This is a genomic window from Rhodococcus sp. NPDC057529 (assembly GCF_042802055.1).
Classification (GTDB): domain Bacteria; phylum Actinomycetota; class Actinomycetes; order Mycobacteriales; family Mycobacteriaceae; genus Rhodococcus_F.
The window spans coordinates 221,068-278,738 of record NZ_JBHVEY010000004.1; the positions used below are offsets into that span (position 1 = coordinate 221,068).

General features: G+C 70.5%; 6 protein-coding genes (1 of these 6 running past the window's edge). 3 read left to right on the forward strand and 3 right to left on the reverse strand.

The genetic code is table 11. The annotated features are described in order from the left end of the window. Window positions 1-140: 140 nt before the first annotated feature. Window positions 141-1,301, reverse strand: coding sequence for an acyl-CoA dehydrogenase (locus tag ACFU5V_RS09580; protein WP_378439250.1), 1,161 nt, complete (start codon window positions 1,299-1,301; stop codon window positions 141-143). 174 nt (window positions 1,302-1,475) lie between these two features. After that, the gene (locus ACFU5V_RS09585) at window positions 1,476-2,174 is read right to left on the reverse strand and encodes a TetR family transcriptional regulator (protein ID WP_124395055.1); all 699 of its coding nucleotides are present in this window, start codon (window positions 2,172-2,174) and stop codon (window positions 1,476-1,478) included. Window positions 2,175-2,292: 118 nt separating this feature from the next. Between ACFU5V_RS09585 and ACFU5V_RS09590 the strand changes: the two genes are divergently transcribed. Next, window positions 2,293-29,028, forward strand: a complete 26,736-nt coding sequence (locus tag ACFU5V_RS09590; protein ID WP_378698690.1) for a non-ribosomal peptide synthase/polyketide synthase — start codon at window positions 2,293-2,295, stop codon at window positions 29,026-29,028. 164 nt (window positions 29,029-29,192) lie between these two features. After that, window positions 29,193-55,775 carry a non-ribosomal peptide synthase/polyketide synthase gene (locus ACFU5V_RS09595; RefSeq protein ID WP_378698692.1) on the forward strand — a complete coding sequence of 8,861 codons (26,583 nt, stop codon included), beginning with the start codon at window positions 29,193-29,195 and terminating at the stop codon, window positions 55,773-55,775. A gap of 6 nt (window positions 55,776-55,781) precedes the next feature. On the opposite strand, the gene ACFU5V_RS09600 is transcribed toward ACFU5V_RS09595, so the two are convergent. Continuing rightward, complete coding sequence (locus ACFU5V_RS09600; RefSeq protein ID WP_378698694.1) at window positions 55,782-56,477, reverse strand: 3'-5' exonuclease; 696 nt, start codon at window positions 56,475-56,477, stop codon at window positions 55,782-55,784. 335 nt (window positions 56,478-56,812) lie between these two features. Here ACFU5V_RS09600 and ACFU5V_RS09605 point away from each other — a divergent pair, with 335 nt between their 5' ends. Continuing rightward, window positions 56,813-57,671, forward strand: the 5' portion of a protein-coding gene (locus ACFU5V_RS09605; protein ID WP_378436478.1) for a magnesium and cobalt transport protein CorA. The gene runs 272 nt beyond the window's last position; the window shows 859 of its 1,131 coding nt (coding positions 1-859); its start codon is at window positions 56,813-56,815; the stop codon falls past the right edge of the window.

Consider the following 57,671-nt stretch of genomic DNA (forward strand, 5'->3'; position numbering starts at 1 on the left):
GTTGGGGACGCTTTTGTGGGTGCGGCACTCCGTGGCGCGCCCGCTGACCCCGCTGACTGTTCCAAAAACTCCCCCCCCCGCGTTGGTGTGTGGGGGGCGAGTGTAGGGACTCGCTAACCACGCACGGGCGGCGTAGCCGCCTACTTCAACAGTGCACGCGACATCACGACGCGCTGGATCTGGTTCGTGCCTTCGTAGATCTGTGTGATCTTCGCATCACGCATCATCCGCTCGACAGGGAAGTCCGTGGTGTAGCCGGCGCCACCGAACAGCTGGACGGCGTCGGTGGTGACCTCCATCGCGACGTCGGAGGCGAAGCACTTGGCTGCCGCGGAGATGAAACCGAGGTTCTTCTCGCCGCGCTCGGCGCGTGCCGCGGAGGTGTAGACCATGAGGCGTGCGGCCTCGACCTTCATCGCCATGTCGGCGAGCATGAACTGCACGGCCTGGAAGTCGCTGATCGACTTGCCGAACTGCTTGCGGTCCTTGGTGTAGGCGAGGGCGGCGTCGAGGGCGCCCTGTGCGAGGCCGACCGCCTGCGCGCCGATGGTGGGGCGGGTGTGGTCGAGGGTCTGCAGCGCCGTCTTGAAACCGGTGCCGGGCTCGCCGATGATGCGGTCGCCGGGGATCTTGCAGTTCTCGAAGTACAGCTCGGCGGTCGGCGAACCCTTGATGCCGAGCTTCTTCTCCTTCGGTCCGACGACGAATCCTTCGTCGTCCTTGTGGACCATGAACGCGGAGATGCCGTTCGCGCCCTTGTCGGCGTCGGTGACGGCCATGACGGTGTACCAGCTGGACTTGCCACCGTTCGTGATCCAGCACTTGGACCCGTTGAGGATCCAGTCGTCGCCGTCGGCCTTGGCGCGGGTGCGCATGCTCGCGGCGTCCGAACCGGCCTCGCGCTCGGACAGCGCGTACGACGCCATCGCCTCGCCGGACGCGAGCTGCGGCAGGACCTGCTGCTTGAGTTCCTCGGAGCCGTTGAGGATCAGGCCCATGGTGCCGAGCTTGTTGACGGCGGGGATCAGGGAGGAGGAGCCGCAGACGCGGGCGACCTCTTCGATGACGATGCAGGTGGCGACGGAGTCGGCGCCCTGCCCGTCGTACTGCTCGGGGACGTGGATGGCGTTGAAGCCGGAGTTCACGAGGGCCTGCAGCGCCTCTTCGGGGAAGCGCGCATCCTCGTCGACTTCCTTCGCGTGGGGTGCGATCTCCTTCTCGGAGAGCGCGCGGATCGCGGACCGCAGTTCGTCGTGCTCTTCACCGAGCTTGAACAGATCGAAGTCCGGATTTCCGGCCATGGGGGCGCTCCTTGCTGAGTCTCGACGGCACCGAGTCTGAGCGGCACTCCGTGCCAGGTTCTTTTCCGTTCAGGTGGGCCGCAACGTTCGTGGTCGGCAAACTACTGCCACTGGAGAGCAGTCAACCACGGCACTGAGTGCCAGTCAAGGGTGGGAGTCGTCACTCTCGGCCGCTCAACTCCGGCGCCGCGACAACTGGGTGCGGATGCGCCCGGTGATCTCCTCCACGGGAGTCCCCGGCGGGTACGAGACCACCAGTACGGCGTCCTCTTCCTGCGTGGATGCCCCCGGGGCGACGCCGAACGTCCGGCGCACGTCGAGCAGGGCCCGCTCGAGTTCCTCCGCGGTGGCGTCCGGGTCGCCCTTGATCATGTTCCGAAGCAGAAAGTTGTGGCACGCGGTGACAGCGGCCGCGAATCCGATGACCTTCAGGACCGGTTGGGTGGGCACGACGCCGCGCAGGTAGTCGACGAACAACCGCTCGTAGCGGACGCCGGTGACGATCTCCCGGTCGCGGAGCGCGGGAACCCTCTGGACCACCTGGTACCGCCGCACCGCCAGTTCCCGGTTCTCCCGGAACCTGTCGAAGACCAGGCCCGCCGTCCTGCAGACCGCCGCCCACGGGTCGTCGGTTTCCGTGGTCAGATGGTCCTCTGCCTGCTGAAACAGTGATTCGTGATCGGCGAAGATCACGTCCTCCTTGGAGCGGAACTGGCGGAAGAACGTCCGCCGGGACACCCCGGCGGCCGACGCGATCTGCTCGACGGTCGTCGCCTCGTACCCGTTCTCGGAGAACAGCCGGATGGCCTGTGCCACCACGTGGACGCGGAAGTCCGCGGGATCGATGCCGGGTGTGTCGACGCGCTCGGTCATGAGGCCCAGTATCCATCGGCGGCATTGGACCCGCAGTGCCCTGGACCCGGAACGCCGCGCGGGCGGATACTCGAAAGAGTGCGTCCGTCCTGGTTGGGCGGGGCGAGGTCGAGTTCTAGTGTGCCCTGGACAAGGTGAAGGACCCGTTCCGGGGGCGGGGGATACGCGCCGCCCCGCGGACCTGCGCGTCCCGGGACAGCGACCCGACGGTTCCGCCCCGGACGGCGGCGAACCGATTCCGCTGTCGGCGGCGCAGCGGGCCACGTGGTTCGCTCAGCAACTGGAACCGCGGGTTCCGATCTTCATCGCCCAGTACGTCGAGTTCCGCGGTGCACTGGACATGGATCTGTTGCGGCAGGAGACGGTGGAGGCGGCCCGCGAATTCGAATCGCCGTTCCTCAAGGTCTACGACGTCGACGGCCGCCCGCTGCAGTACGTGGACCACCGGACGGACACGTCGATCGCGTACGTCGACTTCCGCGCCGAACAGGATCCGGTGGCGGCGGCGCACGAATGGATGGAGCGTGACTACGTCACGCCGATCGACCTGAGCGCAGACCGGCTGGTGGAGACATCGATCCTGCAGACCGGGGATACGCACTTCCTGTGGTACAGCAGGATTCACCACGTCGCCCTCGACGGCTACGGTGCGATGACGATGCTGCGCCGCATCGCGCACCGGTACTCCGCGAAAGTCGGGGGCCGCGAACCGGATCCGAACAGGGCGGTCGGCCTGCGGCAGTTGTACGACATCGACAGCCGGTACCGCGCCTCGGACCGTTTCCTGACCGACCGCGAGTACTGGGCGGAGCGGGTCGCCGGGGTCGAGGGCACCACCCTGGCGCGGACGGCGGGGCACGTGTCCGCCGCGAGCACGGTCGAGAGTGCCGTCCTCTCCGACGACGTCGTGGCCGTCCTCGATTCCCGCGACAGCCCGTCGGCGGCGACCATCATCGCGGCCGCGGCGTGCTACCTGGCGCGGCGCACCGGCAGAACCGATGTGCTGGTGACCATCCCGGTGTCGGCGCGCACGACGGCGGTGCTGCGCAATTCCGGCGGCATGCTCGTCAACGTCGCCCCGATGCCCGTCCGTGTCCGGGCCGAGGACACCGTCGCCGACCTGGTCGCGCAGGTCCAGCGTGAACTCGTCGCGGCACTGCGGCACCAGCGGTGCAGCCTCGACGACATCCGACGTGACGCCGGCGACACCGCGTCGACGGAGTTGTACGGGCCGATGGTGAACGTCATGTTGTTCCGCCAGGAGGTGGCGCTGGGTCCGCTGGTGGGCGACTTCCACATCGTCACCTCGGGTCCGGTGGAGGACCTGCTGATCAACGTGTACCAGAGCGGCACACCCACGAGGATCTTCGTCGACTTCCGTGCGAATCCCAGCCGCTACGAGCGCGGCGAACTGCGGGAACACCATCGGCAGTGCGTCGAACTGCTCGCGGAACTGGCCACCGCGGACCCGGCGACCCTCGTGGGCGACATCCACGAGGAAAGCGCCCGCATCGGGGAACGGTTGCTGGGCGAGGCCCGGGAAGTCGAGTACTGGCGCCGGCGACTGGACGGGTTGCCCGACCTCCTGCCGTTGCCCACCGACCGGCGGCGGCCCGCCAGTCTGTCGCCGGAGAGCGACCGGGTCACCGTCGTGGTGCCTGCGAAGTTGCACCGCCGGGTGGCCGCGCTGGCCGAAGGCGCAGGCACCGCAGGCAGCACGGTGTTCCTCACCGCGCTGTCGATCCTGCTCGGCCGGGTCACCGGAAGCAGCGACATCGCCGTCGGGACGGCAGTGGACGTGGGTGACCGTACGGACACCGTGGTGGTGCGTTCGCGGTACGCGGGCGAGGTGCCGTGCCGCGACTACCTGGCCCACGTCCGGGACATCGCCGCGGACGCGGTGTCGCACACCGGGGTTCCGTTCGACCGTCTGGTGCGCGAGCTCGGCGTGTCGGTGTCGGAGGCGTACGCACCGATCGTCCAGGTGCTGCTCGACACCCGGCCCCCCGGCTCCCCGGAAGCGGAGTTCCCCGGCCTCGACCTGTGCGTGTCCGTGACGGAAGCGGTCGGCGAGTCGGGGGGACCGGCCGGGGCCACCGTCGAATTCGGTTTCGCCGCAGACCTGTTCGACGCCCGCACGGTTCGGGTGGCGGCCGAACGGTACCTGCGCATCCTCGATGCGATGACGGCCGGTCCGGACGTTCCGGTCGGTGACATCGAGATCCTGTCCGTGGACGAACGTTCCGCGTTGACACCGGTCCGCGGCCTGCCTGCCCGGTCCGAGCGCACCCTGCCCCGCCTCTTCGCCGATGCCGCGGCACTCGATCCGGCGGCGACCGCCCTGACCCGGCAGGGTGAAGAATTGTCGTACCGCGAGCTGGACCGGTGGTCGACGCAGGTCGCGCGGATCTTGATCGACCGCGGGGTGGGACCGGAATCGTTCGTCGCGCTGGCGCTCCCGCGTTCGTTCCGGTCGGTGGCGTCCGTGTGGGCCGTCGCGAAGACCGGGGCGGCTTTTGTTCCGGTGGACCCGAACTACCCGGCCGATCGGATCGAATACATGCTCGCCGATTCGGGTGTGGTGCTGGGCCTGACGGAGGAGTCGGCGCGCGGCCGCCTGCACGACTCGATTCCGTGGTGTGTGCTGGACGATCCGGACTTCCGGGCCGACTGCGCCGCCCGCTCCGGCCGTCCGCTGACCGACTCGGACCGCATTCGGCCCCTGCACCTCGACAATGCCGCGTACCTGATCTACACGTCCGGTTCGACGGGACAGCCGAAGGGCGTCACCGTCACCCACCGCGGCCTGGACAACTTCGCTACCGACCAGCAGGAGAGGTTCGGCGCCACGAGATCGTCTCGGACGCTGCACTTCTCGACCCCGAGCTTCGACGCGTCCGTGTTCGAGTATCTGCAGGCGTTCGGGGTGGGCGCCACGATGGTGCTGGTGCCGCCATCCGCGTACGGCGGCTCGGAGCTGGCCGACGTGCTGAGGTCGGAACGCGTCACGCACGGCTTCATCACCACCGCGGCGCTGGTCACGATCCCGCCGGATTCGCTGGGCGATTTCCTCGACGTGGTCGTGGGCGGTGAGGCCTGCCCGCCCGAACTGGTGGCCCGGTGGGCGCCGGACCGTCGGCTGCACAACGCCTACGGCCCGACCGAAACGACCATCATGGCGAACATCAGCGCGCCGATGACCCCCGGCGACCCCATCACGCTGGGTGGGCCGCTCCGGGGCACCGAGGAAGTGGTGCTCGACGCCCGGCTCCATCCGGTACCCGTCGGGGTGCCGGGTGAGCTGTACATCGCCGGTGCCGGTGTGGCGCGGGGCTATCACCGCCGCCCGGGTCTCACCGCGGCGCGGTTCGTCGCCGACCCGTACGGCCGGGGCCGGATGTACCGCACCGGCGACGTGGTGCGGTGGCGGCCCGACCACACGCTCGAGTACTTGCGGCGCAGCGACTTCCAGGTGAAGGTCCGCGGTTTCCGCATCGAGCTCGGCGAGATCGACGCGATGCTGCAGACGCATCCGGACGTGCGACTGGCCGTCACCATCGGCAGGCCGGGCCCGTCCGGGGACACGGTTCTGGTCTCGTACGTCGTCCCCGCCGCGGGCAGGCCGATCGAGACGTCGGAACTGCTGCGTCAGGTGCGGAACCGGTTGCCGGCGTACATGGTTCCCTCGGTGGTCGTGGTGCTGGACGAGATCCCGCTGAACCCGGTCGGGAAGCTGGACCGCGCGGCGCTGCCCGAACCGCGGTTCCTGTCCGCGGCGGCCGAGTTCAAGGCTCCTGCCGACCCGGTCGAGGAGGCGATCGCCGAGGTGTTCACCGAGGTCCTCGGCGTCGAGCGGATCAGTGTCGACGACAGCTTCTTCGACCTCGGCGGCAACTCTCTCGTCGCGACGCGGGTGATCGCCCGGGTCAACGCGGCCCTCGGTTCGGACGTGGGGGTGCGGGCGCTGTTCGAGGCGCCCACCGTCGAACTGCTGGCCGCGCACGTCCGCCGGGCGGGCACCGAACTCGTGGACCGGCCACCGCTGACCGTCGGGGAGCGGCCCGAGCGCATCCCGCTGTCGCTGGCGCAGCAGCGGATGTGGTTCCTCAACCAGTTCGACACGTCGTCGGTGGCGTACAACATCCCGATGGCCGTGCGGCTCATCGGTCCCCTCGACGCCGACACGCTGCGGGCCGCGGTCGGGGACGTGATCGAGCGGCACGAGTCGCTGCGCACGAGGTACCCCGCGTCGGAGGACGGGCCGTACCAGGTGGTCGTCGACACCGCCGACGTCGTTCCCGACCTCACCCCGCAGGTCGACGGCGACGAGTCGCTGCACGACCGCATCGCGACGCTCCTCACGGGCGGATTCGACGTGAGCGCGAAGGTCCCGCTGCGCGCGGCCCTGTTGTGGACCGGCCCGGACGAACACGTACTCGTGATCGTGGTGCACCACATCGCCGCCGACGGGGCGTCGCTCGCGCCGCTGGCCCGCGACCTGATCGTCGCCTATTCGGCGCGCCGGTCCGGGACCCTGCCGAGCTGGGAGCCGCTGCCCGTGCAGTACGCCGACTTCAGCGTGTGGCAGCGTCGCCTGCTCGGCAGTGCCGAGGACCCGGACAGCCTCATGTCCCGGCAATTGCAGTACTGGCGCGAAGTGCTGGCCGAACTCCCGGAGGTCAGCGCCCTCCCGCTCGACCGGAACCGGCCGGTCACCCGCTCACTCGCGGGGGCGACCGCGCAGTTCCCGATCGAGGCCGGCCTGCACCGGAAACTGCTCCTCCTCGCACGCGAGCACAACGCGACGCTGTTCATGGTGATGCACGCGGCGCTCGCCGTGCTGCTGTCGAGGATGACCGGATCGGGGGACGTCGCCATCGGCACCCCGATCGCGGGTCGCGGCGAGGCGGCGCTGGACGACCTGGTGGGAATGTTCGTCAACACGCTGGTGCTGCGGACTCCGGTGGGATCGGGCGACGTGTTCACCGACGTGCTGGCCAGGGCCCGCGACACGGACCTGGGCGCGTTCGGGCACACGGACGTTCCCTTCGAGAGCGTGGTGGACGAGCTGGCCCCCGGCCGGTCGACGTCCCACTCGCCGCTGTTCCAGGTGCTGCTCGAATTCCAGAACACGGTGCGCGCCCACCTCGAACTGCCGGGCCTGACCGTCGAAGCCGTCGACGTCGACCCGGGCGTGGCCAAATTCGACCTGCAGTTGGCGCTCGCCGAGCATCACGACGAAAACGGCGGCGCTGCAGGAATGTCCGCGGCCTTCCTGTATGCGACGGACGTGTTCGACCGGTCGTCGGTGGAGGGGTTCGGGGAACGCTTCGTCCGGGTGCTGCGGGCGGTGGTGGACGACCCGGCGGTGGTGGTGGGGGACATCCCGGTTCTCGGCGGCGCCGAGCGCGACCTGGTGCTGGACCGGTGGAACCGGGAGGGGGTCACCGCCGACGCGCAGACGGTGGTCGAGTTGTTCGCGCGGGTGGCCGCGGACACCCCGGACGCCATCGCGGTGGTGTGCGGCGACGAGTCGCTGACCTACGGCCGACTGGACGAGCAGGCGAACCGGTTGGCGCGGTTGCTGATCGCCGAGGGGGTGGGCACCGAGTCGCTGGTCGCGGTGATGGTGGATCGCACACCCGCCCTCGTGGTGACGCTGCTGGCGGTGCTCGCCGCCGGTGGCGGGTACGTGCCGGTCGACACGAGCTATCCCGCCGAGCGGGTGGCAGCGATGTTCGAGGACGCGCGACCCGTGTGCGCCGTGGTGAGCGCGGAATTCGCCGCGTCGGCCCCGGCCGGAATTCCGGTGGTGGTGATCGACGACCCGGCGACGGTCCGTGCGGTGGCGGAACTGCCCGGGTTACCGGTCACCGACTCGGACCGGCTGCGGCCCCTGTGGGCCGACGCCGTCGCGTACGTCATCTTCACGTCCGGATCGACCGGGCGCCCGAAGGGCGTCCAGGTGTCGCATCGGTGCGTCGTCGCGCTGCTCGCCAACACCCGGGACCTGTTCGGGTTCGACTCGTCCGACGTGTGGACGCTGTTCCACTCGTACGCCTTCGACTTCTCCGTCTGGGAACTGTGGGGTGCGCTCGTCCACGGCGGCCGGCTGGTGCTGGTCGACTACTTCACCGCACGATCGCCGGACACGTTCCTCGAACTGCTCCGCCGGGAACGGGTGACGGTGCTGAACCAGACGCCGACCGCGTTCTACCAGCTGACGGAGGCGGATCGCGCGGCGAGCGCCGTCGAGGACGGCGATGCAACGCCCCTGTCGTTGCGGCACGTGATCTTCGGCGGCGAAGCCCTCGACGTCGGGCAACTGGAACGGTGGTACACCCGGCACGACGACCGCGCCCCCGTGCTGGTGAACATGTACGGCATCACCGAGACCACCGTGCACGTCAGCTTCCTCGCCCTCGACCGGGCGCTGGCGGCGTCCGTGCCCGGTTCCGTCATCGGCGGCGGACTCCCCGGACTGCGGGTCTACGTCCTCGACGGCCGGCTGCATCCGGTGCCGCCCGGGGTGGTGGGCGAGCTGTACGTGTCCGGCGACCAGGTGACCCGCGGCTACATCGGACGGCAGGGTCTGACCGCGACGCGGTTCGTCGCCGACCCGTTCGACCACCGCCGGGCCGGGGCGCGCATGTACCGATCGGGCGACGTCGTCAAATGGGGTGCGGGCGGGCGGCTCGAGTATGTGGGGCGCAGCGATTTCCAGGTGCAGCTGCGCGGATTCAGGGTGGAACTCGGCGAGGTGGAGGCGGCCCTCGCCGCGTGCGCCGGGGTGGCGCAGTCGGTGGTCGTGGTGCGCGGCGACGAGCGGGACGGCGACCGGCTGGTGGGTTACGTGGTCCCGGAGGCGGGCGCCGACGTCGACGCGGCCGCGGTTCTCGCCGCGGTCGGGGCGAGCGTGCCGTCGTACATGGTGCCTGCCGCGGTGGTGGTGATCGAGGCCCTGCCGCTCACCGTCAACGGCAAGCTCGACCGGAAATCGCTGCCGGACGCCGACTTCGGAACCGCGACGGTCGGATTCGTGGCCCCACGCAACCCGGTGGAGGAGATCGTCGCCGCCGTGTTCGCCGACCTCCTCGGCATCGTCCGGGTGGGCGCGAACGACAGCTTCTTCGCGCTCGGCGGGAATTCGCTGACCGCGACTCGGCTGGTCGCCCGCGTCAACGCGGCGGTCGGCGACCGCCTGGGCGTGCGGGACGTGTTCGACGCCCCGACCGTCGCCGGGCTCGCCGCCCGCGCCGAGGCCGGGGAATTACGGGCGGACTCCCGGCCGGCGCCGGCCCCGCGGGATCCGTCGCGGGAGGTCCCCGTCTCGCTGGCGCAGCAGCGGATGTGGTTCGCCAACCAGTTCGACACGGCCAGTGCGGCATACAACGTCGCGATCGCACTCCGCCTCACCGGCACGCTCGACGTGGCCGCGTTGCAGGCGGCCGTCGCCGACGTCGTCGAGCGCCACGAATCCCTCCGCACCGTCTTCCCGCTCACCGAGGCCGGCCCACGGCAGGTGATCCTGCCGCCGGAGACCGTCGCGCCCGATCTCACACCGCACACCGTCGCGCCGTCGGACGTCGACGGGGAACTCCACCGCCTGCTCTCCGCGGGATTCGACGTGACGACGGAAGCGCCGCTGCGGGCCCGGCTGTTCGCGGCCGGCGAGCACGAGCACGTGCTGGCCGTGGTGGTGCATCACATCGCGGCGGACGGCTTCTCGATGGTCCCGCTCGCCCGCGACGTCCTGTCTGCGTACACGGCCCGCGCCCGCGGCGTGGCACCCGACTGGACTCCACTGCCCGTCCAGTACGCCGATTACACACTCTGGCAACGGGACCGGCTCGGCGACGAAGACGACGAGGAGTCGCCGCTCGCCCGCCAGCTCCACTACTGGACGGCGGCGCTCGCCGACATCCCCGACGTGCTGGAACTGCCCACAGACCGGCCCCGCCCAGCCGCCCGCACCCTCGGCGCGGGCCGCGTCGAATTCGGGATCGGCCCGGATCTCCACCAGGGTGTCGTGCAGGCCGCGCGCAGGCACGGATCGACCGTGTTCATGGTGCTGCACGCCGCGCTGGCGGTGCTGTTGTCGCGGCTGAGCGCGTCGGACGACGTCGCCGTGGGCACACCGATCGCCGGCCGCGGCGAGGCCGAACTCGACGACCTGGTCGGGATGTTCGTGAACACCCTCGTGCTCCGCACCCACGTCGACGGCTCGAGCACGTTCACCGAACTGCTCGCGCAGGTCCGTGAGGCCGACCTCGGGGCGTTCACGCACGCGGACGTCCCGTTCGAACGCGTCGTGGAGAGTCTGCGTCCCTCCCGTTCGACGGAGTACTCACCGCTGTTCCAGGTCATGCTCGAATTCCAGAACACCGAGCGCCCCGAACTGGAGCTGCCCGGCCTCCACGTCGAACCCCTCGACCTCGAGTTCGACACGATCAACTTCGACCTCCAGCTGACCCTGCGGGAGAACGTCGACGCCGACGGTCGTCCCGCGGGGATCAGCGCGGCGCTGGGATACGCCACCGACATCTTCGACGAGGACACGGTGGCCGCGTTCGCCGAGCGGCTGGTCCGGATCCTCGCCGCCGTCACCGACTCGCCGGACGCCCCGGTCGGCGACGTCGACGTCCTCGGCGCCGGCGAGCGGGCCGCACTGACGCCGGTGAGCGGCGGACCCGGCGTGCCGGCGCGGACGCTGCCGCAGTTGCTGACGGCCGCCGCCGCCGTGGACCCGGATGCCGCGGCACTGGCCTTCGACGGACACCGGGTGTCCTACCGGGACCTCGACGAGCGGTCGGACCGGCTCGCCCGGCTCCTGATCGGGCGCGGCATCGGACCGGAACAGGTGGTGGCGCTGGCATTGCCGCGGTCCGTCGAATCCGTTCTCGCCGTCTGGTCCGTGGCCAAGACCGGGGCCGCGTTCCTGCCGGTCGACCCGAACCATCCGGCCGAGCGCATCGAGTACATGCTCGGCGATTCGGGCGCCGTCGCCGGTCTCACCACGGCCGCGGTGCGGTCCGCCCTGCCCGCGTCGATCCCGTGGCTGGATCTCGGTGACCCCGGAACCGACGCCGAGCTGTCGTTGTTCCCGGCGACGGCGGTGACCGACACCGACCGCTCGTCCGCATTGCACGTCGACCACCCCGCGTACGTGATCTACACATCGGGGTCGACCGGCACACCGAAGGGTGTGGTGACCACCCACCGTGGGCTGGCGAATTTCGCTGCGACGGAGCAGGACACGTTCGGGACCGCCGCGGGGTCCCGGACCCTGCACTTCGCGTCGCCGAGCTTCGACGCCTCGGTGCTCGAACTGATGCTGGCGGCCGGGCCCGGCGCGACGATGGTGATCGCATCCCCGTCGGTTTACGGCGGCGACGACCTGGCGGACCTGCTGCGGCGCGAGCGGGTCACGCACTGCTTCGTCACGCCTGCGGCGCTCGCCTCGGTCGATCCCGCCGGTCTCGAGAGCGTGCGGTGCGTGGTGACCGGCGGCGAGGCCTGCCCGCCGGAACTGGTGGCACGCTGGGCGCCGGGCCGGACCATGTTCGACGCGTACGGTCCGACCGAGGCGACGGTCGTCTCGAGTATCAGCGCCCCGCTGGCGCCGGGCGAACCGGTCACGATCGGCGCGCCGACGCTCGGGTTCACCGAGACCGTCCTCGATCAGCGGTTGCACCCGGTACCGGCAGATGTGGCCGGGGAGCTGTACCTCGCGGGCCCGGCCCTCGCGCGCGGCTATCACGGCCGGCGCGCCCTCACCGCGGAACGCTTCGTGGCCAACCCGTTCGGGCCGCCGGGCAGCCGGATGTACCGGACCGGCGACCTCGTGCGCTGGACGGCGGACGGGCAACTCGATTACCTCGGGCGCACCGACTTCCAGGTGAAGATCCGCGGATTCCGCATCGAACTCGGCGAGGTGGAGTCGGCGCTGCTCGCCCACGAGAACGTGGCGGCGGCAGTCGCCGACGTGCGCCGGGACGGTCACTCCGGCCGGCGGCTGATCGGGTACGTCGTCCCCGAACCCGGCGCAGCCGTCGATCCGGGCGAAGTCCTCCAGTTCGCGGGCACGCGGCTCGCGTCGTACATGGTGCCCGCCGCCGTTCTGGTGATCGCGGCGCTCCCGGTGACGGTGCACGGCAAGATCGACCGGAAGGCGCTGCCGGAACCGGACTTCGGTGTCACCGTCACCGACAGCCGGCCGCCGCGCACCGAGACGGAGGCGCAGCTCGCCGGCCTGTTCCGGGACGTGCTCGGACTCGCCTCGGTGGGCGTCGACGACTCGTTCTTCGCGCTGGGCGGCGACAGCATCATGTCGATCCAGCTGGTGGCCCGCGCGAAAGCCGCGGGTCTGATCGTCTCCCCGCGGGACGTGTTCGAGCGCCGGACCGTCGCCGGCCTCGCCGAAGTGGCCCACCACGAACGCGCCGATGCCGTGGTGCTGGAGGAACTGCCCGGCGGCGCAGTCGGCCCGGTGCCGTTGACCCCCGTCGTCGCGTGGATGCTCGACCGCAGCGGCGGCAGGCTGGAGCGGTTCTCCCAGTCGGTGCCGGTCACCGCACCCCGCGGCCTCACCCGCGAGGATCTCGCCGCCGCCGTCGACGCCGTGCTGGACCGCCACGACATGCTCCGCGCGCGACTGGCCGCCGACGACGCGGGGCGGTGGGCGATGACGGTGCTGCCGACCGGATCGGTGCGGGCCGACGCGCTGATCCACCGCGTGCCCGTGACGTCGTTCGACACCGGCGACTTCGCCGCGGTCGCGAGAGCGGAACTGCACGCGGCGGCCGACCGCCTGGACCCGGCCGTGGCCAGCATGGTGCAGGTGCTCTGGTTCGACGGCCCGGACGGCCAGGGGCGTCTGCTGCTGGTCGCGCATCATCTCGTCGTCGACGGCGTGTCCTGGCGGATCCTGATCGCGGATCTCGCGGCCGCCCACACCCGCGTCGCCGAGGGTCTGCCCGCCGCACTGCCCGCGGTCGGGACGTCGATGCGGCGATGGTCGCACGGACTCACCGAGGCCGCGCGGTCCCGGCACGCCGAAGGCGCACTGTGGCAGTCGATCCTGGACGGACCCGATCCGCTTCTCGGGTCCCGTCCGCTGGATCCGGCCGTCGACGTCGACGCCACGACGGGCCGCGTCGTCGTGGACGTGCCCACCGGCGTCACCGACGCGCTCCTCACCACCCTTCCCGCCGCGTTCCACGGCGCCGTCGGCGACGGCCTGCTCACCGCCCTCGCACTGGCGATGATCCGGTGGCGGCGCCGCCGCGGGGTCGACACGTCCGACGTGCTGATCAACCTCGAGGGCCACGGCCGCGAAGACCACGTCGTGCCCGGCGCCGACCTGTCCCGCACCGTCGGATGGTTCACTACCCTCTTCCCGGCACGACTCGACCTCACCGGCATCGACGTCGACGCCGCACTCGCCGCCGACGATGCCGCCGGGGCCGCGATCAACAGCGACGACGCGGCCGGGGCCGCGATCAAGGCCGTCAAGGAACAACTGCTCGCCATCCCCGATCACGGCATCGGGTACGGCATGCTGCGGTACCTGGACCCCGGCGACTCCGCGGGACTGCGCCGATTCCGGCCGCCGCAGCTGAGTTTCAACTACCTCGGCCGGGTGGCGACGAGCGCAGGCGACGTGCCCTGGTTGCCGGTCGCGGACAGCGGGGACCTCGGCGGGACGCAGAACCACGACATGCCTGCCGCCTGGGTCGTGGACGTCAACGCCGCGACCACGGTCCGGGACGGGGCGCCGGTGCTGACGGCGACGTGGTCGTACCCCACCGGTGTACTGGCAGCCGGGGATGTGGAAGAGCTTGCCGCACTGTGGGTGCGGGCGCTCACCGCACTCGCCGAGCATGCGGGCACCCCGGGCGCGGGCGGGCTGACCCCGTCGGACCTCGACCTGGTGTCCGTCGGGCAGGCCGACATCGACCGGCTGGAGCGCACGTACCCGGACCTCGCCGACATCTGGCCACTGTCCCCGCTGCAGGCGGGTCTGCTGTTCCACGCGCAACTGTCCGAGCATCGCCTCGACGCCTATCAGGTGCAGTTGGTCCTCGACCTGCGCGGCACCGTCGACCCGGCGAGGCTGCGCCGCGCCGCGCAGGGTCTGCTGGACCGGCACGCGAATCTCCGGGTGGCGTTCGCCGACACCGGCAACGGTCCGGTGCAGGTGGTACTCGATTCGGCGATCGCGCCGTGGACCGACGTCGATGTCTCAGACCTCGACGACACCGCGTTCCTGGCCGCCGACCGCGCCGTCCCGTTCGAGATGTCCGAGGCGCCGCTGCTCCGATTCACGTTGCTGCGCACCGCACCCGACCGGCACCGGCTGGTCCTCACCCACCACCACATCCTCCTCGACGGCTGGTCGACGCCGCTGGTGATCAAGGACCTGCTCGTCCTGTACGCCACGGACGGCGACCCGACCGCCCTGCCCCGCGTCACGCCCTACCGCGACTACCTGCAGTGGATCGGCAGGCAGGACCACGAACGGTCCACGGCCGCCTGGGTGTCCGCCCTCGCCGGCGCGGACGAGCCGACGTTCGTGGCACCCGCGGCGCACGGCGAACAGTCCTTCGCCGAACCCGAGGACGTCCGCCTCGAGGTGGGCGAGGACAAGACCCGCGCGCTCGAGGCCCTCGCACGCGAGCGCGGACTGACGATGAACACCCTCGTCCAGGTGGCGTGGGGGCTGGTGCTGACCACGCTCGGAACCCGGGAGGACGTGACGTTCGGTGCCACCGTGTCCGGCCGCCCACCGGCGGTCCCGGGCATCGAGTCGATGGTCGGGCTGTTCATCAACACGGTGCCCGTCCGGCTGCGCCTGCGCAGGGAGGAGACGCTCGCCGAATTGCTGCAGCGCTTCCAACGCGAACAATCGGCCCTGCTCGATCACCACTACCTGGGACTCACCGAGATCCAGCGCGCCGTCGGGGAGGGCGCCGCGTTCGACACGCTCACCGTGTTCGAGTCGTATCCGGTGGACCGGATGGGGCTGTCGGAAGACACCGACATCGGCGGCATGCACGTCGCCGGGATCGAGGGGATCGACTCCACCCACTATCCGTTCACCCTGATGGCGCACGTCGACACGGCACTGCACCTGCGACTGCGGTACCAGCCGAACGTCTTCGGCAGCGAGTTCGCGGAGTCGGTGGCCGCCCGCGTCGCACGTGTCGTGCAGATCCTGCTGTCCGATATCGACACCCCGCTCGCGCACCTGACGCTGCTGTCGGAGGCCGAACTCGAGGAGTACACCGCGGTGTGCGGCGCCCCCGCCGGGCCGCCGAGGACGCTGCCCGAGCTCCTCACGGCCTCTGCCGGGAACCGGCCGGACGCGTCCGCGTTCGTGTTCGACGGACAGGGGACGAGCTACCGGGAACTCGACGAGCGGTCGAGCGCGCTGGCCCGCGTGCTGATCGAACGGGGTGCCGGGCCGGAGACGTTCGTGGCGCTCGGGCTGCCCCGATCACCGGAATCGGTGCCCGCGGTGTGGGCGGTCGCCAAGACCGGAGCCGCGTTCGTGCCCGTCGACCCGACCTATCCCGCCGACCGCATCGAGAACATGCTGGCCGATTCCGGTGCGGCACTCGGGGTGACGACGTCGGCGCACCGGCACCGCCTGCCCGATACCGTGCCGTGGCTGGTGCTGGACGATCCGGACTTCGAGCGCACGTGGTCCGCCGCCTCCCCGGCCCGCGTCACCGACCTGGACCGCCGGTCGGTGCTCGACGTCGACCACGCCGCCTACGCGATCTACACGTCCGGGTCCACCGGCAGGCCGAAAGGTGTCGTGGTCACCCACCGCGGTCTGGCGAACCTGCTCACCGAGCAGAGCGAGCACTACACCGTGTCGCCGGATTCCCGATGCCTGCACATCTGTTCACCCAGTTTCGACGTGGCGATCCTCGAACTCGTCCAGTCGTGCGCGGCGGGGGCGACACTGGTGATCGCGCCCCCCGACGTCTACGGCGGCGCGGCACTCGCGGACCTGCTGCGCCGCGAACGGGTCACCCACGCCTGCATCACCCCGGCCGTGCTGGCCACCGTGGAGCGCGACGGCATCGAGCACCTCGAGGCGCTCGTCGTGGCCGGCGACGCCGTCGGCGACGAACTGGTGGCCGCGTGGGGCGCGGACCGGGCGATGTTCAACGGTTACGGCCCCACCGAGGCCACCGTCCTCACCACCTTCAGCACGCCGATGACACCGGGAGAACCGGTCACGATCGGGAGCCCCGTCCGCGGCATCGCACTGTCCGTCCTCGACGCCCGGTTGCAGCCCGTCCCGGCCGGGGTGCCCGGCGAGTTGTACATCGCGGGAACGGCTCTGGCCCGCGGATACCACCGGCGCCCGGCGCTCACCGCGGAACGGTTCGTCGCCAATCCCTACGGCCGTGGCCGGATGTACCGCACGGGCGACGTCGTGCGGTGGCGTCGCGACCACACCCTCGAGTACCTCGGGCGCAGCGACTTCCAGGTGAAGATCCGCGGCCAGCGTGTGGAACTGGGGGAGATCGATTCCGTGCTCACCACCCACCCGCACCTCGACTTCGCCGCGACCCTCGGCAGGCCGGGACCGCTGGGCGACACGGCGCTCGTGTCGTACGTCCTGCCGCACGACGGCGAGGAAGTGGCGGCGCCGGACGTGCTCGCGTTCGCGGGCCGCATCCTGCCCAAGTACATGGTGCCCGCGGCCGTGGTGGTTCTCGACGAGATCCCGCTGACCCCGGTCGGCAAACTGGACCGGAAGGCGCTGCCGGCACCGGAATTCGTGACGGCGACCCTCGGGTACCGGGCGCCCACCACTCCGGTCGAGGAGGCCGTCGCGGACGTGTTCGCCGAGGTGCTCGGCGCCCCGCGCGTCGGTGCGGACGACAGCTTCTTCGACCTCGGCGGCGACTCGCTCAGCGCCACCCGGGCGGTCGCGCGCATCAACTCCGCCCTCGACGCCGGGATCGGGGTGGCCGCACTGTTCGACGCGCCCGTGGTCGCCGACCTGGCGGTCCGGATCGATTCGGCCGCGTCGGCGAGGACGCCGTCGGTGGCGCTTGCCGCCGGGCCGCGCCCCGACCGGATACCGCTGTCGCTGGCGCAGCAGCGGATGTGCTTCGTCAACCAGTTCGACACGTCCTCGCCCGCCTACAACATCCCGATCGCCCTGCGGCTGACCGGCGCCCTCGACCGCGCCGCCCTGCACGCGGCGGTCGGCGACGTCGTGGAGCGGCAGGAATCGCTGCGCACCGTGTTCCCCGGGTCGGTCGACGGACCGCACCAGGTGATCGTCGATCCCGGGCCGGCAACCCCCGGCCTCGACCCGGTGCCCGTGTCCGGTGACCGTGCACTGCGGGACGCCGTCGCGGCACTGATCGGCGCGGGTTTCGACGTGAGCGACGAGATCCCGTTCCGCGCAACGCTCTTCGCACTGGAACCCGAACAGCACGTCCTCGCCATCGTCGTGCACCACATCGCCGCCGACGGATTCTCGATGATGCCGCTGGCCCGCGACGTCATGCTCGCCTACACCGCCCGAACCGTGGGGGAGACGCCCGGGTGGACCCCGCTGCCGGTACAGTACGCCGACTACAGCGTGTGGCAGCGGGACGTTCTCGGCGCGGTGGACGATCCCGACTCGGTGATGTCCAGGCAGCTGGGCTACTGGACGGACACGCTGTCCGGTGCACCCGAGGTGCTGCAGATCCCGGTCGACCGGCCGCGCCCCGCCCAGCGGTCGTACCGCGGAGACGTCGTCGAGTTCGACGTGCCCGCCCGGCTGCACCGGGCGCTGAACGCGATCGCGGCCCAGCACAATTCGACGCTGTTCATGGCCGTGCACGCGGCGTTCGCCGTGCTGCTGTCGCGGTTGTCGGGCACCGGCGACGTCACGATGGGAACGCCGGTCGCCGGCCGCGGGCAGGCGGTACTCGACGACGTCGTCGGCATGTTCGTCAACACCCTCGTCCTGCGGACGGTGGTGGACCCGCGGGCGTCGTTCGGTGAGGTCCTGACCGCGGTCCGGGCCGCGGATCTCGGCGCGTTCGAGCACGCGGACATCCCGTTCGAGCGGCTCGTCGACCATCTCGCCCCCGAACGGTCCACGTCGCACACCCCGCTGTTCCAGGTGCTCATCGAATTCCGGAACGCGGAGGGCACCCACCTCGAGTTGCCGGGACTCACCGTCGACTCGCTCGACGTGGACCTGCGTGTTGCGAAGTTCGACCTGGAACTGAGCGTCGCCGAACAGGTCGACGAGGACGGCGCACCCGCCGGACTCGCCGCCGGGCTGCGGTTCGCGACGGACGTGCTCGACCGCGACACGGTCACCCGGTTCGGGGAACGGTTCCTGCGGGTGCTCGAATCGATCGCCGCGGGCGGGGCGATCCCTGTGGGGGACATCGACATCCTGGACCCGGCGGAGCGGGAGTCGGTGCTGCCCGCGTTCGCCGAACCGGTCGGGGCGCACGCGACGCTGGTGGAACTCTTCGAGCGGGCCGCCGTGCGGTCCCGCGGAGCGACGGCCGTCGTCTGCGAAGGCGCGTCGCTCACGTACGACGAGCTGGACACCCGGGCGAATCAACTGGCGCGGTTGCTGATCGCGCGCGGTGCGGGCCCGGAGACCCTGGTGGCCGTCGCCGCCGCGCGGTCGGTGGACCTGGTGGTGGCGCTGCTCGCGGTGGTGAAATCGGGGGCCGGGTACGTGCCCGTCGACGTCACGTATCCGGCGGAGCGTCTCGCGTACGTGTTCGCCGACGCCCGTCCGGTGTGTGTGCTGACCACCGTGGCCGAATCCCGCGCGGTCCGGGCGAGCGGCGTCCCGGCCGTGCTCGTCGACGGCGCGGAGACGGCGGCCGAACTGGGCCGCATGTCGCCGCTTCCGGTGACCGACGGTGACCGGAGCGGGCCCCTGCACCCGGACGCGGTGGCGTACGTCATCTACACCTCCGGCTCGACGGGACAGCCGAAAGGTGTTCAGGTGTCGCACCGCAACGTCGCCACCCTGTTCGCGCACACGCAACCGCTGTTCGGTTTCGACGCCGCCGACGTGTGGACGATGTTCCACTCGGCGGCGTTCGACTTCTCCGTCTGGGAACTGTGGGGTGCGCTGCTCCACGGCGGCAGGCTGGTGGTGGTCGACTACTTCACCACCCGCTCACCCGACGCGTTCCTGCGACTGCTCCGCGACGAGAACGTCACCGTGTTGAATCAGACCCCCACCGCCTTCTACCAACTCGCCGAGGCGGACCGGGTGGCCGGCGGCACCGCACCGGCCCTCCGCGTGGTGGTGTTCGGCGGCGAGGCCCTCGACCTGGGGCAGCTCACCCGCTGGTATACGCGGCACGGAGACACCGTCCCGGCGCTGGTGAACATGTACGGCATCACCGAAACGACCGTGCACGTCAGCCACCTGCCGCTGGACGAGGAACTCGCCGCGTCCGCGTCGGCGTCCGTGATCGGCCGGGCCCTGCCCGGATTGCGCGTGCACGTGCTCGACTCCCGCCTGCACCCGGTGCCGCCGGGCGTGGTCGGGGAACTCTACGTGTCCGGCGCGCAGGTGTCCCGCGGATACCTGGGCCGGTTCACGCTCACGTCGACTCGGTTCGTGGCCGACCCGTACACTCCCGGATCCCGGATGTACCGGTCCGGCGACCTCGGCCGGTGGAACAGAGACGGCCAACTGGACTATCTGGGCCGCAACGACTTCCAGGTTCAGGTCAAGGGGTTCCGCATCGAGCTCGGCGAGGTGGAATCGGCGCTCCTCGCCTGCGACGGGGTGGCGCAGTCGGTGGTGCTGGCGCGGAACGAGCGCCTGGTGGGCTACGTGGTGCCCGAGGCGGGCCGGGTGCTGGACCCCGCCGGGATCGTCGACACGGTCGGGGGCCGGCTGGCGGCGCACATGGTGCCCGCCGCCGTGGTGGTGCTCGACGCCCTGCCCCTCACCGTGAACGGCAAACTCGACCGCCGGGCGCTGCCCGAACCGGACTACGGGCGGCAGGTGTCGCTCGGCCGCGCACCGGCGACGGAGACGGAGCGGATCCTCGCCGGCCTGTTCGCCGAGGTACTCGGCCTCGACACGGTGGGCGTCGACGATTCGTTCTTCGCGGTCGGCGGCGACTCGATCATGTCGATCCAGCTGGTCACCCGGGCGAAAGCGTCCGGGGTGGTGATCACCCCGCGGGACGTGTTCGAACGCAAGACGGTTGCCGCGCTCGCGGAGGTCGCCACGTCGGGGGAGGAGACGATCACCCTCGACGAGTTGCCCGGCGGCGGCGTCGGCGAGTTCCCACTGACCCCGATCGTGCGCTGGATGCTGGGCCGGGACGGCGACTTCCGGCGGTACTCCCAGGCCGCGCTGTTCACGACCCCCGCCGAACTCGACGAGGACACGTTGACCGCGGCGATGCAGGCCGTCCTGGACCGGCACGACATGCTGCGCGCCCGCCTGTACCGCAGCGACCGGTCGGCGCCGCCCCACTGGACGATGGCGACCGCGCCGCCCGGGTGGGTGCGGGCGACCGACGTGGTGCGCACGGTGCCGCTCGGCGCCGCGGACTCGTTCACCGACGCCGCGTCCCGCGAATTGGACGCCGCCGCGGGCCGCCTCGACCCGGAGTCGGGCGTGATGGTGCAGGCGGTGTGGTTCGCGAGCACCGCGGAACCCGCGGCGGGGCGGTTGCTGATCGTCGCCCATCACGCGGTGGTCGACGGCGTGTCGTGGCGCATCCTCGTCCCCGATCTCGCCCTCGCCTGCGCCCGTGTGCTGTCCGGTGAGGCGCCCGCCCTGCCCGCCACCGGAACGTCGATGCGCACATGGGCGCACGCCCTCACCGACGTGGCGCAGGAACGTTCCCGCACAGCTGAACTCGGCCTGTGGCGGCGGATGCTCGACACCCCCGACCCGCCGCTGGGGGCGCGGCCGTTGACGCCTGCCGACGTCCAGACCTCCGACGTCGAGGTCCAGCTTCCCGTCGCCGTCACCGAGACCTTGCTGACGTCGCTCCCGCAGGCGTTCCACGGGAACGTGGTGGACGGGTTGCTGACGGCGCTGGCGCTGGCGCTCGTCCGGTGGCGCCGCGACCGCGGGATCGAGTCGTCCGCCGCACTCGTGAACCTCGAAGGTCACGGTCGTGAGGAACACGTGGTCCCCGGCGCCGATCTGGCGCGCACGGTCGGCTGGTTCACCACGATCTTCCCGGTGGGCCTCGACCTGGGCCGTGTGGACGTCGAGGACGCGTTCGCCGCGGGCCCGGCCGCCGGCGACACGGTCAAGGCGGTGAAGGAGCGGTTGCACTCGATCCCCGACCACGGCATCGGGTTCGGGCTCCTCCGGTACCTCGACGACGACACGGCCCGGGAACTGTCGGCGCAGGCGAGCCCGCAGGTGAGCTTCAACTACCTCGGCAGACTCGGCGCGGGCACCGCCCCCGGCGGCGACTGGATGCCCGTCTCCGACGCGGGACTCGCCGCCGCCGCGCACTCCGGGTTGCCCGCGGCCGCCGTCGTCGATGTGAACGCCAGGACCACCGACACCGCCGCCGGCCCGGTACTCACGGCGACGTGGTCGTTCCCCGTCGGGGTGATCGCGGCGGCGGACGTCGGCGAACTCGCGCGACTGTGGGTGGGGGCGCTGGAGGCCCTGTCCGAGCACACGAGGGCCGGTGGCGGCGGCTTCACCCCGTCCGACCTGAACCTCGTCCGACTCGGCCAGAGCGCGATCGACGACCTCGAACGCCGGTACCCGGCGATGACCGACGTCTTGCCGTTGTCGCCGTTGCAGGCCGGCATGCTGTTCCACGCCGAACTGGCCGACGAGTCGGTGGACGCCTATCTCGTCCAGCTGATTCTGGACCTCGCCGGCGACGTCGACGCGGCCCGGTTGCGCCGGGCCGCGGATGCGCTCCTCGACCGTCACCCGAACCTGCGCAGCGCGTTCTGCCACGACGCCGACGGCGGGGCCGTGCAGGTCGTCTCCGGCCGGGTCACCGTGCCCTGGCGGGAGATCGACCTGAGCGGGCTGGACGGGGACGCCGCGGAAACCGAAATCGAGCGACTGCTGGCGGCCGACCGGACCACCCCCTTCGGCATGGCCACCGCCCCGCTGATCCGGTTCCTGCTGGTGTGGACGGCGGGCGGCCGGTGCAGTCTGGTGTCGACGAACCACCACATCCTGCTCGACGGCTGGTCGATGCCGCTGATGATCCGGGAACTGCTCACGCTGTACGCCACGGACGCCGACCCCTCGCCGCTGCCCCGCGTGCGGGACTACCGCGACTACCTGGCGTGGATGAGCGGGCGCGACACGGGCCTGTCCGCGCGGGCCTGGGCGGACGCCCTGGAAGGGGTCGAGGAACCGACGCTGCTGATCCCCGCGGACCGGGCGCGGCAACTGTCGGCCGTGTCGCGGGAGTGGGTGTTCGACCTCGACGAGGACCGGACCGACCGGCTGCGCGAATCCGCGCGCACCCGCGGGCTCACGCTCAACAGCATCCTGCAGACGGCGTGGGGCATCGTGCTGGGAATGCTCACCGGACGCGACGACGTCGTGTTCGGTGCCACCGTGTCCGGCAGACCGCCGGAACTCGCCGGCATCGAGACGATGGTCGGGCTGTTCATCAACACCGTGCCGGTGCGGGTCACGCTGCGGCCCGACGAGACGCTCGGCGCGTTGCTGGAGCGGGTGCAGGCCGAGCAGGCGGCGATGCTCGACCACCACTACACCGGTCTCGCCGAGATCCGGGACGCCGCCGGCCCCGGCGCCGGGTTCGACACGCTCACCGTGTTCGAGTCGTACCCGGTGGACCGGGCCGGGCTGTCGGAAGACACCGACATCGCCGGGCTCCGTGTCACCGGCGTCGACGCCCGCGACGCCGCCCACTACCCGCTGAGCCTCGTCGCGTCCGCGGCGGCGAGCCTGCACCTGAAGTTCGAGTACATCCCCGACCTGTTCGCCCCCGGCGCGGTCGAGGACATCGCCGACCGGGTGGTGCGGGTGCTCGATGCCTGCGCCGGACCCGACGTGCCGCTGGCCCGGTTGTCGCTGCTCACCGAGCGGGAACAGATGGAACTGGTGCCGGTCCGCGGTGGCACGGCCGGGTCCGTCCGCACTCTCGCGCAGATCTTCACCGCGGCCGCCGCCGTCGACCCGGAAGCGGTCGCCCTGTCGTCCGGCGACATCGAGGTGTCGTACCGGGAGCTGGACGAGCGGTCGACCCGGCTCGCGCGTGCCCTGATCGGTCGCGGTGTCGGACCGGAAATATCGGTGGCCGTGGGTATTCCGCGTTCGATCGAGTCGGTGCTGTGCGTGTGGGCGGTGGCCAAGGCCGGGGCCGTGTTCGTGCCCGTCGACCCGAACTATCCCGACGAACGCATCGCGCACATGCTCACCGACTCGGAATGCGCTCTCGGGCTGACGACGTCCGAGCATCGCGCCCGGCTGCCCGGCAGCATGCGCTGGCTCGTCCTCGACGACCCCGCGTTCGACGCCGAGTGCGCGGCCGGCTCCGCGGTGCCTGTCGACGACGGCGACCGCACGGCACCGGTCACGCTCGACTCCGCCGCGTACGTCGTCTACACGTCGGGTTCCACCGGAATGCCGAAGGGCGTCACCGTGACGCACCGCGGCCTGGACAACTTCGCCCGTGACCAACTCGCCCGCCTCGGGGCGGACCGGAAGTCCCGGACGCTGCACTTCTCGACGCCGAGCTTCGACGGATCCGTGTTCGAATACCTGCAGGCGTTCGGCGCCGCGGCGACGATGGTGATCGCGCCGCCCACCGTGTTCGGCGGCGACGAACTCGCCCAGCTGATCCGCGACCGGCGGGTCACGCACAGTTTCGTCACCACCGCGGCGCTCGCATCCCTCGACCCCGCGGGGCTGGATCTGTTCGCCGACGTCGTGGTCGGCGGCGAGGCCTGCCCACCGGAACTCGTGTCCCGGTGGGCGCCGGGCCGCCGGTTGCACAACGGGTACGGGCCGACCGAGACCACGGTCATGTCCAACATCAGCGATCCTCTGACCCCGGGGGAGCGCATCACCATCGGCGGACCGATCCGCGGGGTCACGGAACTGGTGCTGAATTCGCGGTTGCAGCCGGTTCCGGCCGGGGTTCCGGGGGAGTTGTACCTCGCGGGCGCGGGACTGGCGCGCGGCTACCACCGCCGCCCCGGGCTCACCGCGACGCGGTTCGTGGCCGACCCGTGCCGTCCCGGCGAGCGGATGTACCGCACCGGCGACGTCGTGCGCTGGACCGCCGGGCGCACCATCGAATACCTGGGCCGCAGCGACTTCCAGGTGAAGGTCCGCGGGTTCCGCATCGAACTCGGCGAGATCGACACGACGCTCGCGGCGGTCCCCGGCGTCCGGTTCGCGGTCTCGGTCGCCTACCGCGGCCCGGCCGGCGACACGCTCCTCGCGTCCTATGTCGTGCCCGCTCCGGGGCACACCCTCGACACCGGCGACCTTTCCCGGGCTCTCGCGAGCAGGCTGCCCGCCCACATGGTTCCGTCGTCGATCACCGTGCTGGACGAGATCCCGCTGAACGCCGTCGGCAAGTTCGACCGAAAAGCCCTTCCCACCCCTGAATTCGACGTCGGCGCTGGGCAATACCGGGCACCGGCCGACCCGGTGCAGGAGACGGTGGCCGGCGTCTTCGCGGAGGTACTCGGACTGGACCGGGTCAGCGCGGACGCCGGATTCTTCGACCTCGGCGGCAACTCGCTGAGCGCCACCCGCGCGGTCGCCCGCCTGCGCGCCGCGCTCGGCACCGACATCGGCGTGCGGGCGTTGTTCGAAGCGCCCACGGCGGAGACGCTGGCCGCGCGCATCGAGCACGCGGGAGCGGGCCCGTCCGGCCGTCCCGCCCTGACCGCCGGGGACCGTCCCGACCGCATCCCGCTGTCCTACGCCCAGCAGCGCATGTGGTTCATCAACCAGTTCGACACGAGTTCGCCCGCCTACAACATCCCGATGGTCGTGCGGCTTACCGGCGACCTCGACGTGGATGCGCTGAGGCTGGCGGTCACGGACGTCGTGACCAGGCACGAGTCGCTGCGCACCCGGTTCCCGCTCCGCGACGGCGAACCGGTGCAGGAGATCCTCCCGCCGCCGGCGCCGATGCCCCCGCCGACCGAGGTCGCGGACGAGAGCCGGCTCCGGGAAGAGCTCACCCGGCTCGTGTCGGCCGGCTTCGACGTCGCCGCCGCCGTCCCGCTGCGCATCGCCCTGTTCACCCTCGACCGGACCGCATGGGTCCTCGCCGTGGTGGTGCACCACATCTCGGCCGACGGCTTCTCGATGGCGCCGCTGGTGCGGGATGTGATGGTGGCGTATGAATCCCGCGCCCACGGTCGCGCTCCCGCCTGGACACCGCTACCGGTCCAGTACGCCGACTACACCCTGTGGCAGCGCAGACTGCTGGGTTCCGAGGACGACCCCGGGTCGCTGATCTCGCGGCAACTGTCGTACTGGGAGTCCGCGCTCGACGGGCTGCCGGAACTCCTCGAACTGCCCACCGACCGCCGGCGTCCGGCGCAGCAGTCGTTCCACGGCGACCGGGTGGGCTTCACGATCGGCGCGGGGCTGCACGAGCGGATCCGGACGGCGGCCCGCGAGCACCGGTCCACCGAGTTCATGATCGTGCACGCCGCACTCGCCGTCCTGCTCGGGCGGCTCGGCGGCACGAGCGACGTGGCGATCGGCACCCCGATCGCCGGCCGCGGCGAGGCGGCGCTCGACGACCTCGTCGGCATGTTCGTCGGCACGCTGGCCCTGCGCACCACGATCGAGGCGGGGCAGCCGTTCCGCGACCTGCTCGCGCAGGTCCGCGACGCCGATCTCGGTGCCTTCGCACACGCCGACCTGCCCTTCGAACGGGTGGTGGACGCCGTCGGCCCGGTGCGCTCGACCGCCCACTCGCCGCTGTTCCAGGTGTCCCTCGAATTCCAGAACACCGACAATCCCGCGCTGCGGTTGCCCGGGTTGAGCGTCGAGGGACTCGATCCCGACCTCGCCGTCGTGAAGGTGGACCTCGAGGTGATCCTCGACGAGCGGTTCGACACCGACGGCGTCCCGGCGGGCATGACGGGTGCGATCGACTACGCGACCGACCTGTTCGACGCAGATACGGTGACGGGTTTCGCGGAACGGTTCGTGCGCATCCTCGACTCCGTCACCGCCGAACCCGGAATTCCGGTCGGCGACATCGAGATCCTCGGCACCGACGAGGTCGCGGCGCTCACCCCGGCGCGCGGAGCACCCGACGCGCCCAATGTCCTGCTGCCGGACCTGCTGACGGCCGCGGTCCGACTCGACCCGGACGCCGACGCGCTGTCGCACCGGGGCCGGGTGATCACGTACCGCGAACTCGACGAGACGTCGAACAGGCTGGCGCGCAGGCTGATCGAGGCCGGTGCGGGTCCGGGAACCACTGTCGCGCTGAGCCTGCCGAGGTCGATCGAATCGGTGCTGTCGGTGTGGGCCGTCGCCCGGGCGGGCGCCGCGTTCCTGCCCGTCGACCCCGGGTATCCGCCCGACCGGATCGAGCACATGCTCACCGACTCGGGTGCGGTGTCGGGCGTGACGGTCCGGGAACACCGAGATCGGCTGCCCGCCGCCGTGACCTGGATCGTGCTCGACGACGTCCGGGACGCCGACCGGATCAGGACGCAGTCGCCCGGCCCGGTCACCGACGCGGACCGGACCGCGCCGCTGCACGAATCGCATCCCGCGTACCTCATCTACACGTCCGGATCCACGGGCGTCCCCAAGGGTGTGGCCGTCACGCACCGCGGCCTGGCGAACCTCGCCGCGGAGGAGCGGGACCGCCTCGCCGTCACCCGGGGCTCGCGGGTACTGCACTTCGCGTCGCCGAGTTTCGACGCGTCCGTCTTCGAACTCGTCATGGCGTTCTGCGCGGGTGCGACGCTGGTGATCGCGCCCCCCACGATCTACGGCGGCACCGAACTGGCCGCGCTGCTGAGCGAAGAGCGGGTGTCCCACGGATTCGTCACCCCGACCGCACTGGCGTCGATGGACCCGCTGGGCTTCGAGTCGCTGCGGACGCTGGTCGTGGCCGGTGAGGCCTGCCCACCCGAACTCGTCGCCCGGTGGGCGCCGGGCCGCCGCATGTTCAACGCCTACGGGCCGACCGAGACGACGATCATGTCGAACATCAGCGACCCGCTGGTGCCGGGCGACCCGATCACACTCGGCGCACCCACCCGCGGCGTCGCGGAGGTGGTGCTCGATTCCCGGCTGCGCCCGGTGCCGGTCGGTGTGGTCGGTGAGCTGTACGTCTCGGGACGCGCCCTGGCCTCCGGGTATCACCGCCGGTCCGGGCTGACGGCGTCCCGTTTCGTGGCCGCCCCTTGGGGCGCCCCCGGCGACCGGATGTATCGCACGGGCGACGTGGTGCGGTGGCGCCGCGACGGCACCCTCGAATATGTCGGGCGCAGCGACTTCCAGGTGAAGATCCGCGGGTTCCGCATCGAGCCCGGCGAGATCGACGCCGCCCTCACCGCCCACCCCGACATCGGGTTCGCCGTCACGATCGGCCGGGACGGGCCGGCCGGGGAACCGCTCCTCGTCTCCTATGTCCGGCCGGTCGGCGGCGCGGACGTCGACACCGCGGAACTGTCCCGCCTCGTCGCCGAGCGGCTGCCGTCCCACATGGTGCCCGCCGCGATCGTCGTGCTCGACCGGATCCCGCTGACGCCGGTCGGCAAGCTGGATCGCGCCGCGCTGCCCGCCCCCGAGTTCCTGTCGGGCACCCGCTTCCGTCCGCCCGCCACCGACCTCGAGGCGGCGATCGTGGACGTGTTCGCCGAGGTGCTCGGTCTCGACCGGGTCGGGGCCGACGACAACTTCTTCGAGAGGAGCGGCAACTCCCTGCTGGCCACGAAGGCGGTCGCCGCCCTGCAGGAGCGACTCGGCCGGAAGATCCCGTTGCAATGGATGTTCCTCGACCCCACACCGTCCGGCCTCGCCCACAGGATCGCACTGCCGTCGGCGGAGGGCGCAGTGACGGAGGCGCTGGCGGTGGTGATTCCGCTGCGCACCGAGGGCACCGGACGACCGCTGTTCTGCGTTCACCCGGGCATCGGGCTGTCCTGGGGGTACGCGGGTCTCGTCCGGTATCTGCCCGCCGACCGCCGCGCGTACGGTCTGCAATTGCCCACGATCAGCGGGGACGGCGAGTACCGGTCGATCGAGCAACTCGCGCACCGGTACGTCGAGGAGATGAAGGCCATTCAGCCGGAGGGACCGTACGACCTGCTCGGCTGGTCGCTGGGCGGGGTCATCGCCCACGCGATGGCCGTCGAACTGCAGCGGGCAGGCGACGACGTCGCGACCCTCGCCGTCATGGACAGCTATCCCGACAACGGCGAGGACCCGCTGTTCGGGAAACTCGACATGCGGGATCTGCTCCGCGGGCTGGGCCTCGTCGTCGCCACCGACGGCGAACTCACGTACGAACGCGCCGCGCAACTGCTCAACGAATCGTGGGGCAGCGACTCCGGGCTACGCGGAGAACACCTCGAGCGGATCAACGCGGGATACGAGAACTCGCGCGAACTCGTCCATCGGTTCGAGCCGCAGGTCTACGACGGCGACCTGCTGATCTTCCCCGCGACCGGCGACGACGACGGCACCACCCGCGCCCGGTCGGTGGACGAGTGGCGACCGCTGGTGACCGGCAGGATCGCGGAGTATCCGGTGGACTGCGGTCACAACGACATGATCGAGCCGCAGTCCCTCGCCGTCATCGGGCCGGTGCTGTCGAGGTATCTGGGCGCCGATCCGACCCCGCGCCGCGACGACCGAATCGGCTGAATGCGGCCACGCCGCTGTGCAACGATGGGGTCTGTGCGCCCTGTGGACGGCGAGCGAACGACGTGGGGGACGGGGAAGAACTACCGCCTCCCGCATTCGCGAGTCAGGATCCGGACGCGCTCACGACGTCGACGGTCGGGGATACCGTACGGGGAGGAACCACCGTGAAGGCCCCAGACACGCGGAAGCCGGCTGCAGACGAATCGGAGGCGGCCTCGTTCCCGCTGTCCGCGGCGCAGCGTGCCACGTGGTTCGCGCAGCAATTCGACCCCGCGGTGCCGATCTCGGTAGCGCACTACGTGGAGTTGCACGGCGAACTCGACATCGACCTGCTGCGACGCGAGACCATCGTGGTGGCCCGCGAGTTCCAGTCGCCGTTCCTCAAGGTCGTCGAGGTCGACGGCAGGCCGATGCAGTACGTGGACCACACCACCGACACGTCCATCGTGTTCGTCGACTTTCGCGGCGACGACGACCCGGTCGCCGCCGCGCACGAATGGATGGACCGGGACTACCAGGCGCCACTCGATCTCGCCGTCGATCGGCTGTTCGAGACGGCGATCCTGTGCGTGGGCGAGGCACACTACCTGTGGTACAGCCGCATTCACCACGTCGCGCTCGACGGCTACGGTGCCATGACGCTGATCAACCGCATCGCGCACCGGTATTCGGCCGCGGTCGCCGGACGCGAACCGGATCCGAGCCGCGCCGCGACGCTGCGCGCACTGTACGACGTCGACGCCCGCTACCGGGCGTCCGATCGCTTCGTGGCCGATCGGGAGTACTGGGCCACGCGAGTCGAGGGAATCGGCGGGTCGACGCTGGCCGACGCATCCGCACCCGCACTCGCCAGGAGCAAGGTCGAGAGTGCGCTGCTGTCCGAGGCGGCCGCGTCGGGCATCCAGAGTTCCGACAGCCAGGCGACGGCCGCGGCGGCCGTCACGATCATCGCCGCCTTCGCCTGCTACCTGTCGCGGGCCACGGCGAAAACCGAAGTCCTCGTGAACGTTCCGATGTCCGGGCGGACCACGTCGCTGCTGCGCAATTCCGGCGGCATGACGGTCAGCGTCGCACCGTTGCCGATCACCGTCGACGAGGGCGGGGCGGTCGCGGACCTCGCGTCGCAGGTCAGACGAGAGCTGATGGGGGCGCTGCGGCATCAGCGGTGCAGCGTCGAGGACATCCGCCGCGACGTCGGCGCGGGCGGTGTGGCGGAACTGCACGGACCCATGGTCAACGTCATGCTGTTCCACCAGGACGTGGTGCTCGGCCCCCTGATCGGCGAATACCACATCGTCACCTCGGGTCCGGTGGAAGACCTCCTGGTCAACGTGTACCCGAGCGGGACGCCGGCGGAGATCTTCGTCGATTTCCGGGCCAACCCCAACCGGTACGAGGACGCGGCGTTGCGACGGCACCACCGGCACTTCGTCGAACTGCTGGAAGAGTTCGTCTCGGCGGATCCGCAGGCCCGGCTCGCGACCGTTCACGAGGCGACCGCCCGCGAAGGTGAGCGCCGACGCCGCGAGGCGCACCACCTCGCGTACTGGACCGATCGGCTGTCGGGGATGCCCGAGGTGCTGAACCTGCCGTCGGATCGGGCCCGGCCACCCGTGCAGTCCGGGAACGCCGACCGCGTCGACGTCCCGATCGGCGCGGAGATCCACCGCGGAGTGCGGGCCTTGGCCGACGAACACGACACCCCCGCGTTCACCGTTCTGCACGCGGCCGCGACCGTGCTGCTGAGCAGGCTCTCCGGTGCCCCGGAGGTCGCGGTCGGAACGACGGCCACCGTGGACCGGGGGCAGAACCTCCTCGTCCTCCGGACCCGCGCCGAACCGGGCGCGACCTTCGCCCAGCATCTCCGTCACGTTCGCGACGTCGACCGGGAGGCGTTCGAGCACCGCGACGCCCCGTTCGAGCGGGTGGTCCGGGCGCTCGCGGTCCGCGAGTCGCCCGCGTACTCGCCGATCGTCCAGGTGCTGTTCGACGGCGGGGACGCGGCGGGAACCCCCGGGATCGACCGATTCGACCTCCGCGTCACCGCGGCGGAGACATTCGACGCCGACGGCACCCCGGCCGGCATCACCGCGACCCTCGGGTTCGCCACCGACCTGTTCGACCCCGGCACGGTTCGTCGCCTCGGCGAGCGGTTCCGCCGAATCCTGGAGGCGGTCACCCGCGACCCCGGACTCGCCGTCGGCGACATCGACATCCTGTCCGACACCGAACGCGCCGCCCTCGTCCCGGTATCCGGCGCCCTCGGACAGCCGGGCCGCACGCTACCCGAATTGTTCTCGGCGGCAGCCGGAGCCAACCCCACCGGGGTCGCGCTCTCGTATCTCGGAATCGACGTGACGTACCGGGAATTGGACGAGCTCTCCAACCGGCTGGCCCGCGTCCTGGTCGAACACGGCATCGGGCCGGAGAACGTCGTGGCACTGGGCACGACCCGCTCGATCGAGTCGGTGCTGTCGATGCTGGCGGTCGCCAAGTCGGGCGCAGCGTTCCTGCCCGCAGACCCGAACTATCCGGCCGAGCGGATCGAGCACATGCTCGACGACTCGGGTGCCGCACTCGGCCTGACGGTGTCGGCCGTGCGGTCCCGGCTCCCCGGATCGGTGCCGTGGCTGGTGCTCGACGAAGACGCGTTCCGGTCGCACTGTGCGAGTCGGCCGGCCTCGGCCGTCACCGACGCCGACCGGGTTCGGACCCTCCGCCCGGAGAATCCGGCGTATGTGATCTACACGTCCGGTTCGACGGGCAAGCCCAAAGGGGTGGTGGTCACCCACAGCGGCCTGGACAACTTCGCGGCCGAGCAACGCACCCGATCCGGTGCGACGCACACCTCCCGGATCCTGCACTTCTCCACACCGAGTTTCGACGCGTCCGTCTCCGAGTACCTGCACGTGTTCGCCGCCGCGGCGACCATGGTGATCGTGCCGACCACGATCTACGGCGGCGAAGAACTGTCCCGGTTCCTGCAGTCGGAGCGGGTCACGCACGGATTCGTCACCACCGCGGCGCTCGGCACCATCGAGCCGGACGGACTCTCCGACTTCCGGGACGTGGTGTTCGGCGGCGAGGCGTGCCCCCCGGAACTGGTGCAGCGGTGGGCGCCCGGCCGCCGGCTGTCCAATGCGTACGGGCCCACCGAGGCCACCGTCATGTCGAACATCAGCGCGCCGCTGTCCCCGGACGGCGCCGTCACGCTGGGCGGCCCGCTCCGCGGTTTCCGCGAGGTCGTCCTCGACGAACGTCTGACACCGGTGCCCGTCGGCGTGGCCGGGGAGTTGTACATCGCCGGCGACGCCCTCGCCCGCGGATACCACGGCAGGTCGGCGCTCACGGCGGAGCGATTCGTGGCCGACCCGTTCGGCGGCCCCGGCGAGAGGATGTACCGCACCGGGGACGTCGTGCGGTGGCGACCCGACCGCACACTGGAGTATCTGGGCCGCAGTGATTTCCAGGTGAAGGTGCGCGGATTCCGCATCGAACTCGGCGAGATCGACACGGTCCTCCACACCCATCCGCGGGTGCGGACCGCCGTGACGATGCAGCACACGGCGCCGTCCGGCGACCCGGTGCTCGTGTCGTACGTGCTGCCCGCCGCCGGGCAGCACGTCACCGTGACCGAGTTGACGGACCACACCGCACGGCAACTGCCGACGTACATGGTGCCTGCGGCGATGGTGATACTGGACGAGTTGCCGCTGACACCGGTGGGGAAACTCGATCGAGCTGCCCTCCCCGCGCCGGAATTCCTGTCCACGACCGCCGAATTCCGCGCCCCCGCCACCGCGGAGGAGAAGGCCGTCGCCCGGGTGTTCGCGGACGTCCTCGGCGTGGAGCGAATCGGCCTCGACGACAGCTTCTTCGACCTCGGCGGGAATTCGCTCGTCGCGACGAGGGTCGTCGCACGGGTCAACGCCGCGCTCGGCGTCGAACTCGTGGTGCGAACCCTGTTCGAGGCGCCGACGGTGGAGGCATTGGCGGAACGGATCGGGAGTGCGCACGCGCGGCCCTCCGGCCGCCCGGACCTCGTCGCGCAGCAGCGCCCCGACCGGATCCCGCTCTCGCTTGCCCAGCAGCGCCTGTGGTTCGTCAATCAGTACGACACCTCCTCGCCCGCCTACAACATCCCGATGGCGTTGCGCCTGAACGGAACCCTCGACGTGGACGCGCTCCGAATCGCGGTCGGGGACATCCTCGACCGACACGAATCACTGCGCACCGTGTATCCGGCGTCCGTGGACGGACCGCATCAGGTGATCCAGCCACTGGGCGGGATGATTCCGGATCTGGAGCCGAGAACCGTCGGGGACGAGGCGGCGTTGCGTGCGCGAATGGCCGAGTTGGCCGGTCGGGGCTTCGACGTGAGCACCGAGGTGCCCGTCCGCGGCGCCCTGTTCCGGGCCGACCGGGGCGACCACGTTCTCATGCTGGTGGTGCACCACATCTCGGCGGACGGGGCGTCGCTGGCTCCGCTCGCCCGCGACCTGATGGTGGCGTACTCGGCGCGGGTGCAGCAACAGCCGCCGGACTGGCGGCCGCTGCCCGTGCAGTACGCCGACTACAGCCTGTGGCAGAGGGCCGCCCTCGGCCGCGAAGACAATCCCGGCAGTGTGATGTCGGCGCAAGTGGCGTACTGGAAGCAGACGCTGTCCGGTCTGCCTGACGCGATCGACCTTCCATTGGATCGACCGAGGCCCACCGACAGGGCGCTCCGCGGCGGGACCGTCCGGTTCACCGTGCCCGAGGACGACCACCGGGCGCTTCTCGCCCTCGCGCGGCAACACGATTCCACGATGTTCATGGTGATGCACGCGGCGCTCGCGGTGCTGACGGCCCGGCTGAGCGGGTCCGGAGACGTCGCGATCGGGACGCCGATCGCCGGGCGTGGCGAAGAAGCACTCGACGACGTCGTGGGGATGCTCGTCAACACGCTGGTCCTGCGCACAGCCGTCGACCCCGCAGCGACGTTCGCCGACGTGCTGTCCCGGGTGCGGGAGGCGGATCTGGCGGCGTTCGGACACGCGGACGTGCCGTTCGAGAGTGTGGTGGATGCGGTCGCGCCGACCCGCTCGACCGCGTACTCACCGCTGTTCCAGATCTTGCTCGAATTCCAGAACACCGCCCCGGTCCACGTGACCCTGCCGGGACTGACGGTGGAAACCGTCGACGTCGAACCCGGTGTCTCCAAGTTCGACCTGCAGTTGACGCTCACCGAGCAGTACGACGAGACGGGGACCGCAGCGGGCATCGACGCTTCGGTCACGTTCGCATCAGATGTGTTCGACCGGGCGACGATAGTGGGGTTCGGGGAGCGGTTCGTCCGGATTCTCGAGACGATCGCCGGTGATCCGGACTCCGTGGTCGGTGATGTGGATGTTTTGGGGGCGGCTGAGCGGGGGTTGGTGGTCGGGTCGTGGAATGCGACGTCGCATGTGGTGCCGGATGTCTCTGTTGTGGAGTTGTTCGAGGCGCAGGTGGTGCGGTCTCCGGATGCTCCGGCGGTGGTGTTCGAGGGTGTGGTGTTGTCGTATGGGGAGTTTGCTGCGCGGGTGCATCGGTTGGCGCGGTGGTTGATCGGTGTGGGGGTGGGTCCGGAGTCGTCGGTGGGTGTGGCGGTGCGGCGGTCGGTGGACATGGTGGTGGGGATGTATGCGGTGGTGGTGGCGGGTGGGGCGTATGTGCCGATAGATCCGGATCAGCCTTCGGAGCGGGTCGGGTATGTGGTGGGCACGGTTGCTCCGGTGGTGGTGTTGACGACGTCGGCGGATGTGGGGGTGTTCGCGGGGTCGGTTCGGGTGGTGGCGGTCGATGAGTTGGATGTGTCGGGATTCTCGGATTCTCCGGTGGGGGTGGGGGAGAGGCGTGCGCCGTTGCGTCCTGCGCATCCGGCGTATGTGATGTTCACGTCGGGGTCGACGGGTCGGCCGAAGGGGGTGGCGGTTCCGCATGCGGGTGTGGTGAATCGGTTGTTGTGGATGCAGGATCGGTATCGGTTGGACTCGGACGATGTGGTGTTGCAGAAAACGCCGGTGACGTTCGATGTGTCGGTGTGGGAGTTGTTCTGGCCGTTGATCGTCGGTGCGCGGTTGGTGATCGCCGCCCCGGACGGGCATCGCGACCCCGCATATCTTTCCGGCCTGATCGTCGAACACGGTGTGACCACAGTGCATTTCGTTCCCTCCATGCTCGCCGTGTTCACCGCCGAGCCGGCCGCGGCGCGCTGCACGAGCCTGCGGCAGGTGTTCGCCTCGGGTGAGGCGCTGCCCGCGCAGACGGTGTCGAGGATGCGGGCACTGCTCCCCGAGTCCCGCATCCACAATTTGTACGGCCCGACCGAGGCTGCGGTGGATGTGACGTTCCACGAGGTCACCGGGGCGGATTCGGTGGTGGTGCCGATCGGGGCGCCGGTGTGGAATACACAGACGTTCGTGCTCGATGGGCGGTTGCGGCCGGTGCCGGTGGGGGTGGCGGGGGAGTTGTATCTGGGTGGGGTGCAGTTGGCGCGGGGGTATGCGGGGCGGGCGGAGTTGACGGCGGATCGGTTCGTGGCGAACCCGTTCGGGTTGGGTGCGCGCTTGTATCGGACGGGGGATCGGGTTCGGTGGTTGTCCTCGGGGGAGTTGGAGTATCTGGGGCGTACGGATTTTCAGGTGAAGCTGCGGGGGCAGCGGATCGAGCTCGGGGAGGTCGAGGCGGTGTTGCTGCGCCGGCCGGAGGTGGCGCAGGCGGTGGTGGTGCTGCGTGGTGATGGGGTGGCGGGGGAGTATCTGGCGGGGTATGTGGTGCCGGTAGCCGGGATGGTGGTGGACGAGCGGGTGGTGCGGGAGTCGGCGGCGGCGGTGTTGCCGGGGTTCATGGTGCCGTCGGTGGTGGTGGTGTTGCCGGAGTTGCCGGTGACGGTGAACGGCAAACTCGATCGGAAGGCGTTGCCGACACCCGACTTCGGCAGCATGGCCGAAGGTTTCGTGGCACCTCGTACTCCCATCGAGGAAATCGTGGCCGCCGTCTGCGCCGACCTGCTGGGACTCGACAGGGTGGGCGCACACGACAACTTCTTCGACCTCGGTGGGAACTCGCTGATCGCCACCCGATTGGTGGCCCGGATCAATGCGGTCGTCGGGGACCGTATCGGACTACGCGACGTGTTCGACGCCCCCACCGTCGCGGGTCTGGCCCTGCTGGCCGAGTCGCAGGAAGGGCTCGAGGCCCGCCCCCCGCTGAAACCGAGGGAGGGCACCGCGGAAGTTCCCGTGTCGCCGGCCCAGCAGCGCATGTGGTTCGTCAACCAGTTCGACACCTCCTCCTCCGCCTACAACGTCGCGTTCGCGCTGAGACTCGAGGGCCGGCTCGACGTGTCGGCGCTCCAGACGGCGGTCGCCGACGTCATCGAACGACACGAGGCCGTGCGCACCGTCTTTCCCCTCGCCGACGACGGCCCCCGCCAGGTGATCCTGCCCGCGGCGAGTGCGGTACCCGACCTCACTCCGGTCAGTGTGTCGAGTGAAGTGGACCTCCGCGAACAATCACTGACACTGCTGTCCGCCGGATTCGACGTCACCACGGAATTGCCACTGCGCGCGCGACTGTTCCGGCTCGACGACAACGTGCACGTGCTCGCGGTGGTGGTGCATCACATCGCCGCCGACGGCTTCTCGATGGCACCGCTGGCCCGGGACGTCATGGCCGCGTATGCGTCCCGAGCGATTGGGTCCGCCCCGGACTGGGCGCCCCTGGACGTGCAATACGCCGACTACGCGCTGTGGCAGCGGGAGTGGTTGGGATCGGAATCCGATGAGAAGTCGCCCATCTCGCGGCAGCTCGCCTATTGGACCACCACGCTGTCGGACCTGCCCGAACTGCTGGAGCTGCCCACCGACCGTCCCCGGCCCGCCGTCCGGTCCCTTCGCGGCGGTCACGTCGAGTTCGTGATCGACCCGGACATTCATGCGGGTGTCGCGAGGCTGGCGCGGGAACACACCACCACGGTATTCATGACGTTGCATGCCGCGCTGGCGGTCGTGCTCGCACGCGTGAGCGGCGCGGACGACATTGCCGTCGGGACGCCGATCGCAGGTCGCGGCGAACGCGAACTCGACGACGTGGTCGGCATGTTCGTCAACACCCTCGTCCTGCGCACCCACGTCGACGGCGGCGACACCTTCGCCGAATTCCTCGGTCGCGTCCGGGAAACCGATCTGGGTGCCTTCACGCACGCGGAGGTTCCGTTCGAGCGGGTGGTGGAGGTACTGAGCCCGTCCCGGGTGACGGCGTACGCGCCGCTGTTCCAGGTGATGCTCGAGTTCCAGGACATCGAGCGTCCCACACTGGAACTGCCGGACCTGCAGGTCCGGAACATCGACTACGAGATCGACACCGCCAACTTCGATCTGCAATGGACCCTGGCCGAGCAGTTCGACGAACACGGCAACCCGGCAGGCATCGTCGCGGGACTCGGCTACGCGACCGACCTCTTCGACGAGGACACGGTGATCGGGTTCGCGGAACGACTCGTGCGCATCCTCGCGGCGGTCACCGCCGACCCCGGCGCCCTGGTCGGCGACGTCGATATCCTCGGATCTTTGGAGCGCGCCCTGCTCACCCCGGTGCCGGGGGGTGCGGCCGTCGCGCCGCGGACGCTGCCGAACCTGATGGCCGACGCGGTCGCGCACGATCCGGAGGCCACGGCGCTGATCTTCGCCGGGAGTTCGGTGCGGTACGCAGAACTCGACCAGCGTTCGAACCGGCTGGCCCGCATGCTGATCGAACGCGGTATCGGACCCGAGTCGGTGGTCGCGCTGTGCATCCCGCGGTCCGTCGAGTCCGTATTGGCCGTCTGGGCGATCGCGAAATCGGGGGCGGCGTTCCTCCCCGTGGACCCGAATCACCCGCCGGCGCGGATCGAGTACATGCTCACCGACTCCGGCGCCGTGTGCGGGCTGACCGGGTCCGCGCAGCGTGGCGCACTGCCCGACGGGGTGCCGTGGCTGGTGCTGGACGCCCCCGGCATCGAGGACGATCTATCGCACCATCCGGCGTCGGCGATCACCGACGACGACCGGATCGCGCCCATCCGGGCCGACAATCCGGCGTACCTCATCTACACGTCGGGGTCGACGGGCACACCCAAGGGCGTGATCACCACCCACCGTGGTCTCGCCGCCTTCGCGGCACAGGAGGGGGAGACGTTCGGCACGACGCCCGAATCCCGGACCCTGCACTTCGCGTCACCGAGTTTCGATGCGTCCGTCCTCGAACTGCTGCTGGCGATCGGCGCGGCAGCGACGATGGTGATCGCACCACCGTCCGTCTACGGCGGCGCCGAACTGGCGCAGTTGCTCGAAACCGAGCGGGTCACGCACTGCTTCGTCACTCCGGCGGCGCTCGCGTCGGTCGACCCCGCGGGTCTGACCGCCCTCGAGTGTGTCGTGACCGGCGGTGAGGCGTGTCCGCCCGAACTGGTCGCCCGGTGGGCGCCGGGCAGGCGCATGTTCAACGCGTACGGGCCGACCGAGGCGACAGTCGTGTCGAGTATCAGCGACCAACTGGTGCCGGGCGAACCGGTCACCATCGGCACACCCACCCTCGGTTTCGCCGAGACCGTGCTGGACTCACGACTGCACCCGGTACCTGCCGGTGTCGCGGGCGAGTTGTATCTCGCAGGTCCCGCCCTTGCGCGCGGATACCGCCGGCGGTTCCCGCTCACCGCCGAACGTTTCGTCGCCGATCCGTTCGGAGTGCCGGGAAGCCGGATGTACCGCACCGGGGACCGGGCGCGCTGGCTGGCCGACGGTCAGTTGGAGTACCTCGGGCGCACCGATTCCCAGGTGAAGATCCGGGGCTTCCGGATCGAACTCGGCGAGGTCGAGTCGGCGCTGCTCACCCACGACTGCGTGGCCCATGCGGCGGCGAGCGTGTGGAACGCCGACGGCGGAGGCGACCGGCTGATCGGGTACGTGGTGCCCGAATCCGGTGCGACGATCGATTCGCGGGCGGTCCTCGACTTCGTCGCCGGCCGGTTGGCGTCGTACATGGTCCCGGCCGCGCTGGTGGTACTCGACTCGCTTCCCCTGACGGTCCACGGAAAGCTCGACCGCACGGCCCTTCCGGCACCCGACTTCACCGGTTCCGGAAGCCGGCCGCCGCAGACCGAGACCGAGGACCTTCTCGCCGGACTGTTCGAGGACGTACTCGGGCTGGATGCGGTGAGCGCGGACGATTCGTTCTTCGCCCTCGGCGGCGACAGCATCCTGTCCATCCAATTGGTGGCCCGAGCCCGGGCGGCCGGTGTGATCTTCACTCCCCGAGACGTATTCGACCACCGAACCGTCGCCGGACTCGCCGCGGCCGCGCGATTCGACCACGACGGCACCGTCACACTCGGCGAGTTGCCGGGTAGCGGCGTCGGCGCCCTGCCGCTGACACCGGTCGCGCGCTGGATGTTCGAGCGCAGCGGCGGACGGCTCGACAGGTTCTCGCAGGCGCTGCTGCTGGCGACCCCCGCCGGTCTCACTCACGAGGTGCTCGTCGGCGCCGTCGAGGCGGTGCTGGACCGGCACGACATGCTCCGGGCGCGGGTGTCCGCGGACGGCATGGACGTGCTGCCTGTGGGTTCGGTACCGGCGGACGTCCGCCGGGTGCCCGTCACAGCGGTGCGGGGCGAAGACTTCACCGCACTCGCCGGCGCGGAACTCGATGCGGCGGCCGACCACCTGGACCCCGCCGCGGCCCGCATGGTGCGGGTGGTCTGGTTCGACGTCCCGGACGACGTCGGGCGACTGCTCGTGGTGGTGCACCACCTGGTGGTCGACGGTGTGTCCTGGCGGATTCTCGTGGCCGACCTCGCGTCGGCGGCCGGCCGACTCCAGGCCGGTCTCACACCGTCGTTGCCGGCAATCGGAACGTCGATGCGACGCTGGTCGCACGGACTGGCCGAGGCCGCGCGGACCAGGACGGGTGAACTCGCGTCGTGGGAGAAGATCCTCGACGGCCCCGATCCGCTGATCGGTTCGCGTCCCCTGGATCCCGCGATCGATGTGGACGCGACCGTCGGCACCGTCACGGTCGACGTGCCGTCGGCGGTGACCCATGCCCTGCTCACCACACTGCCTGACGCATTCCACGGGACTGTGGGCGACGGGTTGCTCACCGCGGTCACCCTGGCCCTGATCGCCTGGCGACGGGACCGCGGCGCCGCCGTGTCAGACGCGCTGCTCACCCTCGAAGGCCACGGCCGCGAGGAGCAGATCGTCCCGGGCGCGGACCTCTCCCGCACCGCCGGATGGTTCACCACCGTGTATCCGGCGCGATTGGATCTCACCGGACTCGATGTCGACGACGCGCTGGCTGGCGGCGCCGCGGCGGGGCAGGCGGTCAAGACCGTCAAGGAACAGTTGCTCGCGATCCCGGACCACGGCATCGGCTTCGGACTGCTCCGCTACCTGGACGACGAGACGTCGGAGTCGCTCCGCCGATTCCGCTCTCCGCAGGTCAGTTTCAATTATCTCGGGCGGGTGACTCTCTCCGGCGGAGGCGACGACTGGCTGCCGGTGGAGAGCACACTCGGCGGCACCAGGAACCCCGACATGCCCGTCGCGTCCGTGATCGACATCAACGCCTTCGTCTCCGACACCCCCGACGGGCCCCGGCTACGGGCGTCGTTCGCGTTCCCGACCGGTGTCCTCCCCGAGACCGAGGTCGCGGCGTTCGCGGAACTGTGGCGCCGTGCCCTGGAGGGTCTCGCCGCGCACACGGCACGACCGGACGCGGGCGGGCTGACACCGTCCGACCTTCCGCTGGTCCCGGCGAACCAGCAGCAGATCGACCGCTGGGAGGGGCGGTTCCCGGCACTGCAGGACGTGTGGCCGCTGTCGCCGCTGCAGTCGGGGTTCCTGTTCCATGCCTCGCTGGCAGCGGAGTCGATGGACGTCTACACGGCCCAACTGCGGATCGATTTCGAGGGCGAGGTCGACACGATGCGCCTGCGGGCGGCCGCCGCAGGACTACTGGCTCGCCACGCGAATCTGCGCACCGCGTTCGTCTACGACGACGGGGTACCCGCGCAGATCGTTCTCGCCGCGGTGGAGGTGCCGTGGAGGGAGGTCGATCTCACCATCGCCGGAACCGAGTCGGAACTTGCGCGACTGCTCGACGAGGACCGCAGTGCCCGATTCGATCTCGCCCGGCCACCTCTGCTCCGCCTGACGCTGTTCCACACCGCTCCAAGCAGTTTCGTCCTGTCGATCACGAACCACCACATCGTCCTCGACGGCTGGTCGATGCCGCTGCTGGTGCGGGAACTACTGGTCCGCTACGCCTCCGGCGGCGACCCGGCCGGACTGCCGGAGCCGCCCTCGTACCGCACGTACCTGGAATGGGTCGCGAGCCGGGACACGGAAGCGTCGGCCCTGGCCTGGGAACGAGCACTCGACGGTGTCGAGGAGCCGACGCTGGTCGCGCCGCACGCGTCCGCGGCGCTCTACGGTGTGCCCCACGAACTCGACGTCGACCTGCCCTCCGGGATTCTCGACGGGCTCGCGACGACGGCCGAACGCGCGCGTGTCACGACGAACATGGTGATCCAGGCCGCGTGGGGTGTGCTGTTGTCCCGGTTGGTCTCCCGTGACGACGTGGTGTTCGGGGCCACCGTGTCCGGACGTCCGCCGCAACTGTCCGGTGTCGAGAACATGCTGGGACTGTTCATCAACACGGTGCCGGTGCGCGTGCGGCTGGACCCGGACGAGAGCATCGCGGTACTGCTCGCCCGCCTGCAGGATGAGCAGACGGCCCTGCTCGACCACCATCACCTCGGCCTCGGCGACATTCAGTCGCTGGTGGGTCTGGGCAACCTGTTCGACACGCTGTCGGTGTTCGAGTCGTACCCGATCGACACGTCCGGACTGGACGAGAGCACCGACATCGGTGGCGTGCGGGTAACCGGTCTCGATGCCCGAGACGCCACGCACTACCCGGTCACGCTGCTCACGATCGTCGAACCGCGACTGCGGCTGAGTCTGCGCTACCAGCCGGCGATCCTCGACCGGGTCACCGTCACCGCGCTCGCCGACCGCCTGGCCCGGATCCTCGCGACGATCGCCGGGGATCCGGACATCGCGGTGGGGGATGTGGAGGTTCTGGGCGCGGCTGAGCGGGATTTGGTGGTCGGGTCGTGGAACGCGACGTCGCATGTGGTGCCGAGTTCGACGTTGGTGGAGTTGTTCGAGGCGCAGGTGGTGCGGTCTCCTGGTGCTCCGGCGGTGGTGTTCGAGGGTGTGGTGTTGTCGTATGGGGAGTTTGCTGCGCGGGTGCATCGGCTGGCGCGGTGGTTGATCGGTGTGGGGGTGGGTCCGGAGTCGTCGGTGGGTGTGGCCGTGCGGCGGTCGGTGGACATGGTGGTGGGGATGTATGCGGTGGTGGTGGCGGGTGGGGCGTATGTGCCGATAGATCCGGATCAGCCTTCGGAGCGGGTCGGGTACGTCGTCGGCACGGCTGATCCGGTGGTGGTGTTGACCACTGCCGCGGATGCGGCCGCGTTGCCGGGGTCGGTCGCGGTGGATGTTCTGGATGTGTCGGGGTTGCGTGCGGGTCCGGTGGGGGATGAGGAGCGGTTGTCGCGGCTGCGGCCGGAGCATCCGGGGTATGTGATGTTCACGTCGGGGTCGACGGGTCGGCCGAAGGGGGTGGCGGTTCCGCATGCGGGGATTGTGAATCGGTTGTTGTGGATGCAGGATCGGTATCCGCTGGATGCTGATGATGTGGTGTTGCAGAAGACTCCGGTGACGTTCGATGTGTCGGTGTGGGAGTTGTTCTGGCCGTTGATCGTCGGTGCGCGGTTGGTGATCGCACGCCCGGATGGTCATCGCGACCCCGCGTACCTCGAGCGGGTGATCCGCGAGGAGTCGGTCACGACGGTGCATTTCGTGCCGTCGATGCTCGAGGTGTTCCTGGCGGGTGCGAACGTCGAAGGCTGCGGTGCATTGCGCCGGGTGTTCACCAGCGGCGAGGCGCTGCCCGCGGCGACGGCGGCACGGCTGCGCGGGACGAGCGGCGCGGCGCTGCACAACCTGTACGGTCCGACCGAGGCTGCGGTGGATGTGACGTTCCACGAGGTGACGGGGGCGGATTCGGTGGTGGTGCCGATCGGGGTGCCGGTGTGGAATACGCAGACGTTCGTGTTGGATGGGCGGTTGCGGCCGGTGCCGGTGGGGGTGGCGGGGGAGTTGTATCTCGGTGGGGTGCAGTTGGCGCGGGGGTATGCGGGGCGGGCGGAGTTGACGGCGGATCGGTTCGTGGCGAACCCCTTCGGGTGTGGGGATGAGCGGGGTGCGCGGTTGTATCGGACGGGGGATCGGGTTCGGTGGTTGTCTTCGGGGGAGTTGGAGTATCTGGGTCGTACGGATTTTCAGGTGAAGTTGCGGGGGCAGCGGGTCGAGCTGGGTGAGGTGGAGGCGGTGTTGCTGCGCCGGGTGGAGGTGGCGCAGGCGGTGGTGGTGCTGCGTGGTGATGGGGTGGCGGGGGAGTATCTGGCGGGGTATGTGGTGCCGGTGGCCGGCATGGTGGTGGACGAGCGAGTGGTGCGGGAGTCGGCGGCGGCGGTGTTGCCGGGGTTCATGGTGCCGTCGGTGGTGGTGGTGTTGCCGGAGTTGCCGGTGACGGTGAACGGCAAACTCGATCGGAAGGCGTTGCCGACACCCGACTTCGGCACGACCACCCGCGGATACCGCGCGCCGACGACACCCGCGGAGGAGGCGGTCGCGTCGGCCTTCGCCGCCGTCCTCGGAATCGACCGCGTCGGCGCCGACGACAGCTTCCTCGACCTCGGCGGCGATTCGCTCAGCGCCACCCGGGCGGTGGGACGCATCAACAGCGCGCTGGACACGAACCTCGGTGTCGCGGCGCTCTTCGACGCACCCGTGGTGGCCGATTTCGCCGTCCGAATCGACTCGGAGATGATGACGAGCTCTGCCGCCCCGGCGCTCACCGCGAGGCCGCGGCCCGAGCGGATTCCGCTGTCCCTCGCGCAGCAGCGGATGTGGTTCGTCAACCAGTTCGACACCGCCTCAGCGGCCTACAACATCCCGGTCGCGCTGCAACTGGACGGGGCGCTCGATCGGGATGCACTGCGGGCGGCGCTCGGCGACGTCCTGGAGCGACACGAATCGCTGCGCACCGTGTTCCCCGGTTCCGCGGACGGGCCCCGGCAAATGATCGCCGATTCCGCGCTCGGCACCCCCGACCTCGAGCCGGTCCCGGTCGCCGAAGGAGCGCTCCGGGATTCGCTCACCGCGTTCTTCGGCATCGGATTCGATGTCACCGAGGACCTTCCGATTCGCGTCCGGCTGTGGCGACTCACGCCCGAGCGGCACGTCCTCGCCCTCGTCGTGCACCACATCGCGGCCGACGGCTTCTCGATGGCGCCCCTGGCGCGGGACGTGATGCTCGCCTACACGGCGCGCGCGCAGCAGCACGCGCCCGGTTGGGCGCCACTGCCCGTGCAGTACGCCGACTACAGCCTGTGGCAGCGCGAGATCCTGGGTACCGGCAGGCAGTCCGGTTCGATGATGTCCGGTCTGCTCGGCTATTGGACCCGGACGTTGTCGGGCGTCCCGGACGTAATGCCGCTGCCGCTGGACCGGCCCCGGCCCGCGCAGCGGTCGATGGTCGGGGCCGTGGTTCCGTTCGACATCGCACCGAACGCCCACCAGGCCCTGGCCGGCATTGCGTACCAGTGTAATTCGACGCTGTTCATGGTGGTGCACGCAGCCCTGGCCGTACTGTTGGCGAGAGTGACGGGATCGGAAGACGTGGTGGTCGGAACCCCGATCGCGGGCCGCGGCCACGCCGCACTCGACGACGTCGTGGGGATGTTCGTCAACACGTTGGTACTCCGCACCCCGGTAACCGCGGGAACGTCGTTCGCCGAGTTGCTCACCGGCGTGCGGTCGGTGGACCTCGGTGCGTTCGAGCACGCAGACCTGCCCTTCGAGCGGCTGGTCGACGAACTCGCACCCGAGCGGTCCACCGCGCACTCACCGCTGTTCCAGGTGCTGCTCGAATTCCAGAACGCCACCCGCACACACCTGGAACTGCCCGGGCTGACCGCCCGGTCGCTCGACGTCGATCTGGACGTCGCGAAATTCGATCTGCAGCTGAGCCTGGTGGAGAGGGTAGACGAGCAGGGCGTGCCCGCCGGGATCGGAGCCGGTGTCCGCTACGCGACCGACGTCTTCGATCGTGCGTCGGTGGAGGGTTTCGTCGAGCGCTTCGTGCGGGTGATCGAGGCCGTGACCACCGATCCGGCCGCGCCCGTCGGGGACGTCGACATCCTGCACGCCCCCGAACGCGAACTCGTGCTTGCCGCCGCGTATCGGCCGGGGACCGACGTCGCACCGCTGTCGCTGGTCGATCTGTTCGATCGGGCGGTGGCGTCCGACGGCGAGGCCGTCGCGGTGCGCTGCGAGGGCACGTCGGTGACGTACCGGGAACTCGACGAGCGGGCCAACCGGCTGGCCCGACTGCTGGTGGCGCGGGGAGCCGGTGCGGAAACACTGGTGGCGGTGGGGATGACGCGGTCGATCGACCTCGTCGCGGCGCTGGTGGCGGTGGTGAAGGCGGGCGCGGGCTACCTCCCGGTGGATGTGGCCTCTCCTGCCGAGCGGTTGGCCTTCCTGCTCGGCGACGCCCGGCCGACGTGTGTGCTCACCACCACCTCGGACGCCGAGACCTTCCGCGGCTCCGGGGTGCCGGTGGTCGTGGTGGACGACCCCGCGACCGTAACTGCACTGCAGCAGCTGTCCCCGCTTCCGGTGACCGACGACGACCGCCGCATTCCGCTGCATCTGGACTCCGTGGCCTACGTGATCTACACCTCCGGTTCCACCGGGCAGCCGAAGGGCGTGCAGGTCTCGCACCGCAACGTCGTCACGCTGATGGCGAACGCACAGACACTGTTCGGATTCGGACCGGCCGACGTGTGGACCATGTTCCATTCCGCGGCATTCGACTTCTCGGTGTGGGAGATGTGGGGGGCACTCACCCACGGTGGCCGGCTGGTGCCGGTGGACTACTACACGGCGCGCTCACCCGAGAAATTCCTCGACCTCCTGCGTGACGAAGCAGTCACGGTCGTCAATCAAACCCCCACCGCCTTCTACCAATTGGCGGAGGCGGATCGCCTCGCGGGTGGTCCCGCGCTGTCGCTGCGATACGTGATCTTCGGCGGGGAGGCACTCGACTTCGGCCACCTCCGGCGCTGGTACGCCCGCCGGGGCGACACCGCGCCGGTCCTGGCGAACATGTACGGCATCACGGAAACGACCGTGCACGTCACCCACCTGCCGGTCGACCGGGACCTCGTCGAGGAGGCGTCCGGTTCGCTGATCGGGCGCGGTCTGCCCGGACTGCACGTGTACGTGCTCGACGGACGACTCCACCCGGTGCCGCCGGGAGTCCTCGGGGAGATGTACGTCTCCGGAGCGCAGGTCTCGCGCGGCTACCTCGGCCGGGCCGCCCTCACGTCCGGCCGATTCGTCGCCGACCCGTTCGTGCCCGGGGCCCGGATGTACCGGTCCGGAGATCTGGGCAGGTGGAACGCGCACGGACAGCTGGAGTACCTCGGCCGCAACGACCTCCAGGTGCAGGTGAAGGGTTACCGAATCGAACTCGGGGAGGTGGAGTCGGCCCTGCTCGCGAGTGAGGGGGTGGCCCAGGCGGCGGTGACGGCGCGCGGCGACCGCCTGGTCGGGTACGTGGTGCCGGAAGCCGGCGTCGCGCTCGATCCGGCCGTGATCGTCGACGCTGCCGCGGAGCGATTGGCGTCGCACATGGTGCCGGCCGCGGTGATGGTGCTCGACGCACTGCCGCTGACGGTGAACGGCAAACTCGATCGGAAAGCGCTGCCCGAACCGGACTTCGGGCAGCGGGTGACCACGGGCCGCGGACCGGTCACCGAGACCGAACGCATCCTCGCCGGCCTGTTCGCGGAGGTCTTGGGTCTCGACTCGGTGGGTGTCGACGACTCCTTCTTCACTCTCGGCGGCGACTCGATCATGTCGATCCAGCTGGTCACCCGCGCCAAGGCTGCCGGAGTACTGATCTCGCCGCGGGACGTGTTCGAGCGCAAAACCGTTGCCGGGCTGGCCGCGACAGCCGGCACGGACGACGCGCCGGTGGTTCTCGACGAACTGCCCGGCGGCGGGGTCGGGGAGATCGTGCTGACGCCGATCGTGCGGTGGATGCTCGCCAGAGGTGGGGATTTCCGCCGCTACGCGCAGTCCGCGCTGTTCACCCTCCCGCCGACGATGACCGAAGACACCCTGACGCGCGCCCTGCAGGCCGTGCTGGACCGGCACGACGTCTTGCGGGCGAGGTTGTACCGCACGTCCAGCACCCAACCGGGATGGTCGATGGAGGTACCGGAGAAAGGGTCGGTGCGGGCGGCGACCGTGCTGCGCCGCGGCCGGGCGGACGACGTCGGCACCGAATTCGACAGCGCTCTCGATCGGCTCGATCCGGAGTCGGGCGTGATGGTGCAGGCGGTCTGGTTCGACGGGGGCGAACGTCCGGGGCGCGTGCTGATAGTCGTGCATCACCTGGCGATGGACGGGGTGTCGTGGCGGATCCTGATTCCCGACCTCGCGTCGGTGTGCGCGCAACTGCAGTCCGGCGCGGCGCCGGTGCTGGAGCGGCCGGGGACGTCGATGCGCCGGTGGGCGCACGGACTCGCGGACGCCGCGCGTGAGCCCCGGCGCGTCGCCGAACTCGACGTGTGGCGCGCCATGTCGGCCGCACCCGACCCGTTGCTGGGGTCACGCCCGTTGACCGCGTCGGACACCGCCGCGACCGCTGCCGACCTCGCGGTACGCGTTCCCGCCGCGCTGACCGAGACGCTGTCGACGACCGTGCCGCGGGCGTTCCACGGCAGCGTGGCCGATGTTCTGCTGACCGCGCTGACGATGGCGCTGACGCGATGGCGGCGACACCGCGGCATCGACCTCCCCGGCGCGCTGGTGGCGCTCGAAGGCCACGGGCGTGAAGAGCAGGTGGTGCCCGGCGCCGACCTCGCGGGCACGATCGGGTGGTTCACCACGATCTTCCCCGTGCTCCTCGATCTCAGCGGGGTCGACCTCGACGACGCGTTCGCCGGAGGTCCGTCCGCGGGGGCCGCGCTCCAGTCGGTGAAGGAGCAACTCCTCGCCGTCCCCGACCACGGCATCGGGTTCGGGCTTCTCCGGTACCTGAACGACGACACGGCACAGTCTCTTTCGCCGCTGCCGATGCCTCAGGTCAGCTTCAACTACCTCGGCAGAATGGGCGCGACCGCCACGGAGTCCGCGGAGGACTGGGTGCCGGTCGACGAACCCGGTCTGCGCGAGAACCCGGCCGTCCCGGTCGCGGCCGTCGTCGACATCAATGCGTTGACCGTCGACTCCGGCGACGGCCCCGAGCTGAGATCCACGTGGACCTACCCACCGGAGGTACTCACCCGCGCGGACGTCGAGGAACTCGCGCAGTTGTGGCTGCAGGCCCTCGCCGGCCTCGGGACGCACGCGGAGTCGGGCGGCACCGGATTCACGCCGTCGGACTTCGAACTCGTCGCACTGCGGCAGGACGCGATCGAGGCGCTCGAAAGCCGTTGCCCCGACCTGACGGACGTATGGCCGTTGTCGCCCCTGCAGTCCGGCATGCTTTTCCACGCCGAACTCGCCGACGACTCCCTCGACGCCTATCTGGTGCAGGTGAGCCTCGAACTCCACGGCGCCGTGGATCCGCGTCGACTGCGCCGCGCCGCCGATACGCTGCTGGCCCGGCACGACAACTTGCGCGCCGGATTCCTCCGGGACGCCGAGGGCAATCCCGTTCAGGTGGTCCGGGCACACGTGGAGGCACCCTGGCACGAGGTCGACCTGACGGCTCGCGGCGAGGATGCCGCCGCGTCCGAGATCACGCGACTGCTGGCCGAGGACCGGGTCCGCCCGTTCGACATGACGGACGCCCCGCTGATCCGGTTCATGCTGATCGCGACCGGGCCGAACCGATACCGGCTGGTGTCGACGAACCATCACATCCTGCTCGACGGCTGGTCGATGCCGTTGCTGGTCCGGGAGTTGCTGTCGCTGTACGCCACCGACGGGGACGCGTCGCCGCTCCCTCGGGTGCGCGCATACCGCGACTACCTGGCGTGGATGACGCGCCGCGATCAGGACGCCTCCCGCGAAGTGTGGGCCCGGGTTCTCGCCGGGGTGGACGGTCCGACGTTGCTGGCCCACGGGGCGAGCGGGGCGACGGGGAATGTGGCCGACCGGGGTCGACGGTTGTCCACGATGTCCGACGAGTGCGTCTTCGACCTCGACGAGGAGCGCACCGCCCGGTTGCGGGACGTCGCGCGTACGCGGGGGCTGACCGTCAACACTCTCGTCCAGGTCTCGTGGGGGATCGTGCTGGGTGCGTCGACCGCCCGCGAGGACGTGCTGTTCGGCGCCACCGTGTCGGGGCGTCCGCCCGAGTTGGCGGGCATCGAGACGATGGTGGGGCTGTTCATCAACACACTCCCCGTCCGGATCAGGCTGCGTGCCGACGACACCGTCGGCGCACTGCTGGAACGGGTGCAGGCCGAGCAGGCGGCGCTGCTGGATCATCATTACCTCGGCCTGTCCGAGATTCAGCGCGCCGCGGGTCCGGAGGTCGGATTCGACACGTTGACGGTGTTCGAGTCGTACCCCGTCGACAGCGGCGGGCTCACCACCGACACCGACATCGCCGGGATGCGCGTCGCCGGAGTGGCCGCCCGCGACGCCGCCCACTATCCGCTGAGTCTCGTCGCGTCCGTGGACGCCCGGCTGCGTCTGAAATTCGAGTACCTTCCGGACGTGTTCGACCCGGACACCGTCGCCGACCTCGCCGGGCGGGTGCTCCGGGTGCTCGACGCCTGCACCCGTCCGGACCGTCCGCTGGCCGCACTGTCGCTGCTGACCGACCGGGAGCGCGCCGAACTGGTGCCGGTGCTCGGAGGTCCGGGCGGATCGGCGCGCACACTGCCGCAGATCCTCGAGGAGGGCGCCGCGCTCGACGCGCACGCGGTCGCCTTGTCCTACGAGGACGTCGACGTGACCTACGGTGAGCTGGACGAGCACTCGAATCGTCTGGCCCGCGCCCTCATCGCGCGCGGGGCGGGCCCGGAGACGTTCGTGGCCATCGGGATTCCGCGGTCCCTCGATTCGGTGCTGTCGGTGTGGGCGGTGGCGAAGACCGGTGCGGCGTTCGTGCCGATCGACCCGAACTACCCCGACGAACGCATCACGCACATGCTCGTCGATTCCGGAGTCACGCTCGGCCTGACCACGACCGAGCATCGGAACCGGCTTCCGGGCGACGCCCACTGGCTGCTCCTCGACGAACCCGGCTTCGCAGGCGAGTGCGCCGAGCGTCCGGGGGCGCCCGTGACCGACGCCGACCGGAGCGGTCGGGTCACGCTGGACACCGCCGCGTACGCCGTCTACACGTCGGGGTCCACGGGCCTGCCGAAGGGGGTGGTGGTCACCCACCGCGGTCTGGACAACTTCGCCCTCGACCAACTCGAACGTTTCGGTGCGACACCGCAATCCCGGACCCTGCACTTCTCCACCCCGAGTTTCGACGGGTCCGTGTTCGAGTACCTCCAGGCGTTCGGCGCCGGCGCGACGATGGTGATCGCGCCGCCCACCGTGTTCGGCGGCGACGAACTCGCGCGGCTGCTGGCCGACGGGAACGTCACCCACGCGTTCATCACCACGGCCGCGCTGGCGTCGCTCGACCCCGCCGGGCTGACGCACCTCATGGACCTGGTGTTCGGCGGCGAGGCGTGCCCACCGGAACTCGTCGCCCGCTGGGCGCCCGGCCGCAGGCTGCACAACGCGTACGGACCGACCGAGACCACGATCATGTCCAACATCAGCGCACCGATGGTCCCGGGGGAACCGATCACCATCGGCGGGCCGATCCGCGGCGTGACGGAACTGGTGCTCGACACCCGGCTGCAACCGGTCCCCGTGGGTGTTCCGGGCGAGTTGTATCTCGCCGGGGCGGGTCTGGCCCGCGGCTACCACCGCAGGCAGGCACTGACCGCAGAACGGTTCGTCGCCGACCCGTTCCGGCCCGGTGAACGGATGTACCGCACCGGCGACATCGTGCGCTGGACGCCGGACCACAGCATCGAGTACGTGGGCCGCACCGACTTCCAGGTCAAGGTGCGCGGCTTCCGCATCGAACTCGGCGAGATCGACGCCACGCTGATGTCGGAGCCGAACGTCGGATTCGCGGCCACTCTCGCGCACCGCGGGCCCGCGGGTGACGCCCTGCTGGTGTCCTACGTCGTGCCGTCTTCGGGCGGCTCCCTCGACATCGCCGAACTCACCCGGCACGTGGCGGGCCGATTGCCGGCGCACATGGTGCCCACCTCGATCACGGTGCTGGAACGCATTCCGCTGACGGCCGTCGGCAAGCTGGACCGCTCGGCACTGCCGGAGCCCGACCTGCTGTCCGGGGCAGGGCACTACCGGGTCCCGGCCGGCCCGGTCGAGGACACGGTGGCCGGTGTCTTCGCGGACGTGCTCGGACTGGCGCGGGTCGGCGCCGACGCCGACTTCTTCGACCTCGGCGGCAACTCCCTGAGCGCCACCCGGGTCACGGCACGGCTGCGCGCGTTGCTCGGCACCGACTGCGGGGTGCGGGACCTGTTCGAGGCGCCCACCGTCGCGGCGCTGGCGGCGCGAATCGACCAGTCCGGGGCGGGAGCGTCCGGCCGCCCGGTACTCGGGGCCCGCACCCGGCCCGACGACATACCGCTGTCGTTCGCGCAGCAGCGGATGTGGTTCGTCAACCAGCTCGACACCACCTCGGCCGCCTACAACATCCCGATCGTGGTGGCACTGAGTGGGGATCTCGATGTGGGAGCGCTGAACTCGGCCCTCACCGACGTCCTCGTCCGGCACGAGTCGCTGCGCACGATGTTCCCGGTCCGCGGGGACTGGCCGGTTCAGCAGATCCTGCCCGCCGCGGGTGCGGTGCCTCCGCTGGTCCCCGTCCCCGTCGCGGAAGCGCACCTGCGGGACGAGGTGTCCCGGTTCGTCTCGGCGGGGTTCGATGTGACCGTGGAGCTTCCGCTGCGCGCCGGCCTGTACTCGCCGAGCGCCGCCGAACACGTCCTCGCCGTGGTGGTGCATCACATCTCGGCGGACGGGTTCTCGATGGGCCCGCTGGTGCGCGACGTGATGGCGGCGTACGGCGCCCGCGCGTCCGGCGGCGCGCCCGACTGGACACCGCTCCCGGTGCAGTACGCCGATTACGCCCTGTGGCAGCGGGAACTGCTCGGCTCGGAAGACGACCCCGAGTCGCTGCTGTCGAGGCAGCTGGACTACTGGACGACCGCGCTGGCCGGCACCCCCGACCTGCTGGAACTGCCCACCGACCGGGATCGGCCGTCGCAGCAGTCCTTCCGCGGCGCGCGCATCCACTTCTCCGTCGACGCCGACCTGCATCGACGGATCCGGGAGCTGTCGCGTCGTCTCGGCTCCACCGAGTTCATGACCGTGCATGCCGCCCTGGCGGTGTTGCTCAGTCGGCTCGGCGGCACCGCGGACGTGGCCGTCGGCACCCCGATCGCCGGCCGCGGCGACCCTGTGCTCGACGGACTCGTCGGCATGTTCGTGGGCACACTCGCGCTCCGCACCCGGGTGGACGCGGCCGCGCCGTTCACCGCCCTGGCCGCGCACTGCCGCGACGTCGACCTCGGGGCGTTCGCACACGCCGACGTTCCGTTCGAGCGGGTGGTGGACGCGGTCGGGCCGACCCGCACGACGGCGTACGCGCCGCTCGTCCAGGTCTCGCTGGAATTTCAGAACAACGAGCGACCGGTCCTGACGCTGCCGGGGCTGGACGTCCGCGGCATCGACTCCGGGCTCGCCGTGGTCAAGGTGGATCTCGAATTCCTGCTGGCGGAGGAGTTCGACGCGGACGGTGCGCCGGCGGGGATGAGCGGCGCCGTCGATTTCGCCACCGACCTCTTCGACGCAGGCACCGTCCGCGGGTTCGCCGACCGGTTCGTGCGGATCCTCGACGCCGTCACGGCGAACCCCGACCGGCCGGTCGGCGACCTCCCGCTGCTCGACGAGGCGGAGTTGCGGGCGATGGCGCCTGCCCGCGGCGAGCCGGACGTCCCAGCGCAGTTGTGGCCCGACCTGCTCACCGCGGCCGCCGCATTCGACCCCGATTCGGTGGCCCTGTCCTACGAGGACCGGCAGGTCGGTTACCGCGAACTCGACGAGTGGTCCAACCGGTGGGCGCGGGTCCTGCGCGGCCGTGGGGTGGGGCCGGAGACGTTCGTGGCCGTCGGCATGCCCCGCTCGATCGAGTCGGTGGTCGCGATCTGGTCGATCACCAAGGCCGGTGCGGCGTTCGTGCCCGTCGACCCCACGTATCCGCGCGAGCGCATCGACTACATGCTCACCGATTGCCGGGCCGCACTCGGACTCACCGTGAGAAGTCGCCGCGGCGACCTTCCGGACACCGTCCCGTGGCTGATCCTCGACGACGAGGAGGCCGCCGCGCAGGTGGCAGCGGTCTCGCCCGCACCGGTCACCGACGAGGATCGGACGAGTCCGCTGCACCTCGCCCACCCGGCCTATCTCATCTACACGTCGGGGTCGACCGGAAGACCGAAGGGCGTCACCGTCACTCACCGGGGGATGGCCGACTTCACCGTGGAAACGCACGAACGGTTCCAGGTCACCCACGCGTCCCGGGTGTCGCAGCTGGCGTCCCCGAGTTTCGACGCCTCCGTGTTCGAACTGATGATGGCGTTCAGCGCGTCGGCCCAGGTCGTGATCGTGCCGCCCGCCGTCCTCGGGGGCAGTGAGCTGGCGGACCTGTTCCGTCGCGAGCGCGTGACCCACGCGACCATCACCCCGACGGCGCTGGCGGCGCTCGACAACGACGGTCTCGATTCGCTCCGCGTCCTCGACCTGGTGGGCGAGGCGTGCCCGCCGGAGGTGGTCGCGCGGTGGGCGCCGGGCCGGAGCCTGCACAGCGGGTACGGACCCACGGAGACCACCATCCAGGCGAGTGTCAGCGCCCCGATGCGTCCCGGCGAGGGTGTGAACATCGGTTCGCCCGCAGTGGGATTCGCGTTCCTCGTTCTCGACGAGCGGCTGCAGCCCGTGCCCGCCGGGGTGCCCGGCGAGTTGTACATCGGCGGGCCGGGTATGGCGCGCGGGTACCACAACCGGCCTGCGCTCACCTCGGAACGATTCGTGGCCTGCAACTTCGGGGAGCCGGGGTGCCGGATGTACCGGACCGGCGACGTGGTGCGCTGGCGACGTGACCACACCCTGGAGTATCTGGGCCGCAGCGACTTCCAGGTCAAGGTCCGTGGCTTCCGCATCGAGCTCGGGGAGATCGACGCCGTGCTCGGCAGGCACCCGGCGGTGGCGTTCGCCGCCACCGTCGGTCACACCGGCCCGTCCGGCGACACCGTGCTCGCGTCGTATGTGCGGGTGCAGGACGGTCAGGAGGTCGAGCCCGCCGAACTGCGCACCTACGCGTCCGAGCGCCTGCCCGCCCACATGGTGCCGTCCGCGGTGGTCGTGCTCGATCGGATACCGATGACCCCGGTGGGCAAGCTCGACCGGAAGGCGCTGCCCGCCCCCGAGTTCGGTTCGACCGGCGCCGCGTTCCGGGCCCCGGCCACGGACACCGAACGCCTCGTCGTGGACGTCTTCGCGTCGGTTCTCGGGGTGGACCGGGTGGGCACCGCCGACAGCTTCTTCGATCTCGGCGGAAACTCCCTCCTCGCCACCCGGATCGTCAGCGCACTGCAGGCCGAACTGGACCGGCGGGTTCCGCTGCAATGGATGTTCCTCGACCCGACCCCGGCGGGGATCGCAGGCCGACTCGACCTTCCGCACCGGAGCGCCGGCCTGGAAGAGGCGCTCGCCGTCGTAATTCCGCTGCGAGCGCACGGCAGCGGCAGGCCACTGTTCTGCGTGCATCCGGGAATCGGGCTGTCCTGGGGGTACGCCGGTCTGGTGCAGTACCTCCCGCCGGACCGGCCCGCGTACGGGCTGCAACTGCCCACGATCAGCGGCGGCGGCGACTACCGGACGATCGAGCAGCTGGCGCACCGCTACCTCGAGGAGATGCGTGCCATCCAGCCCACCGGCCCGTACGACCTGCTCGGCTGGTCACTCGGCGGTGTCATCGCACACGCCATGGCCGTCGAACTGCAGACGGCGGGCGAGGAGGTCGGCACCCTGGCCGTCATGGACAGCTACCCCGTGGGCGGCGAGGAGCCGCCGACCGGCAGGCTGGACATCCGGGACCTCCTGCGTGGGCTGGGACTGCAAGCCGACCCGGACGCCGAGATGACCTACGAGCACGCGGCGCGGTTGATCGACGAGTCGTTCGGGACGGAGACCGGCGTGCGGGGACGCGACCTCGAACGGATCTCCGCCGGCTACGAGAAATCCCGGTGGCTGGCGCACCACTTCGTGCCCCGGGCCTACGACGGGGACCTGCTCGTCTTCCGCGCCACCCGGGACGGGAACGGGACCACCCCGGCACGCTCGGCGGACGAATGGCGGCCGCTCGTCACCGGCCGGATCGACGAACAGCCCGTGGACTGCGGGCACAACGACATGATCGAGCCGCACTCCCTCGCCGTCATCGGGCCGGTGCTCTCGCGCGCGCTCTCCGACCGCCCGTGACCCGGTTCAGGCGATGCGGAACGGGGTGAGGCCTCGAATCGGCCACTCGCCGTTGACGTCCGACGCGTCGCGCCCCTGCCGGACGAGGTAGTCGGCGAAGTCACGCTGCCGTTCCGCGTGCCAGCCGGCCTGATGGGTCATGATGTCGAGGGCCCGCAGATTCGGGAACTCCTGCGCCAGCGTCCGGGCGAGATGTGCGGCGGCGAGTGCGTCGGCCTCCGCCTCGTGGGCGTCCTCCAGCACGATGCCGTAGTGCTCGCACACCGCGCCGAGGGTGCGCCTGCCCTTCCGGTACCGGTCCATCTCGCGGTCGATGACGTAGGGGTCGACCACGATGCCGGTGACGAGTTCGGGCAGTCCGAGCCGCAGACCCTCGGTGTGCATGACGGTCAGGTCGTAGGAGGCATTGAACGCGACGACGGCGTGATCCCGGGTCCACGCGTCGTGCAGGGCGTCGCGGATCTCGCCGTACCCGGTGGCGTAGTCCTGCCCGTGGGCCCGGGCGTACTCCGTGGAGATGCCGTGCACGTCCGTCGCGCCCTGCGGGATGGGAACCTCGGGGTCGAGCAACCAGGTGCGCGACTCGAAGTGGTGAGCGTCGACGACGGCGATGCACGCGGAGACGATGCGGGCATCGGTGGGGTCGGGCCCCGTCGTCTCCAGATCGAACGCGCAGATCGGTCTGTCCGACCAGCTGGTCATGGGGGCCTCTCGGTGGTGATTCGGTGCGCGCCCAGTATCTGCCGCGGGACGCGCCGGATCCGGGACCGACACGGCGGGGATCCCAGGTTGTCGCGGCCGGTCGCCGGGGGTATCGTGTCCTGCGGTCTGCAGTTCGCCGAGGTCGTGAACTGGGTTATCTCGAGAGAGCGTTCTTTCGAGGGAAGAGTTGCGAGAGGGTAAGGAGGTGTGGCATCCGATGAGAAGCCAACCTCCCAGTACCAACTGAAACCGTTCCACCGGTAGGTGCGCGGTTTCACGGTCCGTGTTCCTCAGCGCCGTCCCGCGCTGCCCTTTTCCCTCGAAAGCCCCGTGCCATGCCTCAGTTGCGCCCGATCCGTTCCCTCCTGCCCAGCCGCTCCGCCGGTGTGTCCGACGCGGACGCCGGTCACGCCGTCACACGGCGCCCCGTCGAGCCGACGCCGGCGGAGGAGACGGTGGTCAACAGTGCCGTCTACCGCGACGGCCGGAAGACGGCCACCCCGGCCACGTTGTCGGAGGCGCTCGCGAGCCTGCCCGATGCGGCGTCGATGGCGTGGATCGGGATGTACCGGCCCAACGACGCCCAGTTGTATGCGGCGGCAAAGCAATTCGACCTGCACGAGCTGGCTGTCGAGGACGCCATCGTCGCTCACCAGCGGCCCAAGCTGGAGCGTTACGGCAAGACGCTGTTCGTGGTGCTCCGCGCCGCGCGGTACTGCGACGAGACCGAGCGCGTCGAATTCGGTGAGCTGCACGTCTTCTGCGGCCCGACGTTCGTGCTCACGGTCCGGCACAGCGAATCCCCCGACCTGTCGGCGGTCCGCAGGCGGATGGAGAGCAACCCGGACCTGCTCCGGCTCGGACCCGAGGCCGTGCTCTACGCCATCCTCGACGCCGTGGTCGACGGGTACGCGCCGGTGGTGGCCGGGCTGCAGAACGACATCGACGAGATCGAGACCGAGGTGTTCAGCGGGGCGCCCGGCGTGTCGCGGCGCATCTACGAACTCACCCGTGAGGTCATCGAATTCCAGAGGGCCACAAGGCCGCTGCTCGGAATGCTGCGCGGGTTGTCGCAGGGTTTCGAGAAGTACAACACCGACGAGGAGTTGCAGCGTTACCTGCGTGACGTCACCGACCACGCGACGGTCGTCGTGGAGCGGGCGGACGGGTTCCGTCAGCTGCTCGGGAACATCC

Excerpts from the sequence above, each read along its gene's own strand:
- ACFU5V_RS09580 (WP_378439250.1), bottom strand. The coding sequence starts at position 1,301 with ATGGCCGGAAATCCGGACTTCGATCTGTTCAAGCTCGGTGAAGAGCAC.
- ACFU5V_RS09585 (WP_124395055.1), bottom strand. The coding sequence starts at position 2,174 with ATGACCGAGCGCGTCGACACACCCGGCATCGATCCCGCGGACTTCCGC.
- ACFU5V_RS09600 (WP_378698694.1), bottom strand. The coding sequence starts at position 56,477 with ATGACCAGCTGGTCGGACAGACCGATCTGCGCGTTCGATCTGGAGACG.